General features: G+C 71.6%; 49 protein-coding genes (2 of these 49 cut by a window edge). 19 read left to right on the top strand and 30 right to left on the bottom strand.

The genetic code is table 11. The annotated features are described in order from the left end of the window. Positions 1–111, top strand: the 3' portion of a protein-coding gene (locus ABD817_RS33225; protein WP_344922261.1) for a hypothetical protein. 15 nt of this gene lie to the left of the window's left edge; 111 of the gene's 126 nt are visible here — the last part of the coding sequence; the start codon falls outside the window, past its left edge; it ends in the stop codon at positions 109–111. 30 nt (positions 112–141) lie between these two features. On the opposite strand, the gene ABD817_RS33220 is transcribed toward ABD817_RS33225, so the two are convergent. From ABD817_RS33220 to ABD817_RS33190, 7 genes are all read right to left on the bottom strand, one after another. Further along, positions 142–1,503 (bottom strand): glycoside hydrolase family 3 protein, encoded by a 1,362-nt coding sequence (locus ABD817_RS33220; RefSeq protein WP_344922260.1) that lies wholly within the window; start codon positions 1,501–1,503, stop codon positions 142–144. 133 nt (positions 1,504–1,636) lie between these two features. Next, the gene (gene ptsP, locus ABD817_RS33215; RefSeq protein WP_344922259.1) at positions 1,637–3,319 is read right to left on the bottom strand and encodes a phosphoenolpyruvate--protein phosphotransferase; all 1,683 of its coding nucleotides are present in this window, start codon (positions 3,317–3,319) and stop codon (positions 1,637–1,639) included. Next, positions 3,316–3,573: an HPr family phosphocarrier protein gene (locus ABD817_RS33210; RefSeq protein WP_344922258.1), complete on the bottom strand. Its 258-nt coding sequence runs from the start codon at positions 3,571–3,573 to the stop codon at positions 3,316–3,318. Before ABD817_RS33210 ends, ptsP begins: the two co-directional genes overlap by 4 nt. Positions 3,574–3,601: 28 nt before the next feature. After that, the gene (locus ABD817_RS33205) at positions 3,602–4,252 is read right to left on the bottom strand and encodes an HAD family hydrolase (RefSeq protein ID WP_344922256.1); all 651 of its coding nucleotides are present in this window, start codon (positions 4,250–4,252) and stop codon (positions 3,602–3,604) included. A 168-nt stretch (positions 4,253–4,420) separates the two neighbouring features. Further along, complete coding sequence (locus tag ABD817_RS33200) at positions 4,421–4,897, bottom strand: PTS sugar transporter subunit IIA (RefSeq protein ID WP_344922255.1); 477 nt, start codon at positions 4,895–4,897, stop codon at positions 4,421–4,423. A 177-nt stretch (positions 4,898–5,074) separates the two neighbouring features. Then, positions 5,075–5,311, bottom strand: a complete 237-nt coding sequence (locus ABD817_RS33195; RefSeq protein WP_344922253.1) for a PTS sugar transporter subunit IIB — start codon at positions 5,309–5,311, stop codon at positions 5,075–5,077. 64 nt (positions 5,312–5,375) lie between these two features. Then, the gene (locus ABD817_RS33190; protein WP_344922252.1) at positions 5,376–6,410 is read right to left on the bottom strand and encodes an SIS domain-containing protein; all 1,035 of its coding nucleotides are present in this window, start codon (positions 6,408–6,410) and stop codon (positions 5,376–5,378) included. Positions 6,411–6,570: 160 nt separating this feature from the next. On the opposite strand from ABD817_RS33190, the gene ABD817_RS33185 reads away from it, so the two are divergent. From ABD817_RS33185 to ABD817_RS33175, 3 genes are all read left to right on the top strand, one after another. Further along, positions 6,571–7,311 (top strand): GntR family transcriptional regulator, encoded by a 741-nt coding sequence (locus tag ABD817_RS33185; RefSeq protein ID WP_329090550.1) that lies wholly within the window; start codon positions 6,571–6,573, stop codon positions 7,309–7,311. A gap of 287 nt (positions 7,312–7,598) precedes the next feature. Continuing rightward, positions 7,599–8,966: a PTS transporter subunit EIIC gene (locus tag ABD817_RS33180; RefSeq protein ID WP_344922250.1), complete on the top strand. Its 1,368-nt coding sequence runs from the start codon at positions 7,599–7,601 to the stop codon at positions 8,964–8,966. A gap of 225 nt (positions 8,967–9,191) precedes the next feature. Beyond that, positions 9,192–9,701: an Rv3235 family protein gene (locus ABD817_RS33175; RefSeq protein WP_344922249.1), complete on the top strand. Its 510-nt coding sequence runs from the start codon at positions 9,192–9,194 to the stop codon at positions 9,699–9,701. A gap of 190 nt (positions 9,702–9,891) precedes the next feature. On the opposite strand, the gene secA is transcribed toward ABD817_RS33175, so the two are convergent. Further along, a complete protein-coding gene (secA, locus tag ABD817_RS33170; RefSeq protein ID WP_344922248.1) occupies positions 9,892–12,705 on the bottom strand; it encodes a preprotein translocase subunit SecA in 2,814 nt (937 codons plus the stop codon). Between the two features lie 264 nt (positions 12,706–12,969). Between secA and ABD817_RS33165 the strand changes: the two genes are divergently transcribed. Further along, the gene (locus tag ABD817_RS33165) at positions 12,970–13,284 is read left to right on the top strand and encodes an HGxxPAAW family protein (protein WP_344922247.1); all 315 of its coding nucleotides are present in this window, start codon (positions 12,970–12,972) and stop codon (positions 13,282–13,284) included. Positions 13,285–13,670: 386 nt separating this feature from the next. Further along, positions 13,671–14,861, top strand: coding sequence for a winged helix-turn-helix domain-containing protein (locus ABD817_RS33160; RefSeq protein ID WP_344922246.1), 1,191 nt, complete (start codon positions 13,671–13,673; stop codon positions 14,859–14,861). A 236-nt stretch (positions 14,862–15,097) separates the two neighbouring features. On the opposite strand, the gene ABD817_RS33155 is transcribed toward ABD817_RS33160, so the two are convergent. From ABD817_RS33155 to mtrA, 6 genes are all read right to left on the bottom strand, one after another. Continuing rightward, positions 15,098–15,802 carry a response regulator gene (locus ABD817_RS33155; protein WP_344922245.1) on the bottom strand — a complete coding sequence of 235 codons (705 nt, stop codon included), beginning with the start codon at positions 15,800–15,802 and terminating at the stop codon, positions 15,098–15,100. Positions 15,803–15,896: 94 nt separating this feature from the next. After that, complete coding sequence (gene hpf, locus ABD817_RS33150) at positions 15,897–16,559, bottom strand: ribosome hibernation-promoting factor, HPF/YfiA family (protein ID WP_344922244.1); 663 nt, start codon at positions 16,557–16,559, stop codon at positions 15,897–15,899. A gap of 521 nt (positions 16,560–17,080) precedes the next feature. Beyond that, complete coding sequence (locus ABD817_RS33145; protein WP_344922243.1) at positions 17,081–17,785, bottom strand: ComF family protein; 705 nt, start codon at positions 17,783–17,785, stop codon at positions 17,081–17,083. A gap of 408 nt (positions 17,786–18,193) precedes the next feature. Continuing rightward, positions 18,194–19,942, bottom strand: a complete 1,749-nt coding sequence (locus ABD817_RS33140) for an LpqB family beta-propeller domain-containing protein (RefSeq protein ID WP_344922242.1) — start codon at positions 19,940–19,942, stop codon at positions 18,194–18,196. A gap of 91 nt (positions 19,943–20,033) precedes the next feature. Then, a complete protein-coding gene (gene mtrB, locus ABD817_RS33135; protein ID WP_344922241.1) occupies positions 20,034–21,755 on the bottom strand; it encodes an MtrAB system histidine kinase MtrB in 1,722 nt (573 codons plus the stop codon). 26 nt (positions 21,756–21,781) lie between these two features. After that, positions 21,782–22,459 carry an MtrAB system response regulator MtrA gene (gene mtrA / locus ABD817_RS33130; protein WP_030907316.1) on the bottom strand — a complete coding sequence of 226 codons (678 nt, stop codon included), beginning with the start codon at positions 22,457–22,459 and terminating at the stop codon, positions 21,782–21,784. Positions 22,460–22,799: 340 nt separating this feature from the next. On the opposite strand from mtrA, the gene ABD817_RS33125 reads away from it, so the two are divergent. From ABD817_RS33125 to ABD817_RS33105, 5 genes are all read left to right on the top strand, one after another. Continuing rightward, positions 22,800–24,110, top strand: coding sequence for a DUF7847 domain-containing protein (locus ABD817_RS33125; RefSeq protein ID WP_344922239.1), 1,311 nt, complete (start codon positions 22,800–22,802; stop codon positions 24,108–24,110). Further along, complete coding sequence (locus ABD817_RS33120) at positions 24,095–24,736, top strand: DUF4129 domain-containing protein (protein WP_344922238.1); 642 nt, start codon at positions 24,095–24,097, stop codon at positions 24,734–24,736. Before ABD817_RS33125 ends, ABD817_RS33120 begins: the two co-directional genes overlap by 16 nt. Then, the gene (locus ABD817_RS33115; RefSeq protein WP_344922236.1) at positions 24,733–25,998 is read left to right on the top strand and encodes a DUF4350 domain-containing protein; all 1,266 of its coding nucleotides are present in this window, start codon (positions 24,733–24,735) and stop codon (positions 25,996–25,998) included. Before ABD817_RS33120 ends, ABD817_RS33115 begins: the two co-directional genes overlap by 4 nt. Positions 25,999–26,108: 110 nt before the next feature. Further along, positions 26,109–27,032: an AAA family ATPase gene (locus ABD817_RS33110; RefSeq protein WP_344922331.1), complete on the top strand. Its 924-nt coding sequence runs from the start codon at positions 26,109–26,111 to the stop codon at positions 27,030–27,032. A 2-nt stretch (positions 27,033–27,034) separates the two neighbouring features. After that, positions 27,035–28,399, top strand: coding sequence for a DUF58 domain-containing protein (locus ABD817_RS33105; RefSeq protein WP_344922235.1), 1,365 nt, complete (start codon positions 27,035–27,037; stop codon positions 28,397–28,399). Between the two features lie 78 nt (positions 28,400–28,477). Here ABD817_RS33105 and ABD817_RS33100 read toward each other — a convergent pair whose 3' ends face one another. Next, positions 28,478–29,473 carry a stage II sporulation protein M gene (locus ABD817_RS33100; protein WP_344922234.1) on the bottom strand — a complete coding sequence of 332 codons (996 nt, stop codon included), beginning with the start codon at positions 29,471–29,473 and terminating at the stop codon, positions 28,478–28,480. Between the two features lie 37 nt (positions 29,474–29,510). Here ABD817_RS33100 and ABD817_RS33095 point away from each other — a divergent pair, with 37 nt between their 5' ends. Further along, on the top strand, positions 29,511–30,734 hold the full coding sequence (locus ABD817_RS33095) for an RDD family protein (RefSeq protein ID WP_344922233.1): 1,224 nt from the start codon (positions 29,511–29,513) through the stop codon (positions 30,732–30,734). A gap of 132 nt (positions 30,735–30,866) precedes the next feature. Here the strand turns inward: ABD817_RS33095 and ABD817_RS33090 are convergent, their stop codons facing one another. Further along, the gene (locus ABD817_RS33090) at positions 30,867–32,255 is read right to left on the bottom strand and encodes an LVIVD repeat-containing protein (protein ID WP_344922232.1); all 1,389 of its coding nucleotides are present in this window, start codon (positions 32,253–32,255) and stop codon (positions 30,867–30,869) included. A gap of 283 nt (positions 32,256–32,538) precedes the next feature. Continuing rightward, positions 32,539–33,972 (bottom strand): LVIVD repeat-containing protein, encoded by a 1,434-nt coding sequence (locus tag ABD817_RS33085; protein ID WP_344922231.1) that lies wholly within the window; start codon positions 33,970–33,972, stop codon positions 32,539–32,541. A gap of 181 nt (positions 33,973–34,153) precedes the next feature. On the opposite strand from ABD817_RS33085, the gene ABD817_RS33080 reads away from it, so the two are divergent. After that, the gene (locus ABD817_RS33080; protein WP_344922230.1) at positions 34,154–34,783 is read left to right on the top strand and encodes a DUF305 domain-containing protein; all 630 of its coding nucleotides are present in this window, start codon (positions 34,154–34,156) and stop codon (positions 34,781–34,783) included. Positions 34,784–34,844: 61 nt separating this feature from the next. On the opposite strand, the gene ABD817_RS33075 is transcribed toward ABD817_RS33080, so the two are convergent. Continuing rightward, positions 34,845–36,104, bottom strand: coding sequence for an adenosylhomocysteinase (locus tag ABD817_RS33075; RefSeq protein ID WP_344922229.1), 1,260 nt, complete (start codon positions 36,102–36,104; stop codon positions 34,845–34,847). A gap of 100 nt (positions 36,105–36,204) precedes the next feature. Next, complete coding sequence (gene ahcY, locus ABD817_RS33070) at positions 36,205–37,632, bottom strand: adenosylhomocysteinase (RefSeq protein WP_344922228.1); 1,428 nt, start codon at positions 37,630–37,632, stop codon at positions 36,205–36,207. Between the two features lie 222 nt (positions 37,633–37,854). Here ahcY and ABD817_RS33065 point away from each other — a divergent pair, with 222 nt between their 5' ends. The 3 genes from ABD817_RS33065 to ABD817_RS33055 are packed head-to-tail and all read left to right on the top strand — an operon-like array spanning position 37,855 to position 40,123. Further along, the gene (locus ABD817_RS33065) at positions 37,855–38,220 is read left to right on the top strand and encodes a MerR family DNA-binding transcriptional regulator (protein WP_344922227.1); all 366 of its coding nucleotides are present in this window, start codon (positions 37,855–37,857) and stop codon (positions 38,218–38,220) included. 35 nt (positions 38,221–38,255) lie between these two features. Beyond that, entirely contained in the window at positions 38,256–39,419 is a 1,164-nt protein-coding gene (locus ABD817_RS33060) for a sensor histidine kinase (RefSeq protein ID WP_344922226.1), read from the top strand. Next, positions 39,416–40,123 carry a response regulator gene (locus ABD817_RS33055; protein ID WP_344922225.1) on the top strand — a complete coding sequence of 236 codons (708 nt, stop codon included), beginning with the start codon at positions 39,416–39,418 and terminating at the stop codon, positions 40,121–40,123. Before ABD817_RS33060 ends, ABD817_RS33055 begins: the two co-directional genes overlap by 4 nt. 85 nt (positions 40,124–40,208) lie before the next feature. Here the strand turns inward: ABD817_RS33055 and ABD817_RS33050 are convergent, their stop codons facing one another. From ABD817_RS33050 to ABD817_RS33030, 5 genes are read right to left on the bottom strand one after another with little or no spacing between them, the layout of a single operon-like run. Beyond that, positions 40,209–41,138, bottom strand: coding sequence for a cation diffusion facilitator family transporter (locus tag ABD817_RS33050; protein WP_344922223.1), 930 nt, complete (start codon positions 41,136–41,138; stop codon positions 40,209–40,211). A gap of 47 nt (positions 41,139–41,185) precedes the next feature. Beyond that, the gene (locus ABD817_RS33045; protein WP_344922222.1) at positions 41,186–42,292 is read right to left on the bottom strand and encodes an SIS domain-containing protein; all 1,107 of its coding nucleotides are present in this window, start codon (positions 42,290–42,292) and stop codon (positions 41,186–41,188) included. Further along, positions 42,289–42,462 (bottom strand): Trm112 family protein, encoded by a 174-nt coding sequence (locus tag ABD817_RS33040; protein WP_012888128.1) that lies wholly within the window; start codon positions 42,460–42,462, stop codon positions 42,289–42,291. Before ABD817_RS33040 ends, ABD817_RS33045 begins: the two co-directional genes overlap by 4 nt. Positions 42,463–42,466: 4 nt before the next feature. Next, positions 42,467–43,822, bottom strand: a complete 1,356-nt coding sequence (locus tag ABD817_RS33035; protein WP_344922220.1) for a phosphomannomutase/phosphoglucomutase — start codon at positions 43,820–43,822, stop codon at positions 42,467–42,469. 48 nt (positions 43,823–43,870) lie between these two features. Then, positions 43,871–44,239 (bottom strand): DUF3499 domain-containing protein, encoded by a 369-nt coding sequence (locus ABD817_RS33030; protein WP_329090499.1) that lies wholly within the window; start codon positions 44,237–44,239, stop codon positions 43,871–43,873. Between the two features lie 460 nt (positions 44,240–44,699). On the opposite strand from ABD817_RS33030, the gene ABD817_RS33025 reads away from it, so the two are divergent. Then, entirely contained in the window at positions 44,700–45,155 is a 456-nt protein-coding gene (locus tag ABD817_RS33025; protein WP_344922219.1) for a metallopeptidase family protein, read from the top strand. A gap of 177 nt (positions 45,156–45,332) precedes the next feature. On the opposite strand, the gene ABD817_RS33020 is transcribed toward ABD817_RS33025, so the two are convergent. The 4 genes from ABD817_RS33020 to ABD817_RS33005 form a co-directional block, all read right to left on the bottom strand. Then, entirely contained in the window at positions 45,333–46,748 is a 1,416-nt protein-coding gene (locus ABD817_RS33020) for a DUF5719 family protein (RefSeq protein ID WP_344922218.1), read from the bottom strand. Then, on the bottom strand, positions 46,745–49,627 hold the full coding sequence (locus ABD817_RS33015; protein WP_344922217.1) for a glycosyltransferase: 2,883 nt from the start codon (positions 49,625–49,627) through the stop codon (positions 46,745–46,747). Before ABD817_RS33015 ends, ABD817_RS33020 begins: the two co-directional genes overlap by 4 nt. Positions 49,628–49,948: 321 nt before the next feature. After that, positions 49,949–50,209 carry a WhiB family transcriptional regulator gene (locus ABD817_RS33010; protein ID WP_037969494.1) on the bottom strand — a complete coding sequence of 87 codons (261 nt, stop codon included), beginning with the start codon at positions 50,207–50,209 and terminating at the stop codon, positions 49,949–49,951. 228 nt (positions 50,210–50,437) lie between these two features. Then, entirely contained in the window at positions 50,438–52,882 is a 2,445-nt protein-coding gene (locus ABD817_RS33005; RefSeq protein ID WP_344922216.1) for a hypothetical protein, read from the bottom strand. Positions 52,883–53,132: 250 nt separating this feature from the next. Between ABD817_RS33005 and cofD the strand changes: the two genes are divergently transcribed. Together cofD and ABD817_RS32995 are read left to right on the top strand one after the other, a co-directional pair. Further along, on the top strand, positions 53,133–54,113 hold the full coding sequence (cofD, locus tag ABD817_RS33000) for a 2-phospho-L-lactate transferase (RefSeq protein ID WP_344922215.1): 981 nt from the start codon (positions 53,133–53,135) through the stop codon (positions 54,111–54,113). Further along, the gene (locus tag ABD817_RS32995; protein ID WP_344922214.1) at positions 54,110–55,429 is read left to right on the top strand and encodes a coenzyme F420-0:L-glutamate ligase; all 1,320 of its coding nucleotides are present in this window, start codon (positions 54,110–54,112) and stop codon (positions 55,427–55,429) included. The genes cofD and ABD817_RS32995 overlap by 4 nt, the downstream gene beginning before the upstream one ends. A 321-nt stretch (positions 55,430–55,750) precedes the next feature. Here the strand turns inward: ABD817_RS32995 and ABD817_RS32990 are convergent, their stop codons facing one another. Together ABD817_RS32990 and ABD817_RS32985 are read right to left on the bottom strand one after the other, a co-directional pair. Then, positions 55,751–57,481 (bottom strand): substrate-binding and VWA domain-containing protein, encoded by a 1,731-nt coding sequence (locus ABD817_RS32990; RefSeq protein ID WP_344922213.1) that lies wholly within the window; start codon positions 57,479–57,481, stop codon positions 55,751–55,753. Between the two features lie 111 nt (positions 57,482–57,592). Then, a protein-coding gene (locus ABD817_RS32985; RefSeq protein ID WP_344922212.1) for a bifunctional FO biosynthesis protein CofGH crosses the window boundary here: on the bottom strand, positions 57,593–57,671 show its final stretch. Its footprint extends 2,543 nt past the window's final position; only the last 79 of its 2,622 coding nucleotides appear in the window; the start codon falls outside the window, past its right edge — the gene reads right to left on this strand; the stop codon is at positions 57,593–57,595.

Raw genomic sequence — 57,671 nt, 5'->3', positions numbered from 1 at the left:
TCCACCGTGCTCGCCAAGGCGGCCGTCATGCTGATCGAGGCCCTGCTCACGCGTCTCGTCCAGTCGCTCGTCCTCTCGCTGGCCAGGACCGGCAACCTCCAGGCCGTCTGACCCGGCCTCGCGGCGGGAACCCGCGTCCTCTCAGCGGGCGGCCCGTGAGGTGATGAGCCGGGCGACCTTGAGGTGCTCGGCCGAGCGGAGCACCCGCTCGGCCCTGGCCGGGTCGGCGACCGGCGCCCTGTCCAGCAGGCCGCGGGCGGCCTTCAGCTTCAGCAACCGCCGGACGGACTGGTCGAGCCGCGCCTCGGAGATCTTCCCGGCGGCCACGGCGGCGAGCAGCGCCCGGTGGGCCTCGCGATAGTCCGGCGGCATGAGCAGCAGGTCCACCCCGGCCTGGATCGCCCGGACCGCGACCTCCCCGTCCCCGTACTTCTTGCGCACCCCCGCCATGTCCAGCGCGTCGGTCGAGACGACCCCGTCGAAACCGAGCTTCTCGCGGAGCAGCCCGGTCAGGATCGGCTTGGAAAGGGTGGCGGGATCACCCGATGGATCGAGCCTCGGCATGACGACGTGCGCGCTCATGATCGCGTCGACGTCCTCACCGATGGCCGCGGCGAACGGCGGGGCGTCCAGCCTGTCCCACTGGGACCGGGAGTGTTTGATCACCGGCAGGCCGGTGTGGCTGTCGACGCCGGTGTCGCCGTGGCCGGGAAAGTGCTTGGCCGTGGCCCCGATCCCCGCGTCGTGGAAACCCTGGACGGCGGCGGCGACCATCGGCGCGACCTTCTTCGGGTCCGAGCCGTACGCGCGCGGGCCGATCACCGGGTTACGTGGGTTGAGGTTGACGTCGGCGACGGGCGCAAAATCGAGGTTGACCCCCAGGGCGCGCAGCTCGGTGCCCGTCACCTCGGCGGCCCGGCGGGCCAGCGAGACGTCGCGGGTCGAGCCGATGACCGACGCCCCGGGAAGGGGGGTGACCAGGGGGGCGAGGCGGGAGACCTTGCCGTTCTCCTGGTCCGTGCCGATCAGCAACGGGATCTCCGGCGACGCCTTCTGCAGCCCGTTGGTGAGCGCCACGACCTGGCGGACGCTCTTGACGTTGCCCGCCCAGGGGAAGAGGATCACCCCGCCGGGGCGGTAGCGGGCGACCATCTTCGCCGGGGTGTCCACCCCGAACCGCGCCTGGTTCTCCCCCGACGACGTGTCGGCCGACGGGCCGTACAGCACGGGCATGAAGAGCTGGCCGACCTTCTCCTCCACGCTCATCGAGGCGAGCACACCCTCCACCCCCGGCGCCTCCGCCGTCGCGGAGGCCGCGGACGTCGCGTCGGTTCCCGAGCTTCCCGGGGCCTCCGGGGTCGCGGCCGTCGTGCCGGCGGGTGTCGCCGCGTCGGCGCTCGCGGCGGTCTCACCCGCCCGCGTGGCACCGGACGCGGGCGGAACGGCCCTCCCCGCCTCGGCGCATCCGGCCGCCATCGTCGCGATCACTGCAATACCCGTCACACGTATCCACCGAGCCATGCCGCTTACGCTATCCGGGCCCGCGTCCCGGCGCCCGCGCATCCACCCGGTCACCACCGGCCACACGCCTCCCACCGACCGGCGCCTTCCGGTCCGTACGGGAGGTCCGCCCACGTCAGAGGGCCAGACCGGCGAGGCCGGGCAGGTGCGAGCGCGCCTCGGCGCGCGCGTCCTCCGGGGAGGCGGCGGCCCGCGCGGCGGCGGCGGCCAGGTGACACTGCTGACGCGTGTGGCGCGACAGCGCGGCCCGTACGACGGGCAACGCCGGGGCCGACATCGACAGCGAGGTGACCCCGAGCCCGACGAGCACGCAGGCGAGGGCCGGATCGGCCGCGGCCTCGCCGCAGGCCCCGCACGGCCTCCCGCGCTCGGCGGCGCCCGCCACGGCCAGGGCGACCAGGTCGAGCAGGGCGGGCTGCCAGGCGTCCTGGAGATCGGTCAGCGCGCCCAGCTGCCGGTCGGCGGCGAGGGTGTACTGGGCCAGGTCGTTGGTGCCGATGGAGAAGAAATCCGCCCGGACGGCCAGGTCGGAGGCGCGCAGGGCCGCGGACGGTATCTCGATCATCACTCCCGCCGACGGCAGCCCCGCCGCCTCGCAGGCGTCGGCGAACCAGGCGGCCTCCTCCGCGGTGGCCACCATCGGCGCCATCACCTGGAGCCGCGCCGACGAGCGCGAGGCCGCCGAGGCGAGGGCGGCGAGCTGGGTGCCCATGATCTCCGGGTGCGTCCTGAACAGCCGCGCCCCGCGCTCTCCCAGCGCCGGATTGGGCTCGTACGCCCCCGGCGGCAGGAAGGCGAGGGGCTTGTCGGCCCCCGCGTCGAGGGTCCGCACGATCACCCTGCCACCGGGGAAGGCGTCCAGCACCTCCAGGTAGGCGGCCTCCTGCTCCTTCGCGGAGGGCGCCTCGGCCCGGTCGAGGAAGAGGAACTCGGTCCGGTAGAGCCCGACCCCCTCGGCCCCGTGCTCCAGCGCGGCGGCCACGTCGCGCGGCCCGCCGATGTTGGCGAGCAGCGGCACGGCGTGCCCGTCGGCGGTCGCCCCCGGCCCCGAGGCGGAGGCGAGGACGGCCTCCCGCGCGGCGGCGGCGCCGCGCGCCGCGAGAACCTCGTCGTCGGAGGGCGCGGGCCGTACGAGACCCGAGGCGCCGTCGACCAGCACCGGCGTCCCCGGTGTGATCGAGGTCGCCCCCGGGCAGGCCACCACGGCCGGCACCCCCATGGCGCGGGCGAGGATCGCGGTGTGGCTGGTCGGGCCGCCCTGCTCGGTGACGAAGGCCGCCACCACGTCCGGGGACAGCAGCGCCGTGTCGGCGGGCGCCAGGTCGCGGGCGACGAGGACGTACGGCCGCCCGGTGCCGGTGGGCACGCCGGGCAGCGTCCGGCCCTCGATCACCGCGACGACGCGGTCCCTGACGTCGTCCAGGTCGGAGACGCGCTCACCGAGGTATCCCCCGGCGGCGGCGAGCAGGTCGCGGTAGTGGCCGAACGCCTCGTAGACCGCGCGGGCCGCGGCGGTGCCCGCCTCGACCAGCCTGGCCACCCCGTCCGCCAGGCCGGGGTCGCGGGCCATCATGGCCTGCGCCCCCAGGATCTCCCCGGCCTCGCCACCGGCGCGGGCCCCCCGCTCCTCCAGGTCGGCGGCGACCCGCTCCAGCGCCCGCCCGGCCCCGGCCAGCTCCGCGGCGGCGTCCCCGCCGTGCCGGGAGTCCGGGGCCGGGACGGTCGCCTCGTACGCGAGCACGTAGGCGGGACCGACACCGACCCCGGGGCTCACCCCCACCCCGGTGAGCGTGCTCACGGCGCCGACGCGATGTCGGCCAGCTGGTCGAGAAGCTCCTCCGCCCCCTCGCCCTCCGCCCTGATCACCACGGTGTCACCCTCCCTGACATCGAGCGAGAGGACCGACAGAATGCTCTTGGCGTTCACCGGCTCGCCGCCTCCCTTGGCGACGGTGACGTCCAGGGACGCCTTGGCCGCCGTCTGCACGAACGTCGCGGCGGGCCGGGCGTGCAGGCCGACCTCCGCCTTGACGGTGACTTGGCGCTCGGCCACGTGTTCCTCCCGGGGGTTCGCCCGCGGTCTAGACCGCGGGATCATCGGTGGTCGACAGGGGCCAGGCGACCCCCGTCAGGTCCGCGACCACGAGGTCGGCCGCGGTCAGCTCAGTGCCCGCGTGCGTGGTCGCTATGCCCACGCACGCCATGCCCGCGGCCTTGGCCGCCGCGATCCCGGCGATCGAGTCCTCGAACGCCACACAGTGTGCCGGATCGACCGACAGGCGCGCGGCGGCGAGAAGGTACCCCTCGGGGTCGGGCTTGCCCACGGTCACGTCGTGGGCGGACACGATCGTCTCCAGCAGGTCGCGGACGCCGACCTCCGTCAGCCGCTCCTCCGCCCAGTCACGCCCGGCGGAGGTGACGACCGCGACCGGCGACCCGTACGCCGCGACCCTGCGGACCAGCTCGGCGGCGCCGGGCACCGGCACGATGTCGGGCAGACCGGGATGGTCGTGGAAGGAGAAGACCTCCTCGATCAGGTCGTCGATCCGCTTGCCGGGGAAGAGGTGCGCGCTCTCCGTCAGGACGTCGCGCCCGCGCCGTCCCATGAACCCGCGCAGCACGACCTCGTCGTGGACCACCCCGTGACTGTCGAGCAGCATCGACCACATGGCCATGCTCCGCCGCTCGGTGTTGATCAGTGTCCCGTCGAGATCGAAGAGCGCCGCCTTCATGGGCGGTCTCGCCGTCGTCCCCACCTGTTCGTCCCCATCTCTCGACTCCGCGCCCGATACTTCACAACTTCACAGCCGATATTTCATGGCTGGTATTTCATGGTCGGTACTTCATGGCCAGTGTCTTACGGGTTGGTACTTCACGGTCAGTGGTCCTTGGCCGGTGCGTCACGGCCGGTTCCGCGAATCCTCAGCGGGATCGCTCCATTCGAAAAGCTCGTCACCGGCGTCGACGGCCCCGGTGGCGAGGCCGGTGACGGCGTCCGCGGCGGCGTCCAGCGCCACGACCGGGCAGATCGGGCAGCGCCCGCCCGCCTCGATCCCGGCCGGATCCCACGCCACCACCGGCTGCCCGGCGCTCACCCGGTCGCCCTCGGCGGCCAGCGGCTCGAAACCCTCACCCCTGAGCTCGACCGTGTCGATGCCCAGATGGACGAGGACCCCCCGGCCGTCGTCACCGACGACCACGAACGCGTGCGGGTGCAGCTTGACGATGGTGCCCGCGATGGGGGAGAGCACCCGGCCGGGCGCCCTGTCCGGCTCGATCGCCATGCCGGGCCCGACCAGTCCCTCGGAGAAGACGGGGTCGGGCACCGAGCCGAGCCGCACGGCCACCCCCGCGACCGGTGCCAGAACTGTGGTCACCGTTCCCCCCTCGGCATGCCGCCGCCCGCGAGGACGGCCCGTCCGCGCCCTGTCCGCGCCTCGGCCGCCCGCCCGTGTCGTCCGGGCGGCCCCGCCCGTGTGAGCGCCCTCACCGGCCCCCCGCCGGCTCCTGTCGTCAGCCCTGATCAGCCCTGATCGGCTCACGTCCGCCGTCGCTCAGCCCATGAGGTCCTCGATGTCGCTCGCGATCGTGTCGGCCTCGGGACCCACCACCACCTGGACGACGTTGCCCGCCGCCATCACACCGTGCGCGCCCGCCGCCCGTAGAGCCGTCTGGTCGACCTTGGAGACGTCGCGCACCTCGGTACGGAGCCGGGTGATGCACGGTTCGATCTCGATGATGTTGTCCGCACCACCGAGTCCAGCGATGATCGCGTCGGCGTCGGCCGCCATGTCGCCCTCCAGATGTGATCACCCTGTCCCCAAGGCTATGACCAGGCTAAAGGACATGTAGTGATCAGTCGGTCTGCGTCACCTTGTTGAGACCACGGGGGGCGTCGGGGTCGATCCCCAGCCTGCGCGCGAGGGCCTCGGTGAGCAGCTGACCGGGGACGATGAGGCCCAGCGGGGCGACCCACTCGGGCAGGTCCGGGCCGTTCAGCGCCGCGGTGGAGACCGAGGAGAGCGCGGTACCGCCGCCGACCGTGTAGGCCGAGGCGCCCGCGCCGGTCACCCTCTCGGCGAGCGCCACGGTGCCGGCCAGGGTCGGGCCCTCGCCCGCCGCGACCAGGATGGCCGGGGTGTCCTCGTCGACCACGGCGATCGGGCCGTGCAGCAGGTCGGCGTACGACAGGCCCATGGCGTGCAGGTAGCACGCCTCCTTGAGCTTGAGCGCGAGCTCCAGCGCGGTGGAGAAGGCCAGTCCCCGGCCGGAGACCACGACGCCCGGCTTGTCGGCCAGGCCCTCGACGATCGCCTCCAGGTCGCCCGGGTCGCCGACCAGCTTCTCGACCGCGTCCGGCACCCGCTGCAGGTCGGCGGCGTCGACGTCCGCGCCGAGACCGAGAGCGAGCACGGCGAGCGCGGCGAGCTGGGTGGTGTAGGTCTTGGTGGCCGGGACGGCCTTCTCCTCGCCCGCGACCGTGCACAGGGCGAGGTCCGCGGCCTGTGCCAGGGGGCTCCGCTCGCCACCGTTGGTGACGGCCACGGTCCTGGCGCCGCAGTCCTTCGCCCAGGCGAGGGTCTCGACGATCTCCTCGGTCCTGCCCGACTGGGAGAGGGCGACGGCCAGCACGCCGTCGAGGTCCAGCCTGCGCCGGTAGGTCGTGGCGATCGAGGGAGCGGCGAGAGTGGAGAGCCTTCCCGTGTGCGCCTCGGCGAGATAGCGGCCGTAGACTGCGGCGTTGTCGGAGGTGCCTCGGGCGATGAACAGCAGCTGGCGGGTCTGCCCCGCGAGCCGCTCCACCTCCCCGACCCTGGGGAGGAGGGCGTCGAGCGTGGCTCGCAGCGCGGCGGGCTGCTCGGCGATCTCGCTGCGCATCTTGGTCGTCATCTCGCGCTCATCCTTCGGTTCGGACGGACGAGATCGGGCCGTTATCGATCCGTCTCCGGTCCGTACGTTGACACCCTTTTCCGGCCTGTGGTCTAGTCCGGACTAGACCAGTACGAACCATAACTCATGAGACATCTCAGATCGAGGGGGGAGGATTCCTGTGGCACAGATCGATCCGGACAGCCCGGTGCCCAAGTACTTCCAGCTCCGGGAAATCCTGCTCGATCTCATCGAGAACAACGAGCTCGCGATCGGCACGGCGATCCCGTCCGAACGCGAGCTCTGCCAGCGCTTCGGGCTGTCCCGCATGACGGTACGGCAGGCCGTGGACCACCTGGTCTCCGAGGGCCGGCTCCAGCGGGTGGCGGGCAAGGGCACCTTCGTGGCCCGTCCCAAGATCGAGATGTCCCTGCGGCTCACCTCCTTCAGCGACGAGATGCGCGCCAGGGGCATGGAGCCCGGCTCCCGCGACCTGGACCGGCGGGTGGTCAGGGCGAGCGCGCACCTGGCCAGGGAGCTCGGCATCCAGCCGGGTGACGAGGTTCACTTCATCGAGCGGCTGCGGACCGCGGCCGACGAGCCCATGTGCATCGAGCGGGCCCACATCCCCGTCTCCCTCGCGCCCGACCTCGACACCCACGACCTGACGGGCCGCTCCCTCTACGCCCTCCTGGAGACCCGCTACGGCCTGGTGCTCGACGCCGGGGAGCTCACCATCGACGGCGGCATCGCCGACCCCGGTGACGCCGACCTGCTGAAGCTGCCGCGCGGCGGGGCCGTGCTGCTGCTCCAGCGGCGCTCCTTCGCGGGAGGCGTCTGCGCCGAACTCGGGGTGTCCACCTATCGCGCCGACCGCTATCAGCTCCGTACGATCCTGGAGATACCGACCCGCCGCGCCTGACCCGGCTCCCCGACCACGTCCCACCCGCCGCGCCCGTTCCGCCCACAACCCGGCTCCGCCGACGCCATGTCCGTTCCGCCCACAACCCGGTCTCACCCGCCTAGCCCGTTCCGCCCACAGTCCGGCTCCGCCGACGCCGTGCCCGTTCGCCCACGACCCCGACCCACGCGTTCCGCCCGTAACCTGGCCATATCCCGGCCCCGCACCGCCGCCGTCACATCCCGCCCAGTCCCGCGCGACCGCCCCTTCGCCGCCCTCCTCCCATCCAGCCTCTGGAGGAAAGCCCGATGAGCCCTTCCTCGGCGGACGCGGGCCTGCCCGCCGCCCACCCGTCCGGGTCCGCCGCGATGAGCGTGCTCCAGCGCCTGGGACGTTCCCTGATGCTGCCGATCGCGGTCCTGCCCGCCGCGGGCCTGCTGTTCAGGCTCGGGCAGGACGACCTCCTCGGCCGGACCGACAGCGTCCTGCTCGACGACGTGGCCAGCGTCGTCGGCACCGCGGGCGGCGCCCTGTTCGACAACCTGCCCATCCTGTTCGCGATCGGCGTCGCCATCGGGTTCGCCCGCAAGGCCGACGGCTCCACCGCCCTGGCGGCGCTCGTCGGCTACCTGGTCTTCCACGCCGTCAGCATGAACATGTTCTTCATCCTCTTCGACGCCGACCTGAGGGAGTCCATCACCACGGAGGTGTTCGACAGGGCCAACCCCGGCGTCCCCGAAACGGTCCTGAACCTCGGCGCGCAGAACCCGACCCGGGTGCTCGGCGGCATCGTGATGGGCCTGGTCTCGGCGTTGCTCTGGCAGCGCTACTACCGCACCAAGCTGCCGACCTGGCTGGCCTTCTTCGGCGGGCGCCGCCTGGTGCCGATCCTCACCGCCTTCGCCGGGCTCGTGATCGGCGTGCTCTTCGGTTTCGTCTGGCCGGTGCTGGGCGGCTGGGTCCGCGCCTCGGGGACCTGGCTCGCCTCCAACAGCGAACTCGGCGCCGGGGTCTACGGCATGATCAACCGCGCCCTGCTCCCGTTCGGCATGCACCACATCGTCAACAACGTGATCTGGACCCAGGTCCCCGAGTGCGTGGTCGACGGCAAGAAGCTCGCCGGGGACCTGATCTGCTTCAACAACGGCGCCGTCGGCTACGGCGGCTTCGAGGCCGGTTTCTACCCGGTTCTCATGTTCGGCCTGCCCGCCGCCGCGATCGCCATCTGGCGGGCCGCGCCGCCGCACCGCCGCACCGCGGTCGGCTCGATCATGATCTCCGCGGCGTTCACCGCGTTCCTCACCGGGATCACCGAGCCGATCGAGTTCGCCTTCATCTTCGTGGCGCCGGTCCTGTTCGTGATCCACATCGTGCTGACCGGCGTCTCCATGGCCCTCGCCTCCGCCCTGGGCGTGAAGCTCGCCTTCAGCTTCTCCTCCGGGCTGATCGACCTCGGCCTGTACGGGACCGCGCCCAACGCCCGGGGGATACCGATCATCATCGTGATGGGGCTGCTCTACGCGGTGATCTACTACGCCGTGTTCAGCTTCCTGATCAGGAGGCTGAACATCATGACCCCCGGCCGCGAGCCCGAGCCCGACGTCGACTCCGGGGAGTCCTCCACCTCGACGCGGGGCAGAGCGGACACCGGCCCGCCCTCCCCTGAAGGGCGCTGAGAGGCGCGCCGAGCGGTTTCGGCCGTCCGTCGGAGATCACGGCTCTGGCCACAACCCGTCCCCTCGCGGGGACCGGCCGCTCCAACCTGAGGTGACCTTCTCCGCCCAACAGGGCGAAGTGACCGGGATTTCCGGGAAGTTGGCGGGCGGCGTATCTGGGCAGCGGGCCGGAAACTCCCTGATGTGTCAGTTTCCCCACCTCAGCCCAGCACAATCGGAGTCCCCATGTCGCCCCCACGACGTCAGGCATCGCTCCCCAGGATCGCCCCCTCCCCCACCGCCGAACCGCCCTACGACGACGACCGTCCCGCCGGGGACACCCCGGCCATGCCGCCGTACGTGCAGGGCACCCTCGCCCTCGCCCTCGATCCCGGGAAGCCCGGCCCCTCGGCCGGGAAACCGCTGGTCTGGGGCCCGCCCGGCGCGGTCCCCGACGAGCGGCGGCTGCGGGCCCTCGCGCAGGCCGTCGCCGAGATCCTGTCCGGCAGGCGCCCTCCGGCGAGCGTCTCCTGCCACCTGACCGGCCGGGTCCAGGCCGAGCTGGTGAGGAGCGGGAAGATCATCGACAGCGCCCGCCCGCCCCGGGCGGGCAGGGCCCACGTCTCCCAGCCGGAGGACGGGGTGGTGGAGATGTGCGCCGTGGTCGACTGCGGCGACCGCTCGCGCGTCCTGGCGCTGAGGCTGGAACGCCGGGGCGTGCGCTGGCTGTGCACCGAGTTCGAGACGAGCCCCTGACCCGCGTCCCGTAGCGGAGGGCTCGTCGCGCGCCGACCGGCCGCGCTCGTTCCGGGAGGCGGCCCCTGAAACCCCCTGAAGTCCCGTGAAGCCGTAACACTCCCGCCCGCCGCGTTCCACACGGGAGGCAACGGAGGCCGGATACGCCGGAGGGCCCGCACCGTGCGCGGTGCGGGCCCTCCGGGGACGGTCAGACCTCGACGTGCTTGGGGTCGCCGTGGCAGCGCTTGTACTTCTTGCCGGAACCGCAGGGGCACGGGGCGTTGCGCTCGACGTTGCCGTACGCGTCACGCTCGGCCTTGGTGCTGATCCGGGTGTGCTCCACCTCGCCACTCTCGCCCGGAGCGGTGTACTCCAGCTCGGTGGGACGCTGCGGGCCGCGCAGGCCGCGGGCGATGATCGAGCGGGTCTCCGCGATCGCGGCGTCCTCGGAGTGGTCGTGCTCCTCGACGATCGGGTTGCTCTGGACCTCGACCTCGAGGTTGAACAGGTAACCGACCGACTCCTCCTTGATGCCCTCAAGCATCTGGGAGAACATCTCGAAGCCCTCACGCTGGTACTCGATCAGCGGGTCGCGCTGGGCCATCGCCCGCAGGCCGATGCCCTCCTGGAGATAGTCCATCTCGTAGAGGTGCTCGCGCCACTTGCGGTCGAGGACCGACAGGATGACGCGGCGCTCCAGCACCCGCATGCCCTCCGGGTCCATCGCCTGAGCGTTGATCTCCTCTTCGCGACGGTCGTAGGCGGCCGCCGCGTCGGCCTTGATCCGCTCGTCGAGGATCTGGGCGGTCAGATCCTCTCGGCTCCCGGCCTCCTCGATGAGCTGTTCGGCGGTGATGCTGATGGGGTACAGCTGGCCGAGGGCCTTCCACAGCTTGTCGAGGTCCCACTCCTCGGCGAAGCCCTCGGCGGTGGCGCCCGCGATGTACTCGTCGATCACGTCGTTGACGAAGCCGCGGATCTGCTCGCGCAGGTCCGCGCCCTCCAGCACCCGGTGGCGCTCGGCGTAGATCACCTTGCGCTGCCGGTTCATGACCTCGTCGTACTTCAGAACGTTCTTGCGGATCTCGAAGTTCTGCTGCTCGACCTGGTGCTGGGCGGAGGCGATCGCCTTGGAGACGATGCCCGACTCGATCGGGACGTCGTCGGGGATGTTGAGGCGCGTCATGATCATCTCGACCCTGGCCGAGTTGAACAGGCGCATGAGATCGTCTTCGAGCGAGAGGTAGAAACGCGACTCGCCCGGGTCGCCCTGACGGCCGGAACGGCCGCGGAGCTGGTTGTCGATGCGCCGCGACTCGTGTCGCTCGGTGCCCAGGACGTAGAGGCCGCCGAGTTCGGTGACCTCGTCGTGCTCGGCCTGCACGGCCGCCTTGGCCTTCTCCAGCGCCTCGCCCCACGCCTTGTCGTACTCCTCCGGGGTCTCGACCGGGTCGAGGCCGCGGCTGCGCAGCTCCAGGTCGGCGCGGAAGTCGGGGTTGCCGCCAAGCATGATGTCGGTGCCTCGACCGGCCATGTTGGTGGCCACGGTGACGGCGTGCTTGCGGCCCGCCTCGGCGATGATCGCCGCCTCACGGGCGTGGTTCTTGGCGTTGAGGACCTCGTGCTTGACGCCCTTGCGCTTGAGCTCCTTGGCGAGGCGCTCGGACTTGGCGACGCTCGTGGTGCCGACCAGCACCGGCTGGCCCCGCTCGTAGCGCTCCTTGATGTCCTCGACGCTCGCCATGAACTTGGCGTCCTCGGTCTTGTAGACCACGTCGGCCTGGTCCTTGCGGATCATCGGCCGGTTCGTCGGGATCGGGACGACGCCGAGCTTGTAGGTCTGGTGGAACTCGTTGGCCTCGGTCGCCGCGGTTCCGGTCATGCCGGAGAGCGTCTCGTAGAGGCGGAAGTAGTTCTGCAGCGTGATCGTGGCGAGGGTCTGGTTCTCGTCCTTGATCTTGACGCTTTCCTTCGCCTCGATGGCCTGGTGCATGCCCTCGTTGTAGCGGCGGCCGTGCAGGACTCGACCGGTGAACTCGTCGACGATCAGGACCTCGCCGTCGACGACGATGTAGTCCTTGTCCTTCTTGTAGAGCTCCTTGGCCTTCAACGCGTTGTTGAGGAAGCCGACCAGGTGGGTGTGCTCGGGCTTGTAGAGGTTCTCGATGCCCAGCCAGTCTTCGACCTTCTCCACGCCGGACTCGAAGATGCCGACCGTGCGCTTCTTCTCGTCGACGGCGTAGTCGCCGGTGTTCTCCTCGCCGTCCTTGCCCTCGGTGCCCCTGCGGAGCCGGGGGACGATCTTGGCGAACTCGGCGTACCACTTGCCGGACTGCTCGCCGGGGCCGGAGATGATCAGCGGCGTCCTGGCCTCGTCGATGAGGATCGAGTCGACCTCGTCGACGACGGCGAAGTGGTGGCCGCGCTGGACGCACTCCTCCAGCGACCACGCCATGTTGTCGCGCAGGTAGTCGAAGCCGAACTCGTTGTTCGTGCCGTACGTGATGTCGGCGTTGTACTGCTTGCGACGCTCGTCGGCCGGCATGTTGGCCAGGATCACGCCGACCTCGAGACCGAGGAAGCGGTGGATCCGGCCCATCTCGTCGCCGTCACGCTTGGCCAGGTAGTCGTTGACCGTGATGACGTGGACGCCCTTGCCCGAGATGGCGTTGAGGTAGGTGGGCAGCGTACAGGTGAGGGTCTTGCCCTCACCGGTGCGCATCTCCGAGATGTTGCCCATGTGCAGGTTGGCCCCGCCCATGATCTGCACGTCGAAGTGGCGCTTGCCCAGCACGCGCCGGGACGCCTCGCGAACGGTGGCGAAGGCCTCGGGAAGCAGGTCGTCGAGGGACTCGCCCTCGGCGTAGCGCTGCTTGTAGTCGTCGGTGAGCGCGCGAAGCTCGGCGTCGGTCAAGCTCGTGAAGTCGTCTTCAATGGAGTTGACCTGGTCGGCGATCCGCTTGAGCTTGCGCAGAAGCTTGCCTTCGCCGGCGCGAAGAATTCTATCGAGAAAGGCTGGCACTTTAGGTAAAGCTCCTCGCAGGTCTTCCACGGCCGGACCGGCCCGGCTGAGGACGAGACATGGTTCTCCGCTGCCATCGTAGGCGGTTCCGCCACCAGACACAGCCACCCTGAAAGACGCTCTTGTGGCCCATGGAGTTCCTTGCCCGCTTCTTTGAGAGAGTACGACCAGCTTCAAAGGGTATGTCGCCCTTTGTCACGTCCGTGATGGATCAACCGCACGGGCGCGTCTCCGTGCCCGGGACTCGAAGATGGAGAAGCCGTGATGGCGGAGGACACCGGTCGGGTGGGTGGCGGGGGCCACGAGGCCCAGGGAGGCGACGGGGGTCCCGCGGTCCACAAGGGCCCGGGAGGTCACGGGGGCCGGGCGTCGTCCTGGCTGGCGGTGACCGTGATCCTGCTGGGCTTCACCATCGCGGGGGTCGCCCTCTGCCTGGGCCCGAACTGGTTCGTCCTCTGGATGGGTACGGCGGTCTGCGTCATGGGCGGCGTCCTCATCCTGGTCTTCCGCGTCTTCCAGGACATCGTCGTCGAGGCCCCCCGCGCGATGAACGGCGGGGTCCGGGGCATCCTGGGCTGAACACCCGGCCTCGCGACCCACGTACCGGGCCGAACACCCCGCGTGGCGAAAGCCACGGCCTCGCGGCCTCGTGACCCCGCGGCGTCGTGACCTCGTGACCCGCGCGGGCCGAACACCCCCGCGCGGCGAAAGCCACGACTCCGCGGTCTCGCGGCCCGCGTTCCGGAGTGGACGCCCGGCGCGACGGCGGTCGGCAGGGATCACGCTCCGCGACGCGCGATCCCGTGACCCGCGTCATAAACCGAACGCCCGGCGAGGAGCACCCCGCTCGACATCGTTCATCCCGGTTCATCCCGGCCACGGATACCCGGACACCGGCGTAGCCTTTTCGTCGGTGTCAGGCGCTAGCCTCGGCCCACGACCTGTTGTCTCCCCCTGGGGCGGTCATGCACCTTTCTCTTTCCGCCGACGAGGCCCGCCGCGTCATCCTGCGCGCCCAGGGGTTCCTGGGCGCGCAGGCCCGGCGAGGAGGCGCCCCCGCGACCCTGCGCCGCCTCGGAGCCGTCCAGCTCGACACGATCTCCGTGCTGGCCCGCTCCCACGAATTGGTCGCGTACGCCCGTCTCGGCGCCATCGGCAGGCAGGAGGTCGAGCGGGCCTACTGGGACGAGCCCGCGCGGGCCTTCGAATACTGGTGTCACGCCGCGTGTGTCCTGCCGATCGGCGACTGGGCGCTGTACGCCTTCAGGCGGAGATACTTCCGCGCCAGGAAGTTCCGCTGGCACGAGGTGCCCGACAGCGTCGACAAGGTGCTGAACCTGGTCCGCGAGAGCGGCCCGATCACCACCGCCGACATCGGCGGGGCCAAGAAGGGCGGCCCGTGGTGGGACTGGTCCGACTCCAAGATCGCCATTGAGTGGCTGCTCGACACCGGCGAGGTCGTCTGCACGCGCAGGGTGGGCTGGCGCCGCGTCTACGACCTGGCCGAGCGCGTGGTCCCCGCGGACCTGCTGGCCGAGGAGCTGTCCGACGCCGAGTGCGTCACCCGCCTCGCCGGGGTCGCCGGGACCGCGCTCGGCGTGGCCACCCGCGCCGACCTCGTCGACTTCCTGCGCCTGAAGGCGCCCGAGGCCCTGCTGCTCGACAGGTGCCTGCTCGACGGGTCCGCCGGGCTGGTGCCCGTCCGCGTCGCCGGGTGGCCGGAGCGGTCCGCCGACGCCTGGGCCGACCCGGCCGCGCTGGAGACCGAGCCCAGGGGCCGCCACCGCACGACCCCGCTCTCCCCGTTCGACTCCCTCGTCTGGGATCGCGCCCGCACCGCCCGTGTGTTCGGTTTCAACCACCGTCTTGAGGCGTACGTGCCCAAGGAGAAGCGTGTCCACGGTTACTTCACGATGCCGGTCCTGGCCGGGGGACGGCTGATCGGGCGGATCGACCCGGCCCGCGAGGGGTCCACGCTGGTCGCCCGCCAGGTGAGTCTCGAACCCGGCGTCACGCCGGGCAGGGGCGCCGCCTCGCTGGCCGGTGCGCTGTGGGAGGCCGCGAGCTGGGTCGGCTGCGAGGCCGTCCGGGTCGAGCGCGTCGACCCCCTGCTGGCCGGGCCCCTTCAGGACGCCCTGAACCAGGACGCCCCCTGAGCGGGAACGCCCCTTGAGCTGGGATTCTCGCCGGACCAGACCCTCTATCGGACCAGACCGTCTCCCGGGCCGAGACGAACCTTCCGGGCCGGGGCGACCTTCGAAGCCGGATCGTTCCCCTGAACCGGGACATCTCACCGGCTCGCCGGGCCTCCCGAGCCGGGACGTCTCACCGGGAACGGTGTGCCCGAGCCGGGGTGCGGTGACCGTCGGACGGTCACCGCACCTGGCGCGCGTCAGGTGATCTCAAGCATCCGCTCGCGGACCGCGTAGACCACCGCCTCCATCCTGGAGTGGAGCTGAAGCTTGTCCAGGATGTTTCTGACGTGGTTCTTCACGGTGTTCTCGGAGATGAACAGCTGCTTGGCGATCTCGCGGTTGTTCATCCCCTTCGCGACGAGGCGGAGCACCTCCATCTCCCGTTCGGTCAGGCGTGGAACGGGGAGTTGCGGGGGCCGTTCGGCCTCCTTGCGGCTCATGTTGGCGAATTCACTGATGAGTTTGGCGGCCATCGCCGGATTGATCAGCGACTGCCCTTCGTGGACGCCGCGGACGGCCTCCGGGACCTCGTCGAGCTGGACGTTCTTCAGCAGGTAGCCGGTGGCACCCGCCTTGATCGCCTCGAAGAGATCCTCCTCCTCGTCACTCACCGTCAACATGATGATCCGCGTGCTCGGCACCGAGGCCTTGATCTCGCGGGTGGCCTCGATGCCGTTCCTCCGTGGCATCCGGACGTCCATGAGCATGACATCCGGAGTGAGGCGGTCGGCGAGCTCGATCGCTTCCTGTCCGTCGCTCGCCTCGCCGACAACCTCGATGTCCGTCTCCGCGGCCAGCGCCATCTCCAGGCTGCGGCGGATCAGCGCGTGATCGTCAACGATCAGCACGCGAATCGGTTCGCCGCGTCCGGTCGGGCCGGTTGCGTCGTCGGGTTCCGTCACGCCTCCTCCTCGGGGGGCCAGAGCCGGTGGACCGCCATGATTACACGGGTTTCATGGTCCTCGGTTGGTCGGAGAGGATCTTCGAACGCGTTCGTCAGGGCTCGACGAGCCGCAGCACGCCGTAGTTGTACCCCTGTCGGAGGTATACGACGCTCGGCTGCCCGCTCTCCTTGTCACGGAAGAGATAGAAATCGTGTCCCACCAGTTCCATTTCGAGAAGGGCCTGATCGACGGTGATCGGATCGGCCTCGTGGAACTTCTCCCTGACCATCAGCGGCCCGTCACCATCCATCTGGATCGGGATGATGCTCTTGTCCTCCACCACGGGGTCGGCCTCGGCATGAGGTTCGGTCAGTGACTGCTCGGTAAGCAGGCTGGCCGGGGCGCTCTCGAACGATTCGGCGAGCGCGGTGGCCGTCAGTTCGGCGACGGACGGCGGGCAGTGGTTGCCATGATGGATCTTCCTGCGGTCGGCGAGACGCCGCAGCCGTCCCTCAAGTTTGCCAAGTGCGATGTCAAGGGCGGCGAAACGGTCGTCGGCCGAGGCCTCCGCCCGTACCGCGGGACCACGTGAGTGGATGGTGAGTTCGACGCGCTCTCGCTGGTCGACGATGCGGGGATTACTTTCCTTGGACACCTCCACGTCAACGCGAATGAGCTTGTGGTCCAAACGCTCGATCCTGGCCAGCTTGGTGTTCACGTGGTCACGGAATCGGTCACTCACTCCGGTGTGCCGACCCTTGACGATGATCTCCATGCACAGCCCCCCTTCGAATCTCGACGGTGGTATTGCGACACCCGCTCGGCCGACCTGGTCTTCGTCCCCACATCCGCCTGCTGAGGGTTTCGCAGCTCTTTGCCACTACATGCCCTTCTCTTCTGGCAAGGAACATCTGGCTCCCTGGGAAGGCAGGACTTACCTCTAAGCCGCACCGTGATCGATCGACGAAAAGTCGTCTTACGTGGACCGTTTGGCCTGCGGCTGGCATCGGCTAGCCGGGCCGGCCTCCTCGCGGAGGTCGGTCCGGTGCAACCACGGACCCGAGCGGGTGCCATGGCTCAGACGCTATCCGCATCCCGGCCGAATGTCAGCCTGACGAACGGCCAAAGGATCACTTTGCGTAATTCAGAGGTAGGCGACCGGCTCTCGGGGAACCGTGCCCTCGCGGGTCGGCGGCATGATAGACGAAGGCTTCCCGCATCCGTTGAGCAGCCCGGAAGGCACCGCGGGGACAGTGAGATGTGGCGCCGGAGTGAGGCCCGTCACAGCTCGCCGTCTCACCCTCCGTCACGATCATCGGTTCTGGATCTCCGGCGTGTCGCGGCGACCGTGGCGGCGAGGGACGGCGTGACCCCCGCCTCGCGCATCGCCCTGGCCGCCTCCGCGAGCGTCGCACCGGTGGTGACGACATCGTCGACCAGCACAATCACCTCCGTACCGCCCCAGGAGCGCGGCACAGGCGCGTTGCGGCCGATCGTGACCGTAAAGGCGTCGGACAGATTCGCGGCCCGCTGGGGAGAGCTCAGCCCCGTCTGGTCGGCGACGCGGCGGCGCTGGGCGAGCACCCTCGCCACGCTCGCGGGCCAGCCGGCCTCGCGGAGATAACCGGCCGCCAGCCCCGCGAGCCGGACCACCGGGTCGTGCCCGCGACGCCTCAGGGCCGGGCGGGCGCTGGGCACCGGCACCAGCAGCACCGGCCGCTCGCCGGCCGCCGTGGCGACCGCGAGGGCCAGGGCCCCGGCCAGGGGAGGGGCGAGGGCCGTGCGACCGCGCTCCTTGTAGGCGATGATGGCCCGCCGCACGGCGGGGGTGTATTCGGCCGCCGACCAGCAATCGGGCAGGCCGGGCGGGATGGGATCGGGCATCCGGAGGGCGGGCGCCCCGTGCAGCTCCGTCGCGCACCGAGGGCAGACGAGGGCGCCCGGCGCGTCGCATCCGGCGCAACGGGGCGGCAGGATCAGGTCGAGCATGGCGGTCGTCACGGATCCAAGGTTTCATATGGCACCGACAAAAAGCCCAGCCCAGAGTACCCGAGGGGGGTTCAAGCCCCGACGGGAGGCGCCGGCCGGCCCCGCCCGGAGCCGGGATGGGCCGCTCCGCAAAGCGCCTCACCCCAGGGAGAGGGCCACATATCACGCCCCCCGGGCCTCGCGCCACGGGAGAGCGCCCCGGAAAAGACCACTCGGTCCGGCCCGCCGGGAAGGGCCGCCCGGATCAGGCCCCGGGGAGGACCGCTTGGCCCAGACCTCCGGAAAAGCCCTCGGTCCGGGACTCCGGGAAAGACCACTCGGCCCAAGCCCTCGGGAAGACCGCTCAGCGTAGGCCCTCGGGAAGGACCGCTCAGCGTATGGCCTCGGGAAGGGCCCCCGACCCCCGAAGGGAAAGACCGCTCAGCCGAGGGGGAAGGCCGGGGAGGAGGGGCCGTTCTCGGTGAAGTCCGTCGTCCCGATCTCGTTCTTGATCAGCGCCTCCCACTTGGCGGAGTTCCAGAACAGGACCTGCCGGGCGCCCTGCTCGTCCCTCGCCCCGGCGAGCAAGGTGCCGTCCAGGGCGGTGATGCTCTCGATTCGCGAGTCGAAGGGCAGGGACTTGGGCTCGGCGGTGACCGAGGCTTCGAGCAGTTCCGACTTGCCGGTGAGCGCGTACAGGGTCTTGCCGTCCTTCCAGGCGATGTCCTTGATCGTCCGATTGCCGTCGGTGTCGACCACGGTCTGGAGGTTGGTGATGCGGGTGCCCTCCCGCTCCCCGATGACTGTGCCGACCTGGACCTGCTCGCCCAGTCCGTCCTTGACGACCACCGCGACGTGCACGCCGTCCCGCGCGACCTTGAGCGACTCGACGTGGAGCGTCTCCAGGTCGGGGGCGGCCACCCGGTACTGGTGCTTGTTGTCGCCGTCGTGCCGGGTGATGACCGAGGTATGGTCGTTGGGCCGGTCGACCGTCCAGAGCGTGTGGTAGCGGTCCCAGGCCGGCGGGGCGAGGGAGACCCCGGTGGCCCACACCCGCCACTCGCCGCCCGCGGCGAGCGGCGCGACGGAGACGCTCCTGCCGTCCCCGGAGAGCGCCGCCACCTGCTGCACGGGCTGGCCGCTGATCGCCGGGAGGGTGAGCCCGCCCCCCTTCTGACCGGCCCTGCCCGGCACGGGGCGCCCGACGTTCTCCTTGTCCAGCAGCCGCAGCGCGCCGTCGGTGAGATAGAACGGGTAGACGGCGTCGGGGGTCGTCCAGGGATCGAAGCTCGACTGCTCCTGGGCGTCGATCTGGAGGGGCGCGTCGGGATAGTACGGCTCGCCGTTCACCTTGACCTCGAAGCCCCAGCCGCCCTTGGTGAGCGCGGCGAGCGTCGCGGCGAGCTGGGCCGCCATCGGGTCGATCAGGTCGGGGTCCACCCGCCGGGTGAGGTCGACGACGACCCTGTTGTTCTCGGTGGTGACGTCGATGAGCTCGGTGCCGGTGAAGGCGGTGCGCACCGCGTCCTTGAGGGAGCTGCTCGGCCCTCGCAGCAGCCGCTCGACCGTCGTCTTGGCGAAGTTGGCGCCCGGGTCGATCGGCACCCGTACCTGGTCGACCACCAGCCCCTTCCACTGGGAGTCGAGGAAGTACAGGTCCACGGGCAGGTAGCCGCGGGCGACGTCGGCCTCGGACAGCAGGAGACCGTCGGGGGCCGCGCTGATGCGCCACTCACCGCCCGGTCCCTTGGCGAGCGTGAAGGGCTGGTTCAGCGGACCACCACTCGGGCGGTATCGGCCATCCTGGTCAATGATGGCGGTTTTGGCACCTTTAAGCGTTACTTGAGCCTGACTGTCCTCTTCTCGCAGGGGCGCGAACCTCTCGTACTCGCCCTGGCGGTAGACCGTGACGCCGCTGTGCGGGTTCCACTTGGCGGCGAAGTCGCCGGTGAGGTATTTGCGGGCGACCTGGAAGCCGGAGTCGTCGAGGCTCGCCATCGCCGCGCGGAAGCCGGTGACGACCTCCTCGGGCGACCAGTCGGCCTTCGGCGACATGGCGATGACCCGCGCGTACGGGTCGCCCAGCGGGCTGCCCTTGCGCTCGTTCTCGACGGCGACGACGGACTTGCCGCCGGTGGGGATGACCGAGCAGGCGCTCACCCCGCAGAGCAGGACGATCGCCAGGACCACCGTCCCCGCGTTCCGCGCGCCCGTCCTCGACGCGGGCCCGTACCGCGCGGCGCCTCCCGCCGGCTCCGGCCGGTGTCGCGCCCTTTCCGCCCTAGTCGGCATCGCGTCCCCCGTCGGCCGCCGCCGGCGACAGCACCGGCGTGACGTGTCCTCGCCACGTGCGTCGCATCTCCACCTCCGGGGGGACGAGCGGCAGGGGCGAACCCCTGAGCACCGCCCCGGCCACCCTGGGCAGCGAGAGCCGGAACTGCGACCCCTCCCCGTGCGAGCCCCACGCCTGCAGCCAGCCGCCGTGCAGGATGGCGTCCTCGCGGGAGATGGCCAGCCCCAGGCCGGTGCCGCCGATCGTGCGCGCCCGGGACGGGTCGGCCCGCCAGAACCGATCGAAGACCAGGTTCTCCTCGCCGGGTTTCAACCCCACCCCGTGGTCCCGTACCGCCACCGCCACCGCGTCCCTGTCGGCGGCGACCGAGACGACGACGTCGCGGCCCTCGCCGTGCTCGATCGCGTTGAACAGCAGGTTGCGCAGGATGCGCTCGACCCTGCGGCTGTCCATCTCCGCCATGCACGGCTCGCCGGGAAGGCGCAGGTCGAAGCGGGTGGAGTGGCGCTCGGCCAGCGCCTCGGAGTCGGCGACGGCGCGCAGCACCACGTCCCTGACGTCCACCGGGTCGACGTCGAGGTCGGCCGCGCCCGCGTCGTAGCGGCTGATCTCCAGGAGGTCGGCGAGCATCGCCTCGAACCGGTTGAGCTGGTTCTGCATCAGCTCGGCCGACCTGGCGGCCATCGGGTCGAAGTCCTCGCGGGCGTCGAAGAGCAGGTCGGCGGCCATCCGCACGGTGGTCAGCGGGGTGCGCAGCTCGTGCGAGACGTCCGAGACGAACTGGCGCTGGACCTGGGAGAGCTCCTCCAGCTGGTGGATCTTCAGCGCCAGGTTGGCGGCCATCTCGTTGAAGGAGGTGGCCAGGCGGGCCAGGTCGTCCTCGCCGCGTACCTTCAGCCGCTCGTCCAGGCGCCCGGCGGCCAGCCGCTCGGCGGCCTGCCTGGCCAGCCGCACCGGCGTGACGACCTGGCGGGTGACCAGGGAGGAGATCGCGGCCAGCAGCAGCACGAGACCGGCGCCGACGAGGATGATCATCTGCTGCACCGAGGCGAGCGTCCGCTCCTCCTTGTCCAGCGGGACCAGGTGGTAGATCTCGTACGACGAGTCGAGGCGGGTGCCGATGATCATTCCGGGCACCGGCTGCTCGGGCTGCCCCTTGTAGTACAGCGGGGTGTACCAGGTGCTGTCCTCGCCCGCCTCCTTCTTGAACAGCTCGTCGCGCTGCCTGGACGGGATGCTGACGGGGTCGATGTTCGTGGTTCCGTAGAACGCCCCCGGCAGCGTCTCGTTACGGATGATCACCGAGTATCGGCTGGCCGAGCCCGCGCGCCGCGCGAGCGCCTCCGTGGCCTGGCTGAGCGGGCTGCTCCCCGCCGGCTGCAGCGCCTGGCCCGGCTCGACGGGCTGCTTGGCGGCCTCGGCGGCGGGCTGGTTGAGATAGCCGAGCACCGCGTTCCTGTCGGCCTGCGCCTCGCTCTTGGCCGCGATCTCCCTGGTCTCCAGGGTGGTCCTGATGATCTGCTGCATCAGGAAGACGCCGAGCACGGCGACGACCACGATGGAGATGACCATCGTGCTGGTGACCACGCGCAGCTGGAGCGAACGCCAGAAGACGCGGCGCGCCCGGCCGGCCACGCGCCGGGCGCGGCGCCGCACACCCCGCAGCAGCTGGCGCGGGGTGCGACGGCGTTTCTTCGGTGCGGGAGGCATCTCGGGGTCCGGGGGGAGGCGGGCGGCTAGGCCGGTCCGGCCTTGTACCCGACCCCGCGGACCGTCACGACGATCTCGGGGTGCTCGGGATCCTTCTCGATCTTCGCGCGGAGCCGCTGGACGTGCACGTTGACCAGGCGGGTGTCGGCCGCGTGGCGGTAGCCCCAGACCTGTTCGAGCAGGACCTCGCGGGTGAAGACCTGGCGCGGCTTCCTGGCGAGGGCGACGAGCAGGTCGAACTCCAGCGGGGTGAGGTTGATGGTCTCCTCCTCCCGCTTGACCGAGTGCCCGGCGACGTCGATCGTGATGTCGCCGATCTGCAGGATCTCCGGCGTCGGCTCGTCGGTGCGGCGCAGCCGGGCGCGGACCCTGGCGACGAGCTCCTTGGGCTTGAAGGGCTTGACGATGTAGTCGTCGGCCCCCGACTCCAGCCCGAGCACCACGTCGATGGTGTCGCTCTTGGCCGTCAGCATGACGATCGGCACCCCGGACTCGGCCCTGATGCGGCGGCAGACGTCGATCCCGTCGGCGCCGGGCAGCATCAGGTCGAGCAGGACCAGGTCCGGCCGGGTGTCGCGGAACGCGTCGAGCGCCTTGTCACCGTCGGAGACGAAGGAGGGTTCGAAACCCTCCCCGCGCAGCACGATGCCGAGCATCTCGGCGAGAGCGGCGTCGTCGTCGACGACCAGCACGCGTCCTTTCATGGCCCCTCATTCGGTTGACGCAGTTTGGGAGTTATTGGGATAAACCGCTCGATCGTCGAAGATTACCCTTGTCCGCCTACTGGATGACACCGGCCGACGACCGGGCGTCCAAACGACGAATTTTAGGCGCACGCGACGTAAAGCGCGCACTGCTGTCCCCCGCGGCCGCCACCGATCCGGCGACTGCGGACGCCGGGCGGTGATGACCACGGTCACAGTCTGCGGTAAACCACGGCGTCTCGGCCATCCCTCCGGCATCTCCACCGCTCCCCGGAGGATGAAACGTTCGTGTGATCGCCCGATCACCACGAATGGTGTGTCCACATGTCAGGATTGGGATATGTCAGACGGTCACGGCTCCACTCCCGGCGCTTCCGGCACGCCCCCGGGCTGGGCGTCCAACCAACCTCCGCCGTACGGCGACGCACCGGGATCGCCGTGGACCGCCCCAGGCCCGGCGTCCGGCACCCCCGAGGCCCCGCCGCAGGGACCCCCTCAGGGTCCCGGGCTTCAGGATCCCGGGCGGCCCCACGGCCAGGCGCCGTCCCCGTGGCAGCCGTACCAGCAGGGCCGCTACGGCCCGCCGCGCGGCGCGCGTATGCCGCCCCCCGCGATGCGCCCCGGCATCATCCCGCTGCGCCCGCTCGGCCTGGGCGACATCCTCGACGGCGCGATCAGGCTGATGCGCTCCAACCCCAAGAGCGTGCTGGGCCTGTCGGCGATCGCCGCCGCGCTGGGCGCGATCCCCCTGGCGGTCGGCCAGGTGATCGTGCTCAACTCCCTCACCCCGGCCCTGGGGAACCCGGACGCGACCCCTCCCGAGGGGAGCTTCCTCACCCAGTACGGCGGCACCCTGCTCTCCTACGCGGTCCAGTTCGTCGCGGTGACGCTGCTGACCGGCGTGCTGACCCGCATCCTGGGCCGCGCGGTCTTCGGCGGCAGGATGACGGCCGGCGAGGCCTGGACGCTGACCCGGGGCCGGGTGCCCACGCTGTTCGGGCTGGTCGTCGTCAACCTCGTGCTCCTGCTCGTCCCGATGGCCCTGATCGTCGGCCTGTTCCTCGCGCTCGGCGCGGCGGGGGCCGACGTCACCGTGGTCGCGGTCGTGGGCGTGGTGGCGCTGCTCGCCTACGTGATCTATGCCTTCTTCGTCACCACCCGGCTGGTGCTCGCCCCGTCGGCCGCGGTGCTGGAGCGGCGCGGCGTCGCCGACTCCCTGCGCAGGTCCTGGCACCTTGTCTCCGGCGGCTTCTGGCGGACGCTCGGCATCGTGATCCTCACCCAGATCATCGCGTTCCTGGTCGGCCAGGTGCTCGCCTTCCCCTTCGTCCTGGGCGGGAGTTTCCTCGCCTTCCTCGGCGCGGGCGCCACCGGCGCGCAGATCGGCGCGGCGGTCCTCATCGCCGTGGGCGTCACCCTCGGCTCGATGATCACCTATCCCCTCCAGGCGGGGGTCAACGGCCTGCTCTACGCCGACCGGCGGATGCGCTCCGAGGCGTTCGACCTGGTGCTCCAGACCGCGGCGATCGAGCAGCAGCGGCAGGGATGGGTCCACGCGTCGGCCGACGACCTGTGGGACCCCTCCATCACTCCCTCGGGCCCCGCGCGGTACGGATCCCCCGATCAGGGAGCCCCGTGGTCCCACTCCTGACGTCCCCGATCGACATCGAGCGCGAAGAGGCGCGGCGCCAGGCGATCCAGGAGCTGCTCAGACCCGAGTACGCCAAGGAGTCCCTGGTCGACCGCCTCTGGCGGAACGTCAACCGGTTCCTCGGCGACCTGCTGGACCAGGAGTCCGTGGGCGCCGTCGGCAGCCTGGCGGCGCGGGCGGCCCTTCTCGTGATCGTGATCGCGATCGTCGTCGCGCTGCTCCTGGTCGCCCGCAGGACCGCCAGGGGCGGCACCGCCCGCACGGGAGGGATCTTCGGCGAACACCGCCGCACCGCCGCCGAGCACCGCGAGGCCGCCGAGCGGCTGGCCGCGGAGGCCCGGTGGGCCGAGGCGGTCCGCGAGCGGCTCCGGGCCGTCGCCCGCGACCTGGAGGACCGCGTGATCATCGACTACACACCCGGCCGCACCGCCGGTGAGCTGGCCGCGGAGGCGGGCCGCGCGCTGCCCGCGCTCGCCGGTGAGCTGGCCGCGGCGGCCAGGGTGTTCGACGACGTGACCTACGGCGAGGTGCCCGGCACGCCCGAGGCGTACGGGATCATGCGCGATCTCGACGAGCACCTGCGCGCGGCCCGCCCGGCGCCCGTCGCGGGGGCGGGCGCGCCATGAGCCCGGCCGCGCCCGGACAGCCGGGATCGGGCTTCGCCCTCGCCGAGGACGCGGACACGGCAGACACGGCGAACGCGGGGGACACCGCGGGGACCACCTCCCGTGACGCCGCGACGACCTCCACCTCGCCGACCGCGGGCGGCCTCTGGCGCGGCGGCAGGGGCGCCCTCCTGGTGGCGCTCCTCGTGGTCGCCGTCGCCGTCGCCGGCGTGCTGCTCGGCGGCTCCGGCGGTCCGGGAAGGCTCCTCGACCCCGCCGACACCTCGCTGTCGGGCGGCAAGGGCCTGGCCCGGCTGCTGCAGGCGCGCGGTGTGCGGGTCGAGCGGGTCACCTCGGTCGCCGAAGCCGGGTCGCTGGCCGGGCAGGCGGGTCCCGCGGGCAGCACCCTGCTGGTGAGCGAGTCCTTCCCCCTCGGCGAGGACGACGCGGAGCGGCTCGCCGCCGCCCCCTCGGACCTGCTGGTGGTGGGCGTACGAAAGCACCTGGACCTGCTCGCGCCGGGGGTGGCCCCGGTGCGTGAGGCGCGGGCGCGCTCCCGCGAGCCTCGCTGCGCGCTGCCGGCCGCGACGAGGGCGGGCAGCGCCTACAGCGGCGGGGTGGCCCTCACCCCGCCCCCCGGGGCGGTCGGCTGCTACCCCGCAGACGGGGCGCCCACCCTGGTCTCCCACACCGCCGGGGGCCGGACGGTCACCGTCGCGGGCGACGCGCAGTTCATGACCAACCTGCGGCTCGCCGAGGACGGCAACGCCGCGCTGGCGATGAACCTCGCGGGCGGGCGGCCCACCCTGATCTGGCTGACGCCCCCGGAGACCGTCCCCCCGGCGGGCGGCGGCACGGCGGGTTTCTACGACCTGGTCCCCGAGGGGATCAAGTGGGCCGTGGCGCAGGTGCTCGTCGCGGTGCTGCTGCTGGCGCTCTGGCGGGGCCGCAGACTCGGCCCCGTGGTGGCCGAGCGGCTGCCCGTCGTCGTACGGGCGGCCGAGACCGTCGAGGGACGTGCCAGGCTCTACCGCGCGCGGCGGGCCCGCGACCGGGCCGCCGCGGCCCTGCGCGCGGGCTTCACCGACCGCGTCACCCCCCGCCTCGGGCTGCCCTCGGGGACGGGGCCCGACGCGCTGGTGAACGCGATCGCCGAGCGGACCGGCCAGGCGGCGCCGCACGTGGGCGCCGCCCTGTACGGACCGCCGCCGGTCGACGAGGCGGGGCTGGTAGCCCTGGCCGAATACATGGACATCGTGGAAAGGCAGGTCGGAAAGTCGTGACCACACCACCGGGGAACGGCGGTCTCACCGAGGCGACCTCCGTCGTCAGGACCGCGCCCGGCGCATCCGCCGTACCCTCCGCGCAGAGCGCGGACCGCGCCAGGGAGGCGCTGGGAGCCCTGCGCGCCGAGGTCTCCAAGGCGGTCGTCGGCCAGGACGCCGTGGTCACCGGGCTGGTGATCGCGCTGCTCTGCCGGGGCCACGTGCTGCTCGAAGGCGTGCCCGGCGTCGCCAAGACCCTGCTCGTCAGGACCCTGTCGGCGGCGCTCTCGCTCGACTTCAAGCGGGTGCAGTTCACCCCCGACCTCATGCCGGGCGACATCACCGGCTCGCTGATCTACGACGCGAAGACGTCGGAGTTCGAGTTCCGCGAGGGGCCGGTCTTCACCAACCTCCTGCTCGCCGACGAGGTCAACCGCACGCCCCCGAAGACGCAGGCCGCGCTGCTGGAGGCGATGGAGGAGCGCCAGGTCAGCGTGGAGGGGTCGGCGCGCGCGCTGCCCGACCCGTTCATCGTGGCCGCCACCCAGAACCCCGTCGAGTACGAGGGCACCTACCAGCTGCCCGAGGCGCAGCTCGACCGGTTCCTGCTCAAGCTGACCGTCCCGCTGCCGCCCCGCGACCAGGAGATCGCGGTGCTGGAGCGGCACGCGCTCGGCTTCGACCCGCGCGACCTGTCGCACGTCAAGGCCGTGGCCACCGCCGCCGACCTCGCCGCGGGACGCGCGGCGGTGAGCCAGGTGCACGCGGGTCCCGAGGTGCTCGGCTACATCGTGGACATCGCCAGGGCCACCCGCCAGTCACCCTCGCTCCAGCTCGGCGTCTCCCCGCGCGGCGCCACCGCGCTGCTGGCCGGGGCGCGGGCCTGGGCGTGGCTGTCCGGCCGCGCCTACGTGACGCCCGACGACGTCAAGGCGCTGGCCAGGCCCGCGATGCGGCACCGGATCCAGATACGGCCCGAGGCCGAGCTGGAGGGCGCGACCGCCGACGGCCTCATCGACGCCATCCTCGCCTCCGTCCCCGTCCCCCGCTGACGATGGCGCTGACAGGACGGGCCGCGCTGCTGGCGCTGCTGGGCACCCTGGTCGTGCTGTTCGCCCCCCGGCCGGGGCCGGCCGTGGCCGGGGTGGCGCTGCTGATCGTGGCGCTGGTCACGGTCGACCTGCTGCTGGCCGGGAGCGTGCGCCCGCTGCGCTTCACCCGCTCGGGCGAGCGGCTGGTACGGCTCGGCGAGTCGGTCACGGTCGAGCTCATCGTGGAGAACCCCGGCCCCCGCCGGGCACGCGGCGTGCTCAGGGACGCCTGGCCGCCCTCCGCGGGCGCCACACCCCGGCACCTGCCGCTGGACGTACCCGCCGGGGAGCGCCGCCGGTTGGTCACGACGCTCACCCCCACCCGCAGGGGCGACCGCGAGGCGGTCACGGTGACGGTGCGGACGCTGGGCCCGCTGGGCGTGGCGGCCCGTCAGGGCTCGCACCGGGTGCCCTGGTCGGTCAGGGTGCTGCCGCCCTTCCTCAGCCGCAAGCACCTGCCCGCCAAGCTGTCCAGGCTCAGGGAGCTGGAGGGCCGGCACCCGTCGATGATCCGGGGGCAGGGCACCGAGTTCGACTCGCTGCGGGAGTACGTGGTCGGCGACGACGTCCGCTCGATCGACTGGCGGGCCACCGCGCGCCGCGACGACGTCGTGGTCCGCACCTGGCGGCCCGAGCGCGACCGGCGGGTGCTGATCGTGCTCGACACCGGCCGTACCTCGGCCGGACGGGTGGGCACCGCACCGATCCCGCTGGCGGGAGAGGTGCCGAGGACCGGCGGGGCCGCGGGGGCGCGGGTCGTGCCCGGCTGGCCCCGCCTCGACTGGTCGATGGACGCGGCGCTGCTGCTGGCCGCCCTGGCCTCCCGCGCGGGCGACCGGGTCGACTTCATGGCCCACGACCGGGGGGTGCGCGCCTGGGTGTCCGGCACCGGCCGTACGGAGCTGCTGTCGTCGCTGGTCAACACCATGGCCCCGATCGAGGCCGAGCTGGTCGAGGCCGACTCGGCGGGGATGGTCGCGGCCGTCATGTCGCGGGCCAGGCGGCGCTGCCTGGTCGTCGTGCTGACCGACCTCAACCCGGCGGCGCTGGAGGAGGGCCTGCTGCCGGTCCTTCCCCGCCTCTCCTCGCGGCACCTGGTGCTCCTGGCCGCCGTCTCCGACCCCCAGGTGGCCGAGATGGCCGCCGGGCGCGGCACCTCCGAGCTGGTCTACGGCGCGGCGGCGGCCGAGCACCTGAGCGCGGGACGGCGCAGGATCACCGCCCTGCTGCGCCGCCAGGGCGTGGAAGTCGTGGACACCGCCCCCGAGCAGATCGCCCCGGCCCTGGCCGACGCCTACCTGGCGCTGAAGGCGGCCGGACGGCTCTAGGGCGGGCGCTTCCAAAGGGCGGGGCGCTTCCGAGATGGGGCGCTCAGCCCGTGACGGGACAGGGCCTGGTCCGGGCGCTCAGCCCGTGCTGGGGGCCTGGTCGGGGGCGCGTTCCACGTCGCCGCTCTCCCCCGCTGCCACGGCCCGGCGGCCGAAGAAGATCACGTAGGTGAGGAAGGCGGCCTCCGCGACCACGCCGATGCCGATCCGCGCCCAGGTGGGCAACCCCGAGGGAGTGACCAGGCCCTCGATCAGCCCGGAGACGAGCAGCACCACGACCAGGCCGAGGGCCACGCTCATCACGGCCCTGCCCTGCTCGGCCAGGGCCTCGGCACGCCTGCGCGGGCCGGGGTCGACGACCGTCCAGCCGAGGCGCATGCCGACCGCCGCGGCGAGGAACACCGCGGTCAGCTCCAGCAGGCCGTGCGGGGTGATCAGCCCGAAGAAGATGTCGAGCTTGCCGCGCGAGGCCATCAGCCCGGCGGAGACGGCCACGTTGAGCGCGTTCTCCCACAGGACGTACGGGATCGGCAGGCCGAGCAGGATGGACATCATGATGACCTGCATCGAGACCCAGGCGTTGTTGACCCAGACCTGCCCGGCGAAGGAGGTGGCCGGGTTCTCCGAGTAGTAGTCGGCGAAGTCGTGCTCGACGAGCTGGGTGATCTGCTCGGGGGTGGCGATCGCCGCCTGGACGCCGGGGTTCTCCCCCACCCAGACCGCGACGGCCGTGGAGACCAGCAGGAACGCGACGCTCGTGGCCAGCCACCACCGGCGGGCCCGGTAGGCGACCACCGGGAAGGAGACCGTGAAGAAGCGGGCGAACTCCCGCCAGGCCGGGGTGTGCGCCCCGGTCACGGCGGAGCGGGCACGGGCGACGAGCGCCGACAGGCGGCCCACCAGGATCGGGTCGGCGGAGGCCGAGCGGACGAGGGACAGGTGCGTGGCCACCCGCTGGTAGAGGTCGACCAGCTCGTCGACCTCGGCGCCGTCCAGCGAGCCACGCCGCCGGACCAGGTCCTCAAGGCGGTCCCAGGCGGGCCGGTGCGCGGTGACGAAGGCGTCGATGTCCACGCGGGCAGCCTATCCAGTCGAAGGTAGGGTGCTGATTGTGTCCGATGTCGTAACCGGCGAGGCCGTGGTCGTCGAGGTCCGCGTCGCCCAGCTCCCGAGCAGGGCCGCGGCGCTGCTGATCGACATGACGCTCCAGGTCGTGACGCTGCTGGGTGCCTCCCTGCTGGTCGGCAGCCTGGGACTCCTGAACGATCCGGCGCTGACCACGATGGTCTACATCGTGCTCACCGTGCTCGTGATCGTCGGCTACCCGGTGGTCTTCGAGACGCTCACGCGCGGGCGCAGCCTGGGCAAGCTCGCGCTGGGGCTCCGGGTCGTCAGCGACGACGGCGGCCCCGAGCGGTTCCGGCAGGCCCTGTTCCGAGGGCTCGCGGGAGTCCTGGAGTTCTGGCTGCTCAGCGGCGCCCCCGCGCTGATCAGCTCGCTCATCTCGGAGAAGGGCAAGCGGCTCGGCGACGTCTTCTCCGGCACCATCGTGATCTCCGAACGCGCCCCACGGCAGTACGGGCCGCCGCTGGACATGCCGCCGACGCTCGCCCCGTGGGCGGCGACGCTGGAGCTGTCGCGGCTGCCCGAACAGGTCGCGGCCACCGCGAGACAGTACCTCATGCGCTGGCACGACCTGGCCCCCGCCGTCCAGCACGAGATGGGCGTGCGCATCGCCACCGAGATGTCGGCCTTCGTGTCCCCGCCCGCGCCGCCCGGTGTGCCGCCGTTCGCCTATCTGACCGCCGTCCTGGCCGAGCGCCGCCGCCGCGAGCAGGCGCGCCTCGCCCAGCGGACCGGCGCGCACCGGCCGGCCCAGCAGTGGACGGGCCCGCAGGGGGCGGATCCGTGGCGATCCGGTCAGCAGTGGCCCGGCCATGCTCCGCCGTCCCCGCCGTCCCCGCCGTCCCAGCCCCACCCGGCTCACGCGCCGTCGTTCCAGCCCCACCCGGCCGCGCCTCCGCCGTACGCGCCCCCGGTCCCCGGAGATCAGCCGTACCCTCCCGCCCCGTACGCGCCCCCGGGGGCCGCAGGTGGGCCGTACGCGCCTCCGCCCCCCGGAGGTCAGCCACACCCTTCCGCTCCGTACGCGCCTCCCGGGTCGGCGCCTCAGCCCCACGCGCGGCCCGCCTACCAACCGGCGCAGCCTCGGATCCCCCTTCCTCCCCCGGCGGGACCGCCGCACCCGGCACCTCCGCCGCCCCCGCCGCCCGCGGCCCGGCCTCCCGCGCGGGAGCCCGACCCCACGCCCGGCGGGTTCGTCCCTCCCGCCTGACCTCCCGCCCCGTACGCCTCCCGCCGTACGGGTCCGGCGTCGGTGGTGGTGTCGCGCGGGGACGCGAAAAGGGGCGGCGGGAAGGCCCGCCGCCCCTCTCCTCACGTGTACCGCGTCCCCCAGGGGGATGGGTCAGTGGTGACCGTGCTCCCCGTAGGAGTCCTGGGTCTGCACGTTCAGCCGGTCCAGGCGGACGCCCTTGGCCGGGTCGGTGCGACGGTCGTCGATCTTGAGGACGTCCAGGCCCCTGCGGAAGTCGCTGGCGTAGACGTAGCCGTTGTAGTAGTACGCGGACCAGATGCCGCCGCCTCCACCGTCGGGCTCGGGACCGCGCTCGAAGAAGCCGATCTCCTTCGGACGGGACGAGTCGGTGAAGTCCACGAAGGAGACGCCGCCCTGGTACCAGGCCTGGACCATGATGTCCTTGCCCTTGACCGGGATCAGCGAGCCGTTGTGCGCGACACAGTTCTCGGTGTCGGCCTGGTAACGGCCGATCTTGAAGTAGCCCTTGAAGACCAGCTTGCCGCGGACGATGTCGTAGTAGGCGTTGGCCCCGCGGTTCGGGCCGGTGGCCTCGTTGCAGGTGGCCGCGCCGCCGCCGCCGAGCTCGTCGGTGAAGACGACCTTGTTGCCCTTGTTGCTGAACGTCGCCGAGTGCCAGAAGGCGAAGTTCGGGTCGGTGACCCGCGCGGTGATCACCGGGTTCTCCCGGTCGGAGATGTCGAACAGGACGCCGTCACCCATGCAGGCTCCGGCCGCGATGTCCTTCTCCGCGTAGACGGTGATGTCGTGGCAGCCGCTGGTCGGCAGCAGCAGGCCCGGCTGCGTCTCGTTGCCCCCGTCGGGGAAGATGACCGGCGTCTTGACCACGGCCGCGGCGGTCGGGGTGCGCAGCGGCACCTTGATGACCGAGATCTTGTCGTGCGGAGGCTGGCAGTCGGGGAACGTCGTGTTCGGGTTGTAGGAGGAGACGTAGAGGTAGACGTTGCGCCGGTCCCTGGACTTGCCGGGAACAAGTGTCAGGGTGTGGGAGCCGCAGTTGGTCTCGACCGACTTGATGTACTTGGGGTTCTTCTTGTCGCTGATGTCGAAGATCCGAACCCCTTCCCACGACTCCTTGATGCTGGCCACCTGGCCGACGCTGTTGCAGGAGTCGTCGCTGCGGGAGTTGTCGACCGCGGCGAACAGCAGGTCGCCGTAGACCGACACGTCCATCTGGGAGCCGGGGCACAGGACGCCGCTGACGAGCTTGGCGCGCCTCGGGTTCCTGATGTCGTAGATCGAGAAGCCGCCGTAGTTGCCAACGTAGGCGTAGTCACCCTGGAAGGCGATGTCGCTGTTGGTGGTGGCCTCAAGGCCGGGGAGCTTGGGCAGGGTGCCCACGTGCGTCACGTTGGGGCTGGTGACGACCTCGCCGGGCGGGGGAATGTCGGCGGCCTGGGCCGAGACCGTGGACATCAGCATCGCGGCGGCCGTGGCCGCCACTACCAACGCCCGAACGGTCCTTTGGGGAGCGAACACTCGGGTGCCTCCTTGGAGCGGACATAAGGCATGCATAAATTAGCAAACCGTCCCTCCTGACAGCCGGATCGACGGAGCATGACTTTGTCACAATAAAATATGAGACGATCTCTTTACTATGGCTCCGTGAACGTTTACGGTCGATGTCCCTTATGTGATCCTTCCGGGTGTTCCCGGCCCGCACGCACGAAGGCCACCGGGCGCTCGGCGAGCGCCCGGTGGCCTTCCACGCGTGGTGGCCTCGGCCGTCCTCAGAGGTCGACGACCATGAGACCGCCGTCAGTTACCAGTGGTCGTGGCCGTGACCGTGACCGTTCTCGCGGTAGGACGCCTGGGTCTGCGCGTTCAGGATGCCGAACCTGACCCTCTCGGCACCGTCCGTACGCCGGTCGTTGATCTTCAGGACGTCGAGACCGAGGTTGAAGTCGCTGCCGTAGATGTGGCCGTCGTAGTAGTACGCGGACCAGAAGCCGCCGCTGAGCGCGGGGGCGGTGTTGTCGGGGCCGCGCTCGAAGAACGCGATCTCCTTCGGACGGGTCGAGTCGGTGAAGTCGACGACCGAGATGCCGCCCTGGTACCAGGCCTGGACCATGATGTCCTTGCCCTTGACCGGGATCAGCGAGCCGTTGTGCGCGACGCAGTTCTCGGTGTCGGCCTGGTGACGACCGATCTTGAAGTAGCTCTTGAAGGTGAGCTTCCCACGCTTGATGTCGTAGTAGGCGTTGGCGCCGCGGTTCGGGCCGATCGCCTCGTTGCAGGTGGCCGAGGTGCCGCCGCCGAGCTCGTCGGTGAAGATCACCTTGGTGCCCTCGTTGTTGAACGTCGCCGAGTGCCAGAACGCGAAGTTCTGGTCGTCGCGGGCGGTGGCGGTGACCTTCGGCTGGAGCGGGTTGGAGATGTCCATCAGGATGCCCTCGCCCATGCAGGCTCCGGCGGCGATGTCCTTCTCCGGGTACGCGGTGATGTCGTGGCAGCCGCTCGTGGCCGAGGTGCGCTCGGGGTAGGGCAGGGTCTCACCCGGGTTGCCGCCGTCGGGGAACAGCACCGGCGTGGCGGCGACCGCGGCGGACGCCGGGTCGCGCAGCGGCACCTTGATGATCGAGATCTTGTCGTGCGGCGGCTGGCAGTCGGGGAACGACGCGCTCGGGCTGTAGGAGGAGACGTACACGTAGACGTTCCTGCGGTCCCTGCCCTTGCCCGGGACCAGGGTCAGCGTGTGCGAGCCGCAGTTGGTCTCGACGGACTTGACGTACTTGGGGTTCTTCTTGTCCCTGACGTCGAAGATCCGGATGCCTTCCCACGACTCCTTGGTCGCCGCGCTCTGGCCGACGCTGCTGCAGGAGTCGTTGTTGCGCGACGAGTCGACGGCGGCGAAGAGAAGGTCGCCGTAGACCGCCAGGTCCATCTGCCCACCGGGGCAGACGACCGAGCTGACCAGCGAGGTCCTGCTGGGCCGCTTGATGTCGTAGATCGAGAAGCCGCTGTAGTTACCGACGTAGGCGTAGTTGTCCTGGAACGCCATGTCGGTGTTGATGTCCGTCAGCGCGGCGGGCTTGACCACGTTGAGAACATGTTCGATGTTCGCGCTCTTGGCGATCTCACCGGGTGCCGGGATGTCGGCTGCCTGCGCGGGGAACGCGGCAAGCGCCGTCGCGACGGCGACCCCGGCCACGAACAGGAAGCGGCCGGTCAGGCCCTTCCTGAGGGGGGTGGACACTCGTGAACCTCCTTGACACATGCACCCAATAAAAGGTGCATAAACGGTTAAATCGTTCATGCTGTACGGTCGTCAGGCAAGCCATCACAGTGTTAGCAACTGTTACCGGTGTGCGGTCTTTACGGACCGGCCCAGCAGGGGTTACGGTCTTTCGCTACTGGACATTCACCAAGGAGGCCGGGTGCGCGTCGCGCTCATCGCCGTGATCGCCGCCCTGGCTCTCAGCGCGTGCACCTCCGAGCCCGACCCGGCTCCCTCACCCCAGGCGTCGGCACCGGTGATCGTTCCGGGCAGGCCGGGCGAGGTCGCCAGGACCGTCGGCCCGAGCGAGGCCGCCACGCTCGTGCCCTCGCCCACCGCCAACGCGGCCGACGTGACGTACGTCCAGAACATGGTCGTCCACCACCGGCAGGCCCTCGACATGGCCTCCCTCGCCCCGACCAGGGCCGAGCACACCCGGCTGAAGAGCCTGGCCTCGCGCATCAAGGACTCGCAGGCGCCGGAGATCCAGTTCATGATCACCTGGCTCCAGCAGCAGGGCATGCGGGCTCCCGAACACCACGCCGAGCACGACAGCATGCCCGGCATGGCCTCGCCCGAGCAGATGGATGCGCTCAAGGCCGCCTCCGGCAAGGACTTCGACCGGCTCTTCCTCCAGCTCATGATCGCGCACCACAGGGGCGCGCTCACGATGTCCGAACAGGTCCTCACCTCCGGCTCGCACCAGCGGATCGAGGAGCTGGCCAACGACGTCTCGGCCACCCAGAGCGCCGAGATCCGCAGGATGCAGGAGATGCAGGCCGAGCTCTGACGCCCTCCCGGCCCGAGGACCGTGCTTCGAGGGCTGTGCCAACCGTGGTGCGGGGCCCGGCTTACGAGCCGAGCCGCCACGAGTGGAGATACTCCTCCTGGTCGGGGGTGAGCTCGTCCATCTCGATCCCGGCCGCGGCCAGCTTGAGCCGCGCCACCTCCACGTCGACCTCCCCCGGCACGTCGTAGACCCCCGGCTCCAGCCGCGCCCGCTCGCGGACCAGCCACGCCACCGAGAGCACCTGCGCGGAGAATGACATGTCCATGACGGCGGCGGGATGCCCCTCGGCGGCGGTCAGGTTCACCAGGCGGCCCTCGGCGAGCAGCAGGAGCCTGCGGCCGTCGGCGAGGACGTACTCGTCGGTGTTGGGGCGCACCCCCCGGTGGACGGCGTGCGCCAGGTCGTCCAGCGCGCGGACGTCGATCTCGACGTCGAAGTGCCCGGCGTTGGCCAGGATCGCGCCGTCCTTCATCTCCGCCAGGTGCTCGCCCCTGATCACGTCGCGGTTGCCGGTGACCGTGACGAACACGTCCCCGGCGCGGGCCGCGGCCGCCATCGACCGTACGTCGTAGCCCTGCAGCGAGGCGTCCAGTGCCTTGACCGGGTCGATCTCGGTCACCACGACCCGCGCCCCCAGGCCCCTGGCCCGCTCGGCGACGCCCCGGCCGCAGTAGCCGAACCCGGCGACCACCACGGTCTTGCCCGCGAGCAGGGTGTTCGTGGCGCGCATGATCCCGTCCATGGTCGACTGGCCGGTCCCGTAGCGGTTGTCGAACATCCGCTTGGTCCGCGTGTCGTTGACCGCCACCACGGGGAACCTGAGGGCCTTCTCCGCCGCCATCTGCCGGAGCCTGATGATCCCGGTGGTGGTCTCCTCGCACCCGCCGGAGACCGTCTCCAGCAGCTCGGTCCGCTCGGTGTGCAGGATGTTGACGAGGTCGCAGCCGTCGTCCAGGACGATGTCCGGGCCGATGTCGAGCGCCTGGTGGATGTGGCGGTAGTAGGCGTCCATGGTCACCCCGGCCTGCGCGTGCACGACGACGCCGTAGTCACGGAGCGCCTCGGCGACGTCGTCCTGGGTGGACAGCGGGTTCGACGCGGCCAGCGCGATCTCGGCCCCGCCCGCCTTGAGGGTGCCCATGAGCACGGCGGTCTCGGCGGTGACGTGCAGGCACGCGGCGATCCGCAGCCCTCCGAAGGGCCGCTCGGCGGCGAACCGCTCACCGAGGGCGGTGAGCACCGGCATCGCCCGCGCCGCCCACCCGATCCTCAGCTCCCCCGACGCCACCAGAGCGCTGTCGGCGCTGTCGGCGCTAGTCACGTATCTCCCCAGTTCTGGCCGAACCCCGGAATCGCCCGAAGGCCCCCGCGAAACCGCGGGGGCCCGGTGGAACGACCGCCGGTATCAGTGACGCCGGTTGTCAGTAACGGTAGTGGTCGGACTTGTAGGGGCCCTCGACGTCCACGCCGATGTATTCGGCCTGGGCCTTGCTGAGCGTGGTGAGCTTCACGCCCAGGGCGTCGAGGTGCAGGCGCGCGACCTTCTCGTCCAGGTGCTTGGGCAGCACGTAGACGCCGATCGGGTAGTCGTCGGTCTTGGTGAACAGCTCGATCTGCGCGATCACCTGGTTGGTGAAGGAGTTGGACATGACGAACGAGGGGTGGCCGGTGGCGCAGCCCAGGTTCATCAGGCGGCCCTCGGCGAGCACGATGATCTGCTTGCCGTCGGGGAAGCGCCAGGTGTGGACCTGCGGCTTGACCTCGGTCTTCTCGATGCCCGGGATCCTCGCCAGACCGGCCATGTCGATCTCGTTGTCGAAGTGACCGATGTTGGACACGATCGCGTTGTGCTTCATCCGGGACATGTGGTCGGCCGTGATGATGTCGAAGTTGCCGGTCGTCGTGACGAAGATGTCGACGAGGCCGACGACCTCGTCCAGGGTGGTGACCTGGAAGCCGTCCATGGCGGCCTGGAGCGCGCAGATCGGGTCGATCTCGGTGACGATGACGCGGGCGCCCTGGCCCTTGAGCGCCTCGGCGCAGCCCTTGCCGACGTCGCCGTACCCGGCGACGAGCGCCACCTTGCCGCCGATCAGCACGTCGGTGGCGCGGTTGAGGCCGTCGATCACCGAGTGGCGGCAGCCGTACTTGTTGTCGAACTTGGACTTGGTCACCGAGTCGTTGACGTTGATCGCCGGGAAGAGCAGCGTGCCGGTCTTGAACATCTCGTACAGGCGGTGCACGCCGGTGGTGGTCTCCTCGGTGACACCCTTGATGCGCGAGGCGACCTGGGTCCAGCGGCCCTCGTCGGTGACCGTGCGGCGGAGCAGGTCGAGGACGACGCCCCACTCCTCCGGGTCGTTCTCGCCGGTGCTGGGCACGGCGCCGGCCTTCTCGTACTCGCTGCCCTTGTGGACGAGCATGGTGGCGTCGCCGCCGTCGTCGAGGATCATGTTGGGGCCGTCGTTGCCGGGCCACGTCAGGGCCTGCTCGGTGCACCACCAGTACTCCTCCAGGGTCTCGCCCTTCCAGGCGAAGACCGGGACGCCCTGGGGGTTCTCCACGGTGCCCTCGGGGCCGACGACCACGGCGGCGGCGGCGTGGTCCTGGGTGGAGAAGATGTTGCAGCTCACCCAGCGGACCTCGGCGCCGAGCGCGACCAGGGTCTCGATGAGCACGGCGGTCTGGATGGTCATGTGCAGCGAGCCCATGATCTTCGCGCCGGCCAGCGGCTGGGCCGCGGCGTACTCCTTGCGGACGGCCATCAGGCCCGGCATCTCGTGCTCGGCGAGCTGGATCTCCCTGCGGCCGAAGGCCGCAAGAGAAAGGTCGGCGACCTTGAAGTCCATGTGTGGTTACCCCTCTGGTTGATGGGCGGCGTTCGCCTCACACCCTCGCCCGTCGCGCTCGTCTCGCGATCGTGCTTCGCTCTGGGGCCGGGCCCGCCGCTCCACCGGAACAGTCGACGCCTGCGAGTTTAGGCTGCCGGAACGGCTCCGCGCATCTTCTGAACGGGTAACCTGACACAAGAATGTAAGGCTTTCTGGAAAACCGCTGGAAAGAGGTCACCGATGCGGATCACCGAGGCGGCCGGGAAGCTGGGCATGTCCCCCCGGATGCTCCGCTACCGCGAGGCGCTCGGGCTGCTCCCCCCGGTCAGGAACCAGGGCGCGCACCGGCGGTTCGGCCCCGACGAGCTCTCGGCCGTCGCGCAGGGCGTCGAGCTGGAGAAGCGGTTCGACATCTCCCCCGCCGAGCTGGCCTTCGCGCTGCGGACACTGAGCGAGCCCGCGGTCGCGCAGGCCGTACGGGACCTGGGGCTGCGGATCGGCCGCCTGCAGGCACCCCGCAGGGCGCTGGACTTCGAAAAGGAGAAGGCGCTGCGCCTGCTCCAGGGCGACCCGCGCGGCCACCGGCGAGATCACTCACAGGAGTGACGCCACCGGCCTCACGACTCAGGAGAATTCAGGCCATGGACGTCACCACCAAACTGATCCAGGCGGAGGAGCGGATAGCCGCCTTCGATTTCAGACGCGTGATCGAGTCTCCGCTCACCAACCTGGCCGCCGCCACCGCACTCGCGCTCGGCGCGCTCCTGGAGGTCGTCTCCTCGTACCAGAGCGAGATCGCCGTCCTGACGGCCGCCCTGCTGGCCACCGCGCCACAGGCGATCCGCCGCTCCCAGCCGTGGGCCGCCGTCATCCTGACCTTCCTGGGTGCCGTCGGTCTGCTCCTGGCCGGTTCGAACCGGTTTCCTCTGGCGGTGTACGCCTCGGGCGTGCTCTCCTTCTACACGATCCTGCGCCGGCTCGGCAGGGGAGCCGCGTGGGTTCTGACGGCGGGCGTCGGCACGCTCCTCGCCGTCGGGCTCGTCTCCGTCTACGGATCGCAGTGGTACGACCGCGCGGGGGTTCTCGTCATAGCCCTGCTGGGCGTGGTGGTGGCGACCGCGCTGCTGGCGGACGTGCGACGGAGCCGCACGGAGATCAAGGAGGTTCGCGCGGACAACCTGGAGACCCTCAGGCGACAGGCCGCGATGGCCGAGCGGGCCAGGATCGCGCGGGAGATGCACGACATCGTGGCCCACTCGGTGTCGATGATCGCCGTGCAGGCCGAGACGGCGCCCTACACGCTCAAAGGGCTCGACGACCGGGTGAAGCGGGAGTTCGCGGAGATCGCGACGAGCGCGCGCACCACGCTCACCGAGATGCGCCGCCTGCTCGGCGTACTGCGCGCCGACGTCACGGCCGCCCCGGAGACCGCGCCGCAACCGGGGCTGGCGCGGCTCCCGGAACTGGTCGAACGACACGACGGCGAGGTGGACCTCGACGTGGTCGGCGAGGAGGTGGCGGTGCCCCACGCCGTGGACGTCTCGGCCTACCGGATCGTCCAGGAGGCGCTGACCAACGCCAGGATCCACGCGCCCGGCGCCCGGGTGTCGATCGAGCTGACCTACCGCCCGGCCCTGCTGGTGCTGCGGATCACCGACAACGGTCCCGGCCCCTCGGGAGACACCGCGAACGGGCACGGCCTGGTCGGCATGCGCGAGCGTGCCCTGGCACTCGGCGGCTGGTTCACGGCCGGCCCCGGGCCGGCGGGCGGCTTCCTGATCCACGCCGGGCTCCCGCTGGAATGACCGTTCCCGCGAGAACTCCCTCCCCCGGCCGCGCCCACGACGACCGCGGGGCCGAGGGCACGCCGATCCGGGTGCTGATCGCCGACGACCAGCCCGTCGTGCTCCGCGGATTCGCCGCCGTGATCGAGGCGCAGCCCGACCTCACCGTCGCGGGCACCGCCTCCGACGGGGAGCGGGCCGTACGGCTCGCGCGGGAGACCCACCCGCACGTCGCCCTCCTCGACGTCCGGATGCCCGTGATGAGCGGGATCGAGGCGACCCGCCGGATCCTGGAGACCGAGGCGACCAGGGTGATCATCATCACCACGTTCGACCTGGACGACTACGTGTACGACGCGCTCACCGCGGGGGCGAGCGGGTTCCTGCTCAAGGACGTCCGGGCGAACGACCTGGCCGAGGCGGTCAGGATCGTGGCGCGCGGCGACGCGCTGCTCGCCCCGAGGATCACCAGGCGGCTGATCTCGGAGTTCTCCCGGCAGCGGCGGCCGGTACCGGCCGGAAGCCCGCTGACCCCGCGCGAGGCCGAGGTGCTGCGCCTGGTGGCCCGGGGACTGTCCAACGCCGAGATCGCGGCACACCTCGTGGTCACCGAGCACACGGTGAAGACCCACGTGGCCCGGCTGCTGGCCAAGCTGGGCCTGCGCGACCGCACCCAGGCGGTGATCCACGCCTACGAGACGGGCCTGGTCGTCCCGCACGACTGAGTCGTCCCGCACGACCGAAGGGCACGGGGACCCCGGCGGCGGGTGCGCCGGGGTCCCCGTCCCTCCGAACGTGCGGTCCCCGAGGTCAGACGGAGCCGCTGACACCGGCCCTGTCGAGGTCGGGCTCCAGGTAGATGACGCGGGCCTCGGGGACGGCCGCGCGGATCCGCTGCTCGGCCTCGTCGATGCCCCGGGCCACGTCGGCGGCCGTGTCGTCGTGGTCCACCGCGATCTTGGCGGCGACCAGGATCTCCTCGGGGCCCAGGTGGAGCGTGCGCATGTGGATGACCCGGGTCACCTCGGGCGCGCTCTCCAGGGCGTCCGCGATGCGGGTCTCGACCTCGGGCCCCGCGCCCTCGCCGATCAGCAGCGACTTGGTCTCGATCGCCAGGACGATCGCGATCACCCCGAGCAGGACACCGATCATGATGGTGCCGATCCCGTCCCAGACGGGGTCGCCGGTCACCACGGCCATGGTCACGCCGAAGAGCGCGAAGATCAGGCCGAGCAGCGCGCCCAGGTCCTCCAGCACGATGACCGGCAGCTCGGGCGACTTGGAGCGGCGGATGAACTGCACCCACGACTGGTCGCCCCGGACGTGGTTGGACTCGATGATCGCCGTCCTGAACGAGAACGACTCGGCGACGATCGCGAAGATCAGCACGCCGAAGGCCCACTGGGGGGACTCCAGCGGCTCGTGGGCGGAGAGCTTGTGGATGCCCTCGTAGAGCGAGAACACCGCGCCGATGGTGAACAGCACCACCGCCACCACGAACGCGTAGAAGTAGCGCTCCCTGCCGTATCCGAAGGGGTGCTGTGGCGTGCGCGCCCGCTGCGCGCGCTTGCCGCCCAGGAGCAGCAGCGCCTGGTTGCCCGAGTCGGCCACCGAGTGGACCGACTCGGCGATCATCGATGACGAACCCGTGAAGAGAAACGCCACGAATTTGGCCACGGCGATCGCCAGGTTGGCCGCCAACGCCGCGATGATTGCCCTAGTACCGCCGCCCGCGCTCACGGCAGCCTCCGCTCAGCTCGTTAATCAGGAAAGACGCGACAAGGATCCTATTGCGAAACCCTTGCCCTGAGTTCTGTGATCGCCGACCCGGTGGCCGGGTCGATCCCGTACCCGAGGGCGAGGTACGTACTCGCGAAATCCCCGAGCGCGATCAACGTGGCGAGCCGCTCCAGCGGGTGCGTGCCCTCCGCGGTGATCTGCGTGACCGGAACGCCGCGATCCTCCGCCAGCCGCACCGACACCTCCCGCTGCCGGGTGACCCGGGGGTGCTCCTCCACGTCCCGCAGGACGAACAGCCGGAGCGATCTGCCGCTCTCGTCGGCGAAGATGTCGCGCTGGGCGAGCGGGCCGTCGAGGGTGGCCACCTGGTCGTAACCGGCCTCGGGAAGCTCTCCCCACATCGCCGGATACCTGCCGCCGGTATTGAGCCGACCGGCCCACCGGCGGGCCGCGACGGCCGCCAGCGGGGAGGATCCCCAGATCATCGGCACGGTCTCGGCGAGCTCCATGGCGAGTGTCTTGCCCGGGTTGATGAATGACTCGCTCGCCGGGCGGCAGCGGTGGGCGAGGTCCTCCAGGCGCTTGGCCACCTCCTCGAACACCCCCTCGCCGATCTCGATCAGGCCGAGCTCGGCGGCGGCGACGACCAGCGGGACCGACAGCGCCCACACCGCGTCGCGCGCCTGCCCACCGCCCGTGACCGGCACGAACGGCGCTCCCGCCTGCCTGGCGATCGCGTGGAGCGGCGAGTCGGGCCCGCCGACGGCGAGCAGGCGGCAGCCCCGGCGTACGGCCTCGGCGGCCACCGCGAGCGTCTCCTCGGTCCCGCCCGAGCGCGACACCGCGATCACCAGGTCAGTCGCGCCGATCCAGCCGGGCAGCCGGTGGGACCTGACGGTCACGATCGGCAGCGGGGCGCCGTGGCCGCACACCACGTTGAGGATGTCACCGGCGACGCCCGAACCGCCCATGCCCGCGACCACGATCGCCCGGGGCCGGCCGTACCCGGCGAGTGAGGACAGACCCGACTCCAGGGCGGCCCTGCGGGAGGTGCGGACCTGCGCGGCCGACTCGGCCACCGCCCGCAGCATGCCCGCCGGATCACCCTCGGCCGGCTGTTTCTGGTCATCGAGCCGATCGGGCTCCCAGTTCACGACTTCCGGGCCTCGTCGACCAGCAGGACCGGTATGTCGTCCCGGACCGGGTAGACCAGGCCGCACGAGGCGGAGGTACAGGACAGCTCGTCCACCTCGGGCTCGGCTCGCAGGGGGGACTTGCAGTTGGGACAGGCCAGGATCTCCAGCAGCCAGTCGTCGATCTTCACTCGTTCAGCTCCTCACGACAGCAAGGACCTCGTCCCTGATCGCTGCCATCTGAATCTCGTCGGCCGCCTCGGCGTTCAGCCTGAGCAGCGGCTCTGTGTTGGACGGACGAAGGTTGAACCACCATCCGGGGCCGGAGACGGTCAGGCCGTCCAGCTCGTCGAAGGTGACGCCGTCACGGGCGGCGAAGATCTCCCGGACCCGCTCCGTCGCCGCGCCCTGGTCGGCGACCGTGCTGTTGATCTCCCCTGAGGCCGCGTAGCGAGTGTATTCGGTGAGGATGTCCGAGAGCGGCCTCTCCTGCTCGCCCAGCGCGGCCAGCACGTGCAACGCGGCTAGCATGCCGGAGTCGGCGAACCAGAAGTCCTTGAAGTAGTAGTGGGCGGAGTGCTCGCCGCCGAAGACGGCGCCGGTCTCGGCCATCTCGGCCTTGATGAACGAGTGGCCCACGCGGGTGCGGATCGGCCGGCCGCCGTGTTCGGCGACGATCTCCGGGACGCCCCTGGAGGTGATCAGGTTGTGGATGATCGCGGCCCCGGGGTGCCTGCCCAGCTCGCGGACCGCGACCAGCGCGGTGATCGTCGACGGGGAGACGGACTCGCCGCGCTCGTCGACGACCCAGCAGCGGTCGGCGTCGCCGTCGAAGGCGAGCCCGATGTCGGCGCCCACGTCGAGCACGGCCTTCTGCAGGTCGCGCAGGTTGTCGGGCTCGATGGGGTTGGCCTCGTGGTTGGGGAAGGTGCCGTCGAGCTCGAAGTAGAGGGCGGTCAGCTCGACGGGCAGGCCCTCGAACACCGTGGGGACCGTGTGCCCGCCCATCCCGTTGCCCGCGTCGACCACGACCCGCAGCGGCCGGATGCCGGACAGGTCGACCAGGGTGCGCAGGTGGTCGGCGTAGCCGCGCAGCAGATCGCGCTCGGAGACGCTCCCGCCCCCCTCCCCGCCGAGGGTGCCCGAGGCCAGGATCGCGGCGGCCCGGTCGCGGATCTCGACGAGCCCGGTGGCGCCGCCGATCGGCACGGCGCCCGCCCTGCACATCTTCATGCCGTTGTAGCGGGCCGGATTGTGGCTGGCGGTGAACATCACCCCGGGAAGACCGAGGCTGCCGCTCGCGTAGTAGAGCAGGTCGGTGGAGCCCAGGCCCGCGTTGATCACGTCGGCCCCCCGCGAGGTCGCCCCCCGGGTGAAGGCCTCGGCCAGGGGCACCGACGACTCGCGCATGTCGTGTGCCACGACGGCGGTCTCGGCCCCGGTCACCTCCGCGAAGGCCGCGCCGATCGCCTCGGCGGTCTCCTCGTCGAGCTCGTCCGGCACGACGCCACGGACGTCGTACGCCTTGAAGATCTTGGCGAGGTCGCCCACTCCAGCTCCACCCTTTGCGTCGTGTTCGTGACCCCCAGCCTAGTAGGGTCAGCGGTCGCGCTGGGGCTGAGCGGAGCGGAGCACTCGCAGATGACCTCGGCGGCCGACCTCGACGCCCTGGCCGACCGGCTCGGTGCCGCCGCTCGGCGCGGGCCTGGCCGCCTCGCGGACCGCGTTGGCGAGGGCCTCCAGGTCGTCCGTGCTCGGCGGTGCGCCATCGGTCGGCAGGCGGACCACCTCCCAGCCTCGGGGGGCGGTGAGCCGCTCGGCGTGCTCGGCACACAGGTCGTAACAGTGCGGCTCGGCGTACGTCGCCAAGGGTCCGAGAACAGCGGTCGAATCGGCGTAGACGTACGTGAGCGTGAAAACGGCAGGCTGACTGCACGCGGTGCGGGAACAGCGGCGGACGGGGCTCACGGTGGGACCGTATCCGGTAAGCGTCCGGGGCGCCACTATCTGAGCGCTCTTAACGAGCGTGTCGCCACAATTCGGACACGTGTCCCGGCTTCCACCCGCCTGTACGGCTTACCACCCTGTCCGCACGCCTCCCCTCCACACCTCCCCGAGCCCGCGCACCCACGCACCCGCCATGGCCCCCCTCCCGCACACCCCGTCCCTCCCGTCCGGTCCCTCCCGCACGCTCCCTCCCGTCCGGCCCCTCCCGCACGCTCCCTCCCGTCCAGCTCCTCCCGCACGCCCCGTCCCGTCCGGCTCCCCCACACATCCCGTCCCGTCCGGCCCCTCCCGTGCAACCCCTTCCGCACGCACGCTTCCCCGCACTCGCACAACCCGTCGCCGCACCTCCCGCCCGCCCCGCCCGCCCGCGCCACGGTCACGGCCCTCCCGCCCTCGTCCGGGTCCCGTCTAAGCTGGGGCCGTGAGCCCGGCACCCGGCAGACCCCGTCCTCCCCGCAGGCGCGACAGACACGGTCGCGGCCTGCGCGGCCCGCTGGCGCCCTCACACGTGCCGATCGCCAAGGCCCGCAGCGAGCGCTTCGACGATCTCGTCCTGGACGCCGTCGACCGGCTCAAGCCCCGGTGGGCCAAGCAGTTGTCCGCCGTGGAGTTCGCGGTCGAGGAGGTCCCGCCGGTCAGCGAGCTGGGCGACGGCCCCGGGCCGCTCACCGGCGAGCCCATCCCGTTCGGGCGGGCGGAGCCCGCCGCGGGGACCCGCCCGGCCGTCGTGATCATCTACCGTCGCCCCCTGGAGAGCAGGGCCCGCGACCGCGACCACCTGGGCGCGATGGTGCACGAGGCGGTGGTCGAGCAGGTCGCGGGCCTGTTCGGGCTCTCCCCCGAGTCGGTCGACCCCGGCTTCGACGACCACGACTGACCCGCCCCGGCCGCCTCCCAAGGCCCGCCCCCCCGCCTCTCAAGACCCGCCCCGCGCCTCCCAAGACCCGCTCCCGCCGCCTCCCGAGGCCGCGTCCGGCCCGCCGGGCCCCAAGGCCCAAGGCGACCGTGACGGTCCCGCCACCTCCCGGAGCACAACGATCAACGGCGGAACGGGTCAGGGCAGGACGGTCGCGACGGACTCGGCGATCGGCGGGACCAGGGCCCACATGCGGGCGGGGGCGAGCGGCTGCACGGTCAGCGCCTGCCCGCCCTTGAGCCGCTCGTCCATGACGCGCCCGCCGTAGACCGGCCCCGAGCCGGGCAGCGGTTGCACGACCACCGCGAAGGGCCCGTCCACCTTCTTGAGCGTGACCTGCTTGGTCCGCGAGGCGGCGATCTCCACCTGGAACGGCTCGCGCGGCTCGCCCTCGCGCGGGACCACCTGAACGCTCACCGTACCCGCCGCGTCCGGCGCGGTCAGCAGCAGCCGGGAGGCCACCTCGCCGCCCGCGCGGTTGTCGGCGACGACGCTGCCCAGGTCGACGGGGACCGCCCCCGCGGTGAAGGCCACATCGGTCTTCGAACCGGTGCCGGTGGCGACGAGCCCGGCGACGATCGGGGTGTCCGAGGTGAGCACCAGCGCGGACGGCTGGCCGCCGATCCCGGTGGACAGGTCGAGGGTGGCGACGGAACCCCCGGGCACCTCGATGAGCTCGCTGCCCTGGAGCGCGTACGCCCCGTCGGGGGTGAGCGCCTTGATCTCCACCAGCGTGTCGAACTCCTCGGCGGAGGCGACGAGCAGCTCGCGCTTCCCGCCGCCGCCGGGGATGCCCGGCACGACGACGCGGGTCGCGGGGGCGGCGGAGACCGGCAACCAGTCCACGCCGCGCCCGTCGTTCATGATCGCCCGTGCCGCGGTGGTGACCCGTCCCGAGCTGGTACGGACCTGGACCGCCAGGACAAGTGCCGAGGGCGCGAGATCCAGGACCTTGATCGAGCGGCTCTGTCCCGGCTTGAGGGTGAACACGCCGCCGGTGTCGTCGAACACCGGGCCCTCGCCCGTGTAGACCATGATCTCCGCGATGGCCGGGGCGGGATCGGCGTTGGTCAGGTACAGCGTGACGTCCGCCGCGGCCGGTCCCGGCCCGATCAGCCAGGTGCTCGCCACCGGCTCGGTGCAGCGCGCCCCGGCCAGTCCCCGCTGGTCGCCCGACGTCTCCCTGCGGGTCTGCGCCACCTCCAGACCGGCGGCCATGCTCCCGGTGGCCGTGACGACGAGGGGCGGCGACGAGGCCGGCACCTCGTCGTGCCAGAGACGGCCGGGGACGTCCACGGTGGCGAGGGTCCTGTCTCCGGTGACGAGCGTCGCGGAGCCCGGCTCCCGGCTGCCGGGCGGGGTGACCACGCCGACGGAGGTGTCACCGGGCGCCGGGCAGACGGCCGTCACCGAGGCGACGGGCACCTTCTCGAACCCCGGCGCGGGGGTGGCGACGGACTGCGGCTGGGTGGCGTAGGCGACCCCGTACAGGGCGAGCAGGGCCACCAGGACCAGCACCAGCAGGCTGAACCGGTTCTCGATCAGGGATTTCACCGGGCGGCCAGCTCTCTGCGGGGTTCGGGCAGGTCCTGGGGGACGGCGGTCTCGTCGGGGTCGGTGCGCGAGCCCGGCGCGGCCAGGACCGAGACGACCAGCACCAGCACGGCCTGGGCCCAGAGCCAGCGGCCGTGCCAGGGGTCGCCGGGCGGGGTCGCGGGAAGGGCGATCGGCTGGGTCAGCCGCCAGATGCCGACCGAGCGCGACAGGCTCATCCTCGCCAGCGAGGGCTGCGAGTCGAGCGCGTGGCTGATCTCCGGGTCGACGGGCGCGGTGACCACGACGAACCGTACGCCGTGGGCGGCGAGGACCCGGGCGTCGTCACCGCCCCTGCCGGACACCAGCCCGGCCGCGGCGACGCGGACCAGCTCCCTGGGACCGTCGGGGACGGGGATGTCGGCCTCGCCGACCACCGGGGTGCGCCCGCGCAGCACGGTGAAGAGCAGGCCGCCCGGCGAGGCGCGCAGCACCAGGGTCCGCTCGCCGCCCGCGGAGTTGTCCGCGGCGAGGGCGGGCACGACGTCGCGTACGGTCCCGCGGAGCGGGCCGTCCACGCCCTTGGCGATCCACATGCCCGCCGCGAGCAGCGGTGTGGAGAACGCGACCAGCACGACGCCGAACGCGGCGACCCTGCGAAGTCCCCCCGCCGCCCGGAACTCCACGACCCTGTCGGCGGTGAGCGCGGCCACCACGAGCATGCCGGTGGCGGCGAAGGCCAGCGGCACCCCCGGCCAGGCGGGGGCCTCGACGTCGCCGTTGATCGAGGTGACGGTGGTCCTGCTGACCAGGATCGCCACCAGCACGCCGAAGAGCGCGACGCCCCAGCCGACCGCGATGACCATCCGGTTGCGGCGCATCAGCAGCGCGGCCAGGCAGGCGGCGAGGAGGCCGCCGGTCACCCAGAGCGGCGGCATGCCGGGGCCGCCGGGGCTGAGCAGCAGCAGCGACCCGGCGGGCAGCGCGGGGTCGACCAGCGCGGGCTGGTGCAGCCCCGCCTCCAGCAGGAGCTGCCCGGGGTCGGCGACCACCTGGGCCAGCCAGGGGAACAGCAGGGCCACCGGGACGGCGAACGCCACGAGCATCGAGACCGCGACGCCCCTGCGCGGGAAGGCGAGCGCCGCCAGCGCGCCGAGGATCGCGGTCAGCGGGTAGACCAGCGGGGCGAAGGCCGTGCCGACGGCCAGGAGGAGTCCCAGCCCCCAGGCGGCGCGGCGGGCGCGGCGGCGCTCCCCGGTGAGCACGGTGGTGGCGAGCGCCGCGTAGACGGGCAGCAGCACGAAGACGACCGCGGTACCGAGCCGCCCCGCGGCGACCGCGCCGGTGGCGACCGGCAGGAGGGCGTACGAGGAGGCCAGCCAGACCCTGGTCCAGCGGCCGGGGATCATCGAGCGGGTGGCCGCGTACGCGGAGATCCCCGCCAGCGGCACGCAGCCGAGCAGGAGCAGCGACACCGCGAGCCACGTCTTGCCGAACAGCACCGTGGAGAGCACGGCCAGCACCGCCACGTAGGGCGGGACCCACGCGTCGGTGCCCAGGCCCACCTGGTGGTAGCTCGCGCGATAGAGCTCCCACAGGTCGGAGGCCCCGCCGATCACCGGGACGAGCGCGCCGCCGCCCAGCCTCGCGCCGCCGGTCACCGCGCGCTCGGCGACCAGCGTGACCAGGGCGAGCGCGAGGAAGAGCAGGACGCCGGGGTTGCCGAAGACCCGCTGCGTCACCCCGGCGTCGGTGAGCAGCTCCTCGCCGTCCTCCTGCGCGTGCGGCGAGGCGGCCATGGCGTGGTGGCGTCCCTCGGACTCCACGAACCCGCCCCCGGCCAGGTAGTTCTGGACCCTGCCGACGAGCCGCCGGTACCCGGCGCCCGGCGGGGTGAGGAGCCGGCTGACCGCCGCGTACCCCTGCCCTCGGCCCTTGGCCCGCGCCCGCCGGGCCTTGATCATCCGGATGGGGTGGCCGAATACCGAGCCGAACGCGAGGAACTCGTCCAGCGCGTTGGCGGGTTGCTTGGCCACGAGGAACAGCACCGTGCGGAGGAGCGACCCGACCGCGTTGCGCACCAGCGCCCACAGCAGCTGGCGCAGGGGCAGGTTCGCCATCACGACGAAGAGGGCGTTGCGGCGGTCCAGGCGGCGGGGGTGGTCCCCGCTGGCGGTGATGCGGCGCCGCCGCCGGGTGGCGGCCTCGGCGTGCCAGGCGATCGCCCGGGTGACGTTCTGCACGCGGTATCCGGCGTTCCTGACGCGCCAGCACAGGTCGAGGTCGTCGCGGAACAGCGGCAGGGCGGGATCGAGCCCGCCGACCTCGTCCCAGACGTCCCTGCGGATCAGCATGCCCGCGGTGGAGACCGAGAGCACGTCCCTGGTCCCGTCGTACTGCCCCTGGTCGAACTCGCGGGCCTCCAGGCCGGTGTCCCTGCGGCCGGTACGGTCGACGGTGACGCCGACCTCCAGCAGGAGCCTCCGGTCGAGCCAGTCGCGGAGCTTGGGGCCGAGCACCGCCGCCTTGGGGTCCTCGTCGGCGGCTTCGAGGAGGAGCCGCAGGGCGTGGACGTCCGGGGCGCTGTCGTCGTGCAGCAGCCAGATCCACTCCCGGCCGCCGCCGGGGCCGAGGCGGTCGAGGACCTCGGTGACGGCCTCGCCGAAACCGGTCGAGCGCGGCAGGGTGAGCACCGCCCTGGAGCCGAGGGCCTCGGTCAGCAGCGCGGCGCTGCCGTCCCTGCTGCCGTTGTCGACCCCGACGACCCGGTCCACCGGGCGGGTCTGCCTGAGCAGGGCTTCCAGGGTCTCCCTCAACCAGCGGGAGCCGTCGTGGGAGACGACGATCGCGGTGACGGTGTGGTGGGGGCGCTGGGGGTGCGGGGGGTCGGTGATGGACATACGTCCCGTGTTCAGGAGTGGTGGTGATCGGCGCGACAACGATACGGCACCCTCTGTCGGACTATGTCTTACACCTGGTCGCGAGCACGAAAAAAGGGTCACGTGACCGACGGTCACGTGACCCCATGGACATATTCGTCAAACGCCTCCGAGAGGCGTCACATACTTCTGTCAGACCGCTCGAACCGCTTCAGCACTTCCCCGGTGTCGATCGGTGTTCAGGTGTTCGTCGGTGTTCATAGTGTTCGTCGGTGCGCGGACGTCCAGACCGTCCGGATCTCAGAGCGCTCAAGCCTTCCTGCCACCCGGTTCCCGGACGGCTCAGACCGCCTCGCGCTTGATCCGGCGGCGTTCACGCTCCGACAACCCACCCCAGATTCCAAACCGCTCGTCGTGTTCGAGTGCGTACTCAAGACACTCGGCACGCACCTCACAGGAGCGGCAAACCTTCTTGGCCTCGCGGGTGGACCCTCCCTTCTCCGGGAAGAACGCCTCCGGGTCGGTCTGCGCGCACAAGGCGCGCTCCTGCCAGCCAAGCTGCTCTTCAGCGATGCTCTCCTGTGCGATGACCAGGTCGGCCACTGCACACCTCCCTGCCGCACGCCCGCAAAATTGGAGCCCCCCTATGAACGCCTCCCCCTTACCCACCCAGAGGAAGGCGTAACAACACGTGTGTAATTACACGCGCGTGCCCGGTGTGGCGTCAAGCGGCATGCTGGTATCCGGGGAAAGACCTGCTCTCCCCGGTTGTGGGTCGTGTGCCTGCCACGACGGCAATTGCACCAGGTGATCGCTGTGACCGCCAGGGGCTCAGTGCTCTCGGCGGTCGGAACCGTACCAGGACATGTTCTGATCCTGACCGGGGCCCACCCTCTCTCTATCCGGGGTTTCCTCATCCGTGACCTGACCTGGGCGTTGTTCGGGCTTGTAGATCGCCGTCGGGTCGATCGGCTGCGAGTCCCACGTCCTGGCGGCGGGCGCCGGACCGTTCAGCGGGTCGCCCTGGTAGGCGTTCGGGTCGAACCGGAGCGTCGCCTCCGACTGGGGGTCCCACTGGTGGGGCTGGTACGGCGGCGTCTGGGGAGCCTGGGAGGCCTGCGGAGCCTGGGGGTTCTGCGCGTGCTGGGGATTCTGCGGGGGCTGTGATGAGGTCTGGGAGGTCTGCGGGGTCTGCGGGTGGCCGAACGGACCCTCGTAGCCCGGGGAGCCGTACTCGGGAACGCGCAGCTGAGGCTCGGTGCCGCCCTGCTGGGTCTGCTGCTGGTAGCTCTCCGCCTGCTGGTAGGCCTGGGCCATCTGCTGGGACCTGAGGTCCACCGGGTCGGGCGTCGGGTAGGCCGGGCTCTGCTCGGCCTGGCGGCCGAACTCGGCGCCGGAGTAACCGCTGAACGGCTGGCCGTAGTTCTCCGGAGGCTGCGGGAAGGACTGCGGCGGCTGGCCGTCGAACGGCGGGCGCTGCTGGGCGTCCAGCGGCTGGCCCTGGCGTCCGTCGGCCGGAGGGTAGGACGTGGCCTGCTGCTCGGGCTGGTGCCCGAAGCCCTGCGGCTCCTGCTGCCTGCCGAAGCCCTGGGCCTCGGACCGCTGGTACCCCTGCGGCTCGGGCTGCGCGTAGCTCGGCTGCTCCGGCTGCGGGTAACCCGGCTGCCCGGACTGCGGGTAGCCCGTCGGCTCGGGCTGCCGCCGGGAACCCGACGGCTGCGGCTCCTGGCCGTACGCCGGAGACGCCGAGGACTCGACCTGCTGACCGAAGAGCGGGTCGGACTGCCCGGAGGAGGGGGTCTGCCCGTAGTCGGACTGCGGGCGGTCCGAGCGATGGCCGTACGCGGAGGAGGTGGAGGAGTCGGGCTGCAGGCCGAAGCCCTGCGACTCGGGCTGCCCGTACGAGGAGGACTCCGAGTACTGGGAGTAACTCGGCAACTGGGGGCTGGAGTGCCGCCCGGAACCCGACGACTGCGGCTCCTGGCCGTACGCCGGGGAAGCCTGGGAAGCCGGGGAGACCGGAGGGACCGGGGGCGCCGAAGGCTCGGCCTGCCGGCCGAAGCCCTGCGACTCCTGGCCGTACGACGAGGAGTCCGGGAACTGGGGATAGCTCGGCAGCCGGGGTTCCGTCTGGGCGTGCGGCTCCACCGGGGCGGCGTAGACCGACGGGTCGTAGGCCGCGGCCGGGGGGTCGTACGGCTTGGCCGGGGCCGGGGGCTGGACGTCCGCCGCGACGTACGGGCTCGGGGTGTGGCTCCCGGCCGGGGAGGCGGGCTGCGGGTGGTTCTGCTCCGGGTGCGCGTACCCGTGCCCCTGCGACTCCTGCTGCTGAGGCGGCTGCGGGTAGGAACCGGGCTGGGGCGCGTACGACGGGCTCGACGGGTTCTCGGCGGGCGGCGCGTAGGGGGCCTGGGAGTATCCGTCACCGGCCTGCGGCGCCGTCGGCACCGGCGGCGCGTGGGAGGCCGCCTGCGAGCCGTACCCCTCCGGGGTTCCGGCGGAGCTGTGCGCGGGCGCCGGCGGGAGCGCGGGGCGGTTGTACTGGGGCTGCGGGGCCGGGACGGGCGGGGCCTCCTGCTGGTACCCCTGACCACCCTGCGGGCCCTGGTCCTGCGGATACCCCTGGCCACCCTGCGGGCCCTGGGGGTGGACGCCGCCCTGGGCCTGGGGGTACGCGGGCCCCTGGGGGCCTTGGGGACCCTGGGGATTCTGGGGGCCCTGATGTCCCTGGGGGTGGCCCTGGAAGGGAGCCTGTCCCTGCGGGGGGTAGGCGTCGTACCGCTGCTCCTGCGGACGCTCCGGGGAGCGGCCGAAGCCGCCGTCGGCGTGGAGGGTGCCGGCGCGCGAACCGGCCGGGACCGCCTTCGGCAGCACGTACAGCAGCGCGACCGCGGCCAGCCCGAGGGTGGGCAGGCTGACGAGGAGGAACTCGATCTTCCCCACGAACCCCTCAACGCCTCCGAACAGCCCGGCGACCAGGCCGATCAGGCCGAACAGCACGGAGAGCCCGAGCGTGCCGGCCACCACGAGGGCCATCACCTTCAGCCGCTCGATCACCGGGCCGAGGTTGGTCGCGAGCAGCAGGGCGCCCACGAGCAACGCCAGGACGACCGGCGAGGTGAAGCGCCCCAGGGAGTCCGCCGCGCGCTCTGCGAAGGAGGACGACCCACTCCCGAACAGCAGGCGTTCGATGCCGACGAGAACGCTCGCGGACGCGAAGGCGACCATGAGCCATGCCGCCGGTCCCCGGAGCCGGCCTGCCTCGACATTGATCACAACTACCCCCATAGGGTCTTTAGGTAAACCCGGGTCAGTTTTGCACATGGCTGACTTTGTTGCCGGTAGTCCCAGGAAGCCCACCGACCCCATAAGTACTTCATTACACCCTATAAGCCCACATTTCGGGCGGCTCATCAGGCGATCCCGGCAGAGCGGGCACCCTGATAACGATCATGAAAAGACTACTGCGAACCGCCCGCGGGCACCCCGCCAACAGGCTCGGCGACCTAGTGGAACACTGGACGGCATGCGCATCGTGTCCCTCGCCGGCGGAATCGGGGGTGCCCGTTTCCTGCGGGGCCTCCTCACCGCGGCCCCCGATTCCGAGATCACCGTCATCGGCAACACCGGTGACGACATCAGCCTCTACGGCCTGCGGGTCTGCCCCGACCTCGACACCGTGATGTACACGCTGGGCGGCGGCATCAACGAGGAGCAGGGCTGGGGGCGGCGGGAGGAGTCGCACGTCGTCAAGGAGGAGCTGGCCGCCTACGGCGTCGAGCCGCAGTGGTTCGGCCTGGGCGACCGCGACTTCGCCACCCACATCGTGCGCACCCAGATGCTCGACGCCGGATACCCCCTGTCCGCGGTCACCGAGGCGCTGTGCGCGCGCTGGCGGCCGGGCGTACGCCTGATCCCGATGAGCGACGACAGGACCGAGACCCACGTGGTCGTCTCCGACGAGCGGGGCCGTCGCGCGATCCACTTCCAGGAGTGGTGGGTGCGGCTGCGCGCCTCGGTCCCGGCCGAGCAGATCATCCTGGTCGGCGCGGACGAGGCGTCCCCCGCTCCCGGTGTGCTGGAGGCGATCGCCGCCGCCGACGCGGTCATCCTCCCGCCGTCCAACCCGGTCGTCAGCATCGGCACGATCCTGCAGATCAAGGGCATCCGCGAGGCCCTGGAGGGCAAGACCGTCGTCGGCGTCTCCCCCATCGTCGGCGGCGCCCCCGTCCGGGGCATGGCCGACGCCTGCCTGACCGCGATCGGCGTGGAGACCACCGCGCAGGCGGTCCTCGAACTGTACGGATCACCGCTGGTGGACGGCTGGCTGGTCGCGGAGGAGGACGCCGGGGTGGCCCTCGACGGCGTCGACGTCGAGGCCCGGCCGCTGATCATGCACGACGTCGAGTCCGCCGCCGCCATCGCCCGCGCCGCCCTGGACATGGCCGCGCGGCTCGCGAGCCGGGACGCGACAGCTCCCACGTCGTACGGGGAGGGCGCGCGATGAGCCGGCTCAGGCGCGCGCGGGAGGAGTCCTCCGACGTCAGGCTGGAGATCTTCGCCGTCCCCGGCATGCCCGAGGTGCGCGAGGGCGACGACGTCGGGCAGCTGATCGCCACGGCCCTGCCCGACCTGCGCGACGGCGACATCCTCGTGGTCACCTCGAAGATCTCCAGCAAGGCCGAGGGCCGGGTGCTGCACGGCGTGCCCCGCGCCGAGGCCGTCGACGCGGAGACGAGGCGGGTGGTCGCCCGCAGGGGGGAGACCGTGATCGCCGAGACGGCGCACGGGTTCGTCATGGCCGCCGCCGGGGTCGACGCCTCCAACACCCGCCCCGGCACGGTCGTCCTGCTGCCGGTCGACCCGGACGCCTCCGCCTCGGCGGTCAGGTCCAGGATCAGAGAACTGCTCGGCGTCTCGGTCGGCGTGGTCGTCTCCGACACCTTCGGCCGCCCGTGGCGCAACGGCCAGACCGACCTCGCCGTCGGCCTCGCGGGGGTGACCCCCGCGCTCGACTACCGGGGCGTGTCCGACGACCACGGCAACGCGCTGGAGGTCACGCTGACCGCCGTCGCCGACGAGTTCGCGGCGGCCGGGGACCTGGTCAAGGGGAAGGTCGCGCAGACCCCGGTGGCGGTGATCAGGGGCCTGGCGGAGTACACCACCGAGGAGGACGGGCCGGGAGTCGGCGAGCTGCTCCGCCCGTCCGCCGACGACATGTTCCGGTACGGCTCGCGCGACGTGGTCTTCGCCCGCAGGACCGTCCGCGAGTTCTCCGCGGACCCGGTGGACGGCGCCGCGGTCCGCAGGGCGGTCGACGCCGCGATCGCCGCGCCCGCCCCGCACCACACGACCCCGTGGCGGTTCGTCCTGCTGGAGTCCGCCGGGACCCGCGAGAAGCTGCTCGACGCGATGCGGGACGCCTGGATCGCCGACCTGCGCGGGGATGGTTTCTCCGAGGAGTCGATCGCCAAACGGGTCAGGCGGGGCGACGTGCTGCGCGCGGCCCCGTACCTGGCGGTGCCCTGCCTGGTGATGGACGGTTCGCACACCTACCGCGACGACCGGCGTAACGCGGCCGAGCGGGAGATGTTCGTGGTCGCGACCGGCGCGGGGGTGCAGAACTTCCTGGTCCAGCTCGCGGTGGAGGGCCTGGGCTCCGCCTGGGTGTCGTCCACCATGTTCTGCCGCGACGTGGTCCGCGAGGTCCTCGACCTGCCGGCGGACTGGGACCCGATGGGCGCCGTCGCCATCGGCCACCCCGCCGCCCCGCCCAGGGATCGCGCTCCCCGGCGGGCGGCGGACTTCATCGTCGTCCGCTGACACCCATCGGCTCGGGGTCCCCGGCCGCCCCGGCGGGTACGGTCGTCGCCGGTTTCCCGGATCGCCGTTCGCGTGGAGCCCCGCACCGACGGGTGACGGTTCGGCCCCGCGGGGCCGGACCGTCACATCTGTGAGATGGCGAACACGATGAGCGCGATCACGATGAGCGCCATGATCCGGCCGTCGGCACTTTCCATCGATGCACCCCTACCTGGAGAGAAGCAGGATTTCGTCACCCAGAGTAGGTTAACGACTACCGAAATTCCAGGCACTCCCCGATCTTCCCGCCGGAACGATTCCAGATTCCCGCCCGGCAGACGCCTACGGGGCCGTGGAACAGGTGGGGTGGCACAGCCGCCTGGCGAGGGCCGACAGGAAGACGTCGATGATCTCCTCCGGGCGCCGGGCGACGTGCAGGGAGCCGTTGGTGACGGCGGTGACCTGGGTGAGGGCCGCGCGGTCGAGGTCGGCGCCGAAGGCGAGGACGACGATCTGGATCGGCGTCTCGGGGTCCCACTCGTCGCGCAGCGCCCGCACCAGCTCGGTGCCCGAGACGCCCTCGCCGTCGTCCTTGCCCGCCGTGATGACGACCAGGGTGTTGTTCATGCCCTCGTCGTAGACCTTGGTCATCTCCCGGAACCCGGCGAGGATCGAGTCGTACAGGGCGCTGGGCTCCTTGGGGGCGGCACGCAGGGTCCTGGTCAGCTCCTCCAGGCGGCCACGCCGGACGACCTGCCCGCCGTCGGGCTCGACGACCGGGCCGACGCGCACCCGCTCGCGCTGGTCCCTGCCCCTGGCCGAGGAGAAGTCCCAGAGACCCATGTGGGTGGAGTCGGGGAAGAGCTGCAGGCCGAGCCTGGCGGCCTCCAGGGCGACGGTGAGCCTGGTCTTCCCCTTCTGCCCCCTGATCGGCTCGGCCATGTGCTTGCCGGTGTCGGTCATGACCAGGATGTTGGTCGGCGGCGCGAGCCTGCTCCACGCCTCCAGCGCCTCGTCGATCTTGCCGGGCAGGATGGCCGGACGGGTGCGCGGCGCCTCGGTGGGGATCTCGGGACCCGGCGAGTACGGGCCCAGGGAGCCGTCCGCCGAGCGGAAGCCCGCCCGGCGGGCCTCCTCCCGGGTCTCCGGGGAGCGCAGCCAGGCGGCGAAGGCCCGCGCCCCGCTCGCCTTCGCCTCGTCGGAGGCGGTGACCACGTACGGGTAGTCGAGGTTGATCGTCCCCTCGCGGGGGTGGAGGGCGACCACCGGGTCGTCGGACGGCAGGCGGTTGTGCGCCCACACCGCCGACTCCGGGACGATCACCACCGGCCGCTGCCAGAAGGAGCGGTCGTCGACGGTGGCGAGCATGCTCCGGTAGTCGGGCGCCGACCCCGCCTGCGCCCAGCGGACGAACGCGGTGAGCGCCCGGTCCGCCTCGGGACCGCTGCCGACCACGTCCCTGGCCGCGGCCACGGTGGCGATCCCGGCCCCCGCGAGCGACGGGTCGGGGACGCGGACCACGTCGGGCTCGTTCTCGGTCGGCCGGATCCGGCCGCGGGTGGTCGCGGGGAAGACCATCCGCCAGTTCATGTCGGTGCTGCCCATGGCGAAACGCCGGGCGAGGGACTTGCGGGTGGCGAAGACCAGGGGCGAGGTCGCCATGACGGTCTCGGTCCCGGCCAGGTTCGCGGCCCCCTGCTTGCGGGCGAGGCGGATCCAGGCCGAGGAGTCGGAGACCCAGGCGTCGGGGCGCCGGGCGAGCACCCCCGCGGTACCGCCGAGCAGGGTCCTGAGCACGGTGGCGGGCGGCTGCTCGGTCACCTGCACCAGCACGCACCGGCCGTCGGCCCCGGCACCGCTCCGGTTGAACCGCCCCGCCGCCGCCATGACGACCGGGGCGATGTCGACGGCGGCGGCGACGTCGACCAGCACCGGATCGCGGGCCGAGCACGAACTCCCCACCCGGCCGGACACCAGGGCGGCGCTCCCCGCCAGGGCGACCGCGACCGCGACAGCCGCCAGCGCCAGGCGCACGCGCGCCTGGCGCCGGCGCCGCTCGATGCCGGCTGCCACACGGTGTCGACCGGAGGAGGACAAACCGGGACCTCTCCCTACATACGGCTACAGGGGAATGACGATTGTGCCCACGAACCTCTCACGAAAGGCAGCCGGACGTAGAACTCGTTATAACTTCGCCGACGGCTCCAGGGAGAGCAGCGGAAGGGCGTTGGGACGGAGGCCGGGACGGACGCTGCGGCAGACG

This window comes from Streptosporangium oxazolinicum (assembly GCF_039537505.1).
Taxonomy (GTDB): domain Bacteria; phylum Actinomycetota; class Actinomycetes; order Streptosporangiales; family Streptosporangiaceae; genus Streptosporangium; species Streptosporangium oxazolinicum.
Note: the sequence above shows the minus strand (reverse complement) of the source record. Positions and strands in the feature narration are given on the sequence as shown.

Excerpts from the sequence above, each read along its gene's own strand:
- ABD817_RS33205 (WP_344922256.1), bottom strand. The coding sequence starts at position 4,252 with ATGAAGGCGGCGCTCTTCGATCTCGACGGGACACTGATCAACACCGAG.
- ABD817_RS33195 (WP_344922253.1), bottom strand. The coding sequence starts at position 5,311 with ATGGCGGCCGACGCCGACGCGATCATCGCTGGACTCGGTGGTGCGGAC.
- ABD817_RS33190 (WP_344922252.1), bottom strand. The coding sequence starts at position 6,410 with ATGACGACCAAGATGCGCAGCGAGATCGCCGAGCAGCCCGCCGCGCTG.
- ABD817_RS33180 (WP_344922250.1), top strand. The coding sequence starts at position 7,599 with ATGAGCCCTTCCTCGGCGGACGCGGGCCTGCCCGCCGCCCACCCGTCC.
- ABD817_RS33175 (WP_344922249.1), top strand. The coding sequence starts at position 9,192 with ATGTCGCCCCCACGACGTCAGGCATCGCTCCCCAGGATCGCCCCCTCC.
- ABD817_RS33165 (WP_344922247.1), top strand. The coding sequence starts at position 12,970 with ATGGCGGAGGACACCGGTCGGGTGGGTGGCGGGGGCCACGAGGCCCAG.
- ABD817_RS33160 (WP_344922246.1), top strand. The coding sequence starts at position 13,671 with ATGCACCTTTCTCTTTCCGCCGACGAGGCCCGCCGCGTCATCCTGCGC.
- hpf (WP_344922244.1), bottom strand. The coding sequence starts at position 16,559 with ATGGAGATCATCGTCAAGGGTCGGCACACCGGAGTGAGTGACCGATTC.
- mtrB (WP_344922241.1), bottom strand. The coding sequence starts at position 21,755 with ATGCCTCCCGCACCGAAGAAACGCCGTCGCACCCCGCGCCAGCTGCTG.
- mtrA (WP_030907316.1), bottom strand. The coding sequence starts at position 22,459 with ATGAAAGGACGCGTGCTGGTCGTCGACGACGACGCCGCTCTCGCCGAG.
- ABD817_RS33125 (WP_344922239.1), top strand. The coding sequence starts at position 22,800 with ATGTCAGACGGTCACGGCTCCACTCCCGGCGCTTCCGGCACGCCCCCG.
- ABD817_RS33115 (WP_344922236.1), top strand. The coding sequence starts at position 24,733 with ATGAGCCCGGCCGCGCCCGGACAGCCGGGATCGGGCTTCGCCCTCGCC.
- ABD817_RS33105 (WP_344922235.1), top strand. The coding sequence starts at position 27,035 with ATGGCGCTGACAGGACGGGCCGCGCTGCTGGCGCTGCTGGGCACCCTG.
- ahcY (WP_344922228.1), bottom strand. The coding sequence starts at position 37,632 with ATGGACTTCAAGGTCGCCGACCTTTCTCTTGCGGCCTTCGGCCGCAGG.
- ABD817_RS33065 (WP_344922227.1), top strand. The coding sequence starts at position 37,855 with ATGCGGATCACCGAGGCGGCCGGGAAGCTGGGCATGTCCCCCCGGATG.
- ABD817_RS33060 (WP_344922226.1), top strand. The coding sequence starts at position 38,256 with ATGGACGTCACCACCAAACTGATCCAGGCGGAGGAGCGGATAGCCGCC.
- ABD817_RS33055 (WP_344922225.1), top strand. The coding sequence starts at position 39,416 with ATGACCGTTCCCGCGAGAACTCCCTCCCCCGGCCGCGCCCACGACGAC.
- ABD817_RS33015 (WP_344922217.1), bottom strand. The coding sequence starts at position 49,627 with ATGTCCATCACCGACCCCCCGCACCCCCAGCGCCCCCACCACACCGTC.
- cofD (WP_344922215.1), top strand. The coding sequence starts at position 53,133 with ATGCGCATCGTGTCCCTCGCCGGCGGAATCGGGGGTGCCCGTTTCCTG.
- ABD817_RS32995 (WP_344922214.1), top strand. The coding sequence starts at position 54,110 with ATGAGCCGGCTCAGGCGCGCGCGGGAGGAGTCCTCCGACGTCAGGCTG.